At 66.8% G+C, this 54,579-nt stretch carries 55 protein-coding genes (2 of these 55 cut by a window edge); 28 read left to right on the top strand and 27 right to left on the bottom strand.

The features are described 5' to 3' along the window. Positions 1-363, bottom strand: the start of a protein-coding gene (locus tag ACU0B3_RS16850) for a LysR family transcriptional regulator (protein ID WP_446262041.1). The gene continues 558 nt to the left of window position 1, outside the view; the window shows 363 of its 921 coding nt (coding positions 1-363); it begins with the start codon at positions 361-363; its stop codon lies beyond the left edge, outside the window. A gap of 105 nt (positions 364-468) precedes the next feature. On the opposite strand from ACU0B3_RS16850, the gene ACU0B3_RS16845 reads away from it, so the two are divergent. From ACU0B3_RS16845 to ACU0B3_RS16805, 9 genes are all read left to right on the top strand, one after another. After that, the gene (locus tag ACU0B3_RS16845) at positions 469-1,503 is read left to right on the top strand and encodes a D-cysteine desulfhydrase (RefSeq protein ID WP_446262040.1); all 1,035 of its coding nucleotides are present in this window, start codon (positions 469-471) and stop codon (positions 1,501-1,503) included. Positions 1,504-1,510: 7 nt separating this feature from the next. Continuing rightward, on the top strand, positions 1,511-2,710 hold the full coding sequence (locus ACU0B3_RS16840) for a DegT/DnrJ/EryC1/StrS family aminotransferase (RefSeq protein WP_446262039.1): 1,200 nt from the start codon (positions 1,511-1,513) through the stop codon (positions 2,708-2,710). Further along, entirely contained in the window at positions 2,707-3,459 is a 753-nt protein-coding gene (locus ACU0B3_RS16835) for an aspartate/glutamate racemase family protein (protein WP_446262038.1), read from the top strand. The genes ACU0B3_RS16840 and ACU0B3_RS16835 overlap by 4 nt, the downstream gene beginning before the upstream one ends. Then, a complete protein-coding gene (locus tag ACU0B3_RS16830; RefSeq protein WP_446262037.1) occupies positions 3,456-4,409 on the top strand; it encodes an ABC transporter substrate-binding protein in 954 nt (317 codons plus the stop codon). Before ACU0B3_RS16835 ends, ACU0B3_RS16830 begins: the two co-directional genes overlap by 4 nt. A gap of 125 nt (positions 4,410-4,534) precedes the next feature. Next, a complete protein-coding gene (locus ACU0B3_RS16825) occupies positions 4,535-5,563 on the top strand; it encodes a quaternary amine ABC transporter ATP-binding protein (protein WP_446262036.1) in 1,029 nt (342 codons plus the stop codon). A gap of 1 nt (position 5,564) precedes the next feature. Further along, positions 5,565-7,136 (top strand): ABC transporter permease, encoded by a 1,572-nt coding sequence (locus ACU0B3_RS16820; protein WP_446262035.1) that lies wholly within the window; start codon positions 5,565-5,567, stop codon positions 7,134-7,136. 128 nt (positions 7,137-7,264) lie between these two features. Next, the gene (gene hisD / locus ACU0B3_RS16815) at positions 7,265-8,572 is read left to right on the top strand and encodes a histidinol dehydrogenase (RefSeq protein WP_446262034.1); all 1,308 of its coding nucleotides are present in this window, start codon (positions 7,265-7,267) and stop codon (positions 8,570-8,572) included. After that, positions 8,569-9,543 carry a YeiH family protein gene (locus ACU0B3_RS16810; protein WP_446262033.1) on the top strand — a complete coding sequence of 325 codons (975 nt, stop codon included), beginning with the start codon at positions 8,569-8,571 and terminating at the stop codon, positions 9,541-9,543. Before hisD ends, ACU0B3_RS16810 begins: the two co-directional genes overlap by 4 nt. Before the next feature lie 11 nt (positions 9,544-9,554). Next, a complete protein-coding gene (locus tag ACU0B3_RS16805; RefSeq protein WP_446262032.1) occupies positions 9,555-9,908 on the top strand; it encodes a RidA family protein in 354 nt (117 codons plus the stop codon). A gap of 231 nt (positions 9,909-10,139) precedes the next feature. Here ACU0B3_RS16805 and ACU0B3_RS16800 read toward each other — a convergent pair whose 3' ends face one another. From ACU0B3_RS16800 to ACU0B3_RS16775, 6 genes are read right to left on the bottom strand one after another with little or no spacing between them, the layout of a single operon-like run. Next, positions 10,140-11,453: a TRAP transporter large permease gene (locus ACU0B3_RS16800; RefSeq protein WP_446262031.1), complete on the bottom strand. Its 1,314-nt coding sequence runs from the start codon at positions 11,451-11,453 to the stop codon at positions 10,140-10,142. Beyond that, positions 11,454-12,020, bottom strand: a complete 567-nt coding sequence (locus tag ACU0B3_RS16795) for a TRAP transporter small permease (protein WP_446262030.1) — start codon at positions 12,018-12,020, stop codon at positions 11,454-11,456. Then, entirely contained in the window at positions 12,020-13,024 is a 1,005-nt protein-coding gene (locus ACU0B3_RS16790; RefSeq protein ID WP_446262029.1) for a TRAP transporter substrate-binding protein, read from the bottom strand. Before ACU0B3_RS16790 ends, ACU0B3_RS16795 begins: the two co-directional genes overlap by 1 nt. A 31-nt stretch (positions 13,025-13,055) precedes the next feature. Continuing rightward, positions 13,056-14,555 carry an aldehyde dehydrogenase family protein gene (locus ACU0B3_RS16785; RefSeq protein ID WP_446262028.1) on the bottom strand — a complete coding sequence of 500 codons (1,500 nt, stop codon included), beginning with the start codon at positions 14,553-14,555 and terminating at the stop codon, positions 13,056-13,058. Then, positions 14,552-15,283, bottom strand: coding sequence for an SDR family NAD(P)-dependent oxidoreductase (locus ACU0B3_RS16780; RefSeq protein WP_446262027.1), 732 nt, complete (start codon positions 15,281-15,283; stop codon positions 14,552-14,554). The genes ACU0B3_RS16785 and ACU0B3_RS16780 overlap by 4 nt, the downstream gene beginning before the upstream one ends. Continuing rightward, on the bottom strand, positions 15,280-16,452 hold the full coding sequence (locus ACU0B3_RS16775; RefSeq protein ID WP_446262026.1) for an FAD-dependent oxidoreductase: 1,173 nt from the start codon (positions 16,450-16,452) through the stop codon (positions 15,280-15,282). Before ACU0B3_RS16775 ends, ACU0B3_RS16780 begins: the two co-directional genes overlap by 4 nt. A 122-nt stretch (positions 16,453-16,574) precedes the next feature. On the opposite strand from ACU0B3_RS16775, the gene ACU0B3_RS16770 reads away from it, so the two are divergent. Genes ACU0B3_RS16770 through ACU0B3_RS16760 form a run of 3 tightly spaced genes read left to right on the top strand, consistent with a single transcriptional unit; the run spans position 16,575 to position 19,690 of the window. After that, entirely contained in the window at positions 16,575-17,201 is a 627-nt protein-coding gene (locus ACU0B3_RS16770) for a cysteine hydrolase (protein WP_446262025.1), read from the top strand. Positions 17,202-17,231: 30 nt separating this feature from the next. Further along, positions 17,232-18,038, top strand: coding sequence for a maleate cis-trans isomerase family protein (locus ACU0B3_RS16765; protein WP_446262024.1), 807 nt, complete (start codon positions 17,232-17,234; stop codon positions 18,036-18,038). Next, entirely contained in the window at positions 18,035-19,690 is a 1,656-nt protein-coding gene (locus ACU0B3_RS16760) for an FAD-dependent monooxygenase (protein WP_446262023.1), read from the top strand. Before ACU0B3_RS16765 ends, ACU0B3_RS16760 begins: the two co-directional genes overlap by 4 nt. 243 nt (positions 19,691-19,933) lie before the next feature. Here ACU0B3_RS16760 and leuD read toward each other — a convergent pair whose 3' ends face one another. From leuD to ACU0B3_RS16745, 3 genes are read right to left on the bottom strand one after another with little or no spacing between them, the layout of a single operon-like run. After that, the gene (leuD, locus tag ACU0B3_RS16755; RefSeq protein ID WP_446262022.1) at positions 19,934-20,563 is read right to left on the bottom strand and encodes a 3-isopropylmalate dehydratase small subunit; all 630 of its coding nucleotides are present in this window, start codon (positions 20,561-20,563) and stop codon (positions 19,934-19,936) included. A 2-nt stretch (positions 20,564-20,565) separates the two neighbouring features. Continuing rightward, complete coding sequence (locus tag ACU0B3_RS16750; protein WP_446262021.1) at positions 20,566-21,975, bottom strand: 3-isopropylmalate dehydratase large subunit; 1,410 nt, start codon at positions 21,973-21,975, stop codon at positions 20,566-20,568. Next, positions 21,972-23,129, bottom strand: a complete 1,158-nt coding sequence (locus ACU0B3_RS16745) for a CaiB/BaiF CoA transferase family protein (RefSeq protein WP_446262020.1) — start codon at positions 23,127-23,129, stop codon at positions 21,972-21,974. The genes ACU0B3_RS16750 and ACU0B3_RS16745 overlap by 4 nt, the downstream gene beginning before the upstream one ends. Positions 23,130-23,199: 70 nt before the next feature. On the opposite strand from ACU0B3_RS16745, the gene ACU0B3_RS16740 reads away from it, so the two are divergent. Both ACU0B3_RS16740 and ACU0B3_RS16735 read left to right on the top strand, forming a co-directional pair. Then, positions 23,200-24,138 carry a hydroxymethylglutaryl-CoA lyase gene (locus ACU0B3_RS16740; protein ID WP_446262019.1) on the top strand — a complete coding sequence of 313 codons (939 nt, stop codon included), beginning with the start codon at positions 23,200-23,202 and terminating at the stop codon, positions 24,136-24,138. Then, on the top strand, positions 24,135-24,929 hold the full coding sequence (locus ACU0B3_RS16735) for a GntR family transcriptional regulator (RefSeq protein ID WP_446262018.1): 795 nt from the start codon (positions 24,135-24,137) through the stop codon (positions 24,927-24,929). Before ACU0B3_RS16740 ends, ACU0B3_RS16735 begins: the two co-directional genes overlap by 4 nt. Before the next feature lie 123 nt (positions 24,930-25,052). On the opposite strand, the gene ACU0B3_RS16730 is transcribed toward ACU0B3_RS16735, so the two are convergent. Next, positions 25,053-25,715, bottom strand: coding sequence for a TetR/AcrR family transcriptional regulator (locus ACU0B3_RS16730; protein WP_446262017.1), 663 nt, complete (start codon positions 25,713-25,715; stop codon positions 25,053-25,055). Between the two features lie 70 nt (positions 25,716-25,785). Here ACU0B3_RS16730 and ACU0B3_RS16725 point away from each other — a divergent pair, with 70 nt between their 5' ends. From ACU0B3_RS16725 to ACU0B3_RS16710, 4 genes are read left to right on the top strand one after another with little or no spacing between them, the layout of a single operon-like run. Further along, the gene (locus tag ACU0B3_RS16725; protein ID WP_446262016.1) at positions 25,786-26,883 is read left to right on the top strand and encodes an efflux RND transporter periplasmic adaptor subunit; all 1,098 of its coding nucleotides are present in this window, start codon (positions 25,786-25,788) and stop codon (positions 26,881-26,883) included. 4 nt (positions 26,884-26,887) lie between these two features. After that, positions 26,888-30,091, top strand: a complete 3,204-nt coding sequence (locus tag ACU0B3_RS16720) for an efflux RND transporter permease subunit (protein WP_446262015.1) — start codon at positions 26,888-26,890, stop codon at positions 30,089-30,091. 11 nt (positions 30,092-30,102) lie between these two features. Continuing rightward, a complete protein-coding gene (locus tag ACU0B3_RS16715) occupies positions 30,103-30,774 on the top strand; it encodes a DUF2461 domain-containing protein (RefSeq protein ID WP_446262014.1) in 672 nt (223 codons plus the stop codon). Beyond that, positions 30,771-31,991, top strand: coding sequence for a multidrug effflux MFS transporter (locus ACU0B3_RS16710; RefSeq protein ID WP_446262013.1), 1,221 nt, complete (start codon positions 30,771-30,773; stop codon positions 31,989-31,991). The genes ACU0B3_RS16715 and ACU0B3_RS16710 overlap by 4 nt, the downstream gene beginning before the upstream one ends. A 243-nt stretch (positions 31,992-32,234) precedes the next feature. Here the strand turns inward: ACU0B3_RS16710 and ACU0B3_RS16705 are convergent, their stop codons facing one another. Next, positions 32,235-32,726: an Lrp/AsnC family transcriptional regulator gene (locus tag ACU0B3_RS16705; RefSeq protein WP_446262012.1), complete on the bottom strand. Its 492-nt coding sequence runs from the start codon at positions 32,724-32,726 to the stop codon at positions 32,235-32,237. 96 nt (positions 32,727-32,822) lie between these two features. On the opposite strand from ACU0B3_RS16705, the gene ACU0B3_RS16700 reads away from it, so the two are divergent. Next, the gene (locus tag ACU0B3_RS16700) at positions 32,823-33,959 is read left to right on the top strand and encodes an MFS transporter (protein WP_446262011.1); all 1,137 of its coding nucleotides are present in this window, start codon (positions 32,823-32,825) and stop codon (positions 33,957-33,959) included. 201 nt (positions 33,960-34,160) lie between these two features. Here the strand turns inward: ACU0B3_RS16700 and bhcR are convergent, their stop codons facing one another. Next, the gene (gene bhcR, locus ACU0B3_RS16695) at positions 34,161-35,021 is read right to left on the bottom strand and encodes an HTH-type transcriptional regulator BhcR (protein ID WP_446262010.1); all 861 of its coding nucleotides are present in this window, start codon (positions 35,019-35,021) and stop codon (positions 34,161-34,163) included. 166 nt (positions 35,022-35,187) lie between these two features. Here bhcR and bhcA point away from each other — a divergent pair, with 166 nt between their 5' ends. The 4 genes from bhcA to bhcD all read left to right on the top strand — a co-directional run bounded on the left by bhcA (position 35,188) and on the right by bhcD (position 39,636). Beyond that, positions 35,188-36,381, top strand: coding sequence for an L-aspartate--glyoxylate aminotransferase BhcA (gene bhcA, locus ACU0B3_RS16690; RefSeq protein WP_446262009.1), 1,194 nt, complete (start codon positions 35,188-35,190; stop codon positions 36,379-36,381). Then, positions 36,381-37,388 carry a beta-hydroxyaspartate dehydratase BhcB gene (gene bhcB, locus ACU0B3_RS16685; RefSeq protein WP_446262008.1) on the top strand — a complete coding sequence of 336 codons (1,008 nt, stop codon included), beginning with the start codon at positions 36,381-36,383 and terminating at the stop codon, positions 37,386-37,388. Before bhcA ends, bhcB begins: the two co-directional genes overlap by 1 nt. A gap of 3 nt (positions 37,389-37,391) precedes the next feature. Next, positions 37,392-38,555: a 3-hydroxy-D-aspartate aldolase BhcC gene (bhcC, locus tag ACU0B3_RS16680; RefSeq protein ID WP_446262007.1), complete on the top strand. Its 1,164-nt coding sequence runs from the start codon at positions 37,392-37,394 to the stop codon at positions 38,553-38,555. A gap of 115 nt (positions 38,556-38,670) precedes the next feature. After that, entirely contained in the window at positions 38,671-39,636 is a 966-nt protein-coding gene (bhcD, locus tag ACU0B3_RS16675; RefSeq protein ID WP_446262006.1) for an iminosuccinate reductase BhcD, read from the top strand. A gap of 592 nt (positions 39,637-40,228) precedes the next feature. On the opposite strand, the gene ACU0B3_RS16670 is transcribed toward bhcD, so the two are convergent. Then, positions 40,229-41,161: a LysR family transcriptional regulator gene (locus ACU0B3_RS16670; RefSeq protein WP_446262005.1), complete on the bottom strand. Its 933-nt coding sequence runs from the start codon at positions 41,159-41,161 to the stop codon at positions 40,229-40,231. An 81-nt stretch (positions 41,162-41,242) separates the two neighbouring features. Here ACU0B3_RS16670 and ACU0B3_RS16665 point away from each other — a divergent pair, with 81 nt between their 5' ends. Beyond that, a complete protein-coding gene (locus tag ACU0B3_RS16665; RefSeq protein WP_446262004.1) occupies positions 41,243-41,995 on the top strand; it encodes an SDR family oxidoreductase in 753 nt (250 codons plus the stop codon). A 229-nt stretch (positions 41,996-42,224) separates the two neighbouring features. Here ACU0B3_RS16665 and arsJ read toward each other — a convergent pair whose 3' ends face one another. Genes arsJ through ACU0B3_RS16650 form a run of 3 tightly spaced genes read right to left on the bottom strand, consistent with a single transcriptional unit; the run spans position 42,225 to position 45,324 of the window. After that, a complete protein-coding gene (gene arsJ / locus ACU0B3_RS16660; protein ID WP_446262003.1) occupies positions 42,225-43,499 on the bottom strand; it encodes an organoarsenical effux MFS transporter ArsJ in 1,275 nt (424 codons plus the stop codon). Further along, positions 43,496-44,494: an ArsJ-associated glyceraldehyde-3-phosphate dehydrogenase gene (locus tag ACU0B3_RS16655; RefSeq protein ID WP_446262002.1), complete on the bottom strand. Its 999-nt coding sequence runs from the start codon at positions 44,492-44,494 to the stop codon at positions 43,496-43,498. Before ACU0B3_RS16655 ends, arsJ begins: the two co-directional genes overlap by 4 nt. Further along, the gene (locus ACU0B3_RS16650; protein ID WP_446262001.1) at positions 44,491-45,324 is read right to left on the bottom strand and encodes an arsenate reductase/protein-tyrosine-phosphatase family protein; all 834 of its coding nucleotides are present in this window, start codon (positions 45,322-45,324) and stop codon (positions 44,491-44,493) included. The genes ACU0B3_RS16655 and ACU0B3_RS16650 overlap by 4 nt, the downstream gene beginning before the upstream one ends. A 301-nt stretch (positions 45,325-45,625) precedes the next feature. Between ACU0B3_RS16650 and ACU0B3_RS16645 the strand changes: the two genes are divergently transcribed. Continuing rightward, entirely contained in the window at positions 45,626-45,844 is a 219-nt protein-coding gene (locus tag ACU0B3_RS16645; protein WP_446262000.1) for a hypothetical protein, read from the top strand. A gap of 18 nt (positions 45,845-45,862) precedes the next feature. Here the strand turns inward: ACU0B3_RS16645 and ACU0B3_RS16640 are convergent, their stop codons facing one another. From ACU0B3_RS16640 to ACU0B3_RS16610, 7 genes are all read right to left on the bottom strand, one after another. Beyond that, positions 45,863-47,056, bottom strand: coding sequence for an alpha-D-ribose 1-methylphosphonate 5-triphosphate diphosphatase (locus tag ACU0B3_RS16640; protein ID WP_446261999.1), 1,194 nt, complete (start codon positions 47,054-47,056; stop codon positions 45,863-45,865). 91 nt (positions 47,057-47,147) lie between these two features. Next, entirely contained in the window at positions 47,148-47,678 is a 531-nt protein-coding gene (gene phnN / locus ACU0B3_RS16635; RefSeq protein ID WP_446261998.1) for a phosphonate metabolism protein/1,5-bisphosphokinase (PRPP-forming) PhnN, read from the bottom strand. Positions 47,679-47,704: 26 nt separating this feature from the next. Beyond that, positions 47,705-48,388, bottom strand: coding sequence for a phosphonate C-P lyase system protein PhnL (gene phnL, locus ACU0B3_RS16630; protein ID WP_446261997.1), 684 nt, complete (start codon positions 48,386-48,388; stop codon positions 47,705-47,707). Next, positions 48,385-48,846 (bottom strand): GNAT family N-acetyltransferase, encoded by a 462-nt coding sequence (locus tag ACU0B3_RS16625; protein ID WP_446261996.1) that lies wholly within the window; start codon positions 48,844-48,846, stop codon positions 48,385-48,387. The genes phnL and ACU0B3_RS16625 overlap by 4 nt, the downstream gene beginning before the upstream one ends. Before the next feature lie 3 nt (positions 48,847-48,849). After that, a complete protein-coding gene (gene phnK, locus ACU0B3_RS16620) occupies positions 48,850-49,620 on the bottom strand; it encodes a phosphonate C-P lyase system protein PhnK (protein WP_446261995.1) in 771 nt (256 codons plus the stop codon). After that, entirely contained in the window at positions 49,617-50,189 is a 573-nt protein-coding gene (locus ACU0B3_RS16615) for a histidine phosphatase family protein (RefSeq protein ID WP_446261994.1), read from the bottom strand. Before ACU0B3_RS16615 ends, phnK begins: the two co-directional genes overlap by 4 nt. Further along, positions 50,186-51,064 (bottom strand): alpha-D-ribose 1-methylphosphonate 5-phosphate C-P-lyase PhnJ, encoded by an 879-nt coding sequence (locus ACU0B3_RS16610; RefSeq protein ID WP_446261993.1) that lies wholly within the window; start codon positions 51,062-51,064, stop codon positions 50,186-50,188. The genes ACU0B3_RS16615 and ACU0B3_RS16610 overlap by 4 nt, the downstream gene beginning before the upstream one ends. A 64-nt stretch (positions 51,065-51,128) precedes the next feature. Between ACU0B3_RS16610 and ACU0B3_RS16605 the strand changes: the two genes are divergently transcribed. Continuing rightward, positions 51,129-51,299: a hypothetical protein gene (locus tag ACU0B3_RS16605; RefSeq protein WP_446261992.1), complete on the top strand. Its 171-nt coding sequence runs from the start codon at positions 51,129-51,131 to the stop codon at positions 51,297-51,299. A gap of 15 nt (positions 51,300-51,314) precedes the next feature. Here ACU0B3_RS16605 and ACU0B3_RS16600 read toward each other — a convergent pair whose 3' ends face one another. Genes ACU0B3_RS16600 through phnG form a run of 3 tightly spaced genes read right to left on the bottom strand, consistent with a single transcriptional unit; the run spans position 51,315 to position 53,434 of the window. After that, positions 51,315-52,403 carry a carbon-phosphorus lyase complex subunit PhnI gene (locus ACU0B3_RS16600; RefSeq protein ID WP_446261991.1) on the bottom strand — a complete coding sequence of 363 codons (1,089 nt, stop codon included), beginning with the start codon at positions 52,401-52,403 and terminating at the stop codon, positions 51,315-51,317. Continuing rightward, positions 52,403-52,966 carry a phosphonate C-P lyase system protein PhnH gene (gene phnH / locus ACU0B3_RS16595; protein WP_446262268.1) on the bottom strand — a complete coding sequence of 188 codons (564 nt, stop codon included), beginning with the start codon at positions 52,964-52,966 and terminating at the stop codon, positions 52,403-52,405. The genes ACU0B3_RS16600 and phnH overlap by 1 nt, the downstream gene beginning before the upstream one ends. Before the next feature lie 12 nt (positions 52,967-52,978). Continuing rightward, positions 52,979-53,434, bottom strand: a complete 456-nt coding sequence (gene phnG, locus ACU0B3_RS16590) for a phosphonate C-P lyase system protein PhnG (protein WP_446261990.1) — start codon at positions 53,432-53,434, stop codon at positions 52,979-52,981. An 81-nt stretch (positions 53,435-53,515) separates the two neighbouring features. On the opposite strand from phnG, the gene phnF reads away from it, so the two are divergent. After that, positions 53,516-54,238 carry a phosphonate metabolism transcriptional regulator PhnF gene (phnF, locus tag ACU0B3_RS16585; RefSeq protein ID WP_446261989.1) on the top strand — a complete coding sequence of 241 codons (723 nt, stop codon included), beginning with the start codon at positions 53,516-53,518 and terminating at the stop codon, positions 54,236-54,238. 138 nt (positions 54,239-54,376) lie between these two features. Continuing rightward, positions 54,377-54,579, top strand: the start of a protein-coding gene (locus ACU0B3_RS16580) for a 1-acyl-sn-glycerol-3-phosphate acyltransferase (RefSeq protein ID WP_446261988.1). 691 nt of this gene lie beyond the right edge of the window; 203 of the gene's 894 nt are visible here — the first part of the coding sequence; it begins with the start codon at positions 54,377-54,379; its stop codon lies off the right edge, out of view.

The raw sequence follows: 54,579 nt of genomic DNA, 5'->3' as shown, positions 1-54,579 counted from the left end.
GCCCTGGATGCTGGGAACATCGTCGATGCGCGCGATGATCGCGGCGGCGCGCGTCGTGGCGAGGGAGTGCTGCGCCGTGATCACGATGCTGTCGGCATCATCGGTGGCTGCCAGCCGCAAGTCCACCCGCAACTGCCGGATCTCCGAGGCGGCGCTGCGCAGGCGCGGCGCCAGCGCCTCGAGCCCCGGGCGCAGCCGCGCCGGCTTCGTGCTGCGGTCGATCAGCTGCGTGCCAAGCGCGTCCTCGGCCGCACGTAGACGCCGCGAGAACGCCGGCTGGCTCACGTTGCGCCGGCGGGCGGCGTCTGTCAGCGAACCGGCTTCGAGCACGGCCACGATGTCTTCGAGCCAATCGACGCGCATCTGCAGCTCCTTTCATGCAGTTCGTGCATGTTGACCGCCGGAGACAGTATTTGCAACCGACCCCCGCTGCCGCCACGATCCGCGCGACTTCAGTTGGAGGACCCCATGCACCTAGCCCGATTCCCACGCCTGCATCTGGCGCATCTGCCGACCCCGCTGGAGCCCATGCCGCGCCTGTCCAAGGAGCTCGGCGCCGACATCTGGATCAAGCGGGACGATTGCACCGGCATGTCCTCGGGCGGCAACAAGACGCGCAAGCTCGAGTTCCTGATGGCCGAGGCCGAAGCGCAGGGCGCCGACATGGTGATGACCCAGGGCGCGACCCAGTCGAACCACGCCCGGCAGACAGCGGCGTTCGCGGCGCGGCTCGGGGTCGGCTGCCACGTCCTTCTTGAGGATCGGACCGGCTACGCCTCCGAGAACTACAACATGAACGGCAACGTGCTGCTCGACCACCTGCACGGCGCAACGACGGAAAAATTTCCCGGCGGTCATGACATGCCGGGCGAGATGGACCGCGCCGCCGAAGCGCTGCGCGCCGAGGGCAAGAAGGTCTACGTGATCCCCGGCGGCGGCTCGAACGCCGTGGGCGCGCTGGGGTACGCGAACTGCGCGCTGGAACTGGTGAACCAGGCCAACGAGCGCGGGCTGCGCATCGACCGCATCGTGCACGCGACCGGCTCGTCGGGCACGCAGGCCGGGCTCGTCGCGGGCCTCAAGGCGATCAGCGCGAACATCCCGCTCCTCGGCATCGGCACGCGCGCACCTCAACCGAAGCAAGAGCAGATGGTCTATGACCTCGCCGTCAAGGCCGCCGCCCTGATGGGCACCCCGGCGCCCGAGCGCGGCGAAGTGGTGGCGAACACCGACTACGTCGGCGAGGGGTACGGGCTGCCCACCGAAGGCGGCCTCGAGGCGATCCGCATGTTTGCCGAGCTCGAGGGGATCCTGCTCGACCCGGTGTACTCGGCCAAGGGTGCCGCCGGTTTGATCGACCTGATCCGCAAGGGCCAGATCGGCCAGGACGGCGAGCGCATTGTCTTCTTGCATACCGGTGGCTCTGTTGGTCTGTTCGGCTACGATTGGGCGTTCGAGCGCGGGCATATGCACCGCGACGCGCCTGCACTGGCAGCCGAATAGGGACCGCATGGCACCACGCTTCACCAAACCCTTCATCCGGCAGGAGCCCATCCCCGAGGCGGGGATCGCGGCGGCTGTCGAGGTCATGCGATCGGGTGCGCTGCACCGCTACGGCTGGCCCGAGGGAGAGAGCCCCGCCGAAGCGCTGGAACGGCGTTTCGCGGCCTGGCAAGGTGCGGCGTATTGTCTGGCGGTGGCCTCCGGCGGGCAAGCCATGCGCATCGCGCTGACCGCGCTTGGCGTGGGTGCGGGTGACAAGGTGCTGACCAACGCCTGGACGCTGGCTCCGGTGCCGGGGGCCATCGCCTCGGTCGGGGCGGAGCCGGTGCTCGTGGAGACGACCGAGGATATGGTCATCGACCTCGATGATCTGGCGGCCAAGGCCGACGCCTCCGGCGCGCGCACGCTGCTGCTCAGCCACATGCGCGGGCACCTCGCGGACATGGCCGCGCTGGTGCGGTGGGCGGACGGCGCGGGCGTCACCGTCGTCGAGGACTGCGCGCATACGATGGGCGCGGAATGGGCCGGCGCAAAGAGCGGCAATTTCGGCAAGATCGCCTGTTTCTCGCTGCAGACCTATAAGCACCTCAACGCCGGGGAAGGCGGACTTTTGACGACGGACGATCCGGTGATCGCCGCGCGGGCGACGGTGCTGTCGGGCAGTTACATGCTGTGGGCGCGCCATGGCGCAGGCCCACCGGTCGAGGCGTTCGAGGCGGCGCAGCTCGACATGCCAAACGGGTCGGCGCGGATGGACAACCTGCGCGCGGCACTGGTGCTTCCGCAGCTGGACACGCTTGATGCAAACCTCGCACGCTGGGACCGGCTTGCCGAACTTGTGCGCACGGCGCTTGCGGGCGCGCCAGATGTGGCGCTCCCTGCACCGGCGGTGGAGGCGCGCCGGATCGGCTCGTCGATCCAGTGGCGCATCCCGGCGCTCGATGCGGCCGGCTGCACCCGGTTTGTCGAGGCATGCGCGGCGCGTGGGGTCGAGGTCAAATGGTTCGGCGCTGCCGCACCCAAAGGCTTTACGTCGGCGCATACGTCGTGGCGCTATGTCGCCCCTCAGGCGCTGCCGCGCACGGACGCGGTGCTGGCGACGCTCTTTGACATGCGCCTGCCGCTGACCTTTACCGAAGACGATGCGCGGCTGCTGGGAGAGATCCTGGCGGACGTGGCCGCCGAGACTGTACGGGTGCCAGCATGAGGCCCGTGGGCGTCCTCGGCGGGATGGGGCCAGAGGCGACTGTCCTCTTCATGTCGCGTGTGCTGGCAGCAGTGCCGGCGCGGAACGACGCCGATCACATCCCCCTGCTGGTCGATCAGAACCCGCAGGTGCCGAGCCGGATCAAGGCGCTGCTAGAGGGCGGTACGGAAGACCCGTGCCCGGTGCTGGCCGGCATGGCGCGGCGGCTTGCCCGCGCGGGTGCCGAGGCGCTGGTGATGCCCTGCAACACCGCTCACCACTACGCGCCCGCGATACGCGCCGCTGCGGGCGTGCCGCTGATTTCGATGGTCGACCTTGCTGCAGCGCAGGCAAGCGTGCTGGCGCCGCGCGGTCGGATCGGCCTGCTCGGCTCCCCTGCCCTTGCGAAAGTCGGTGTCTTTGACGCCCCGCTGGCGGCGTGCGGCCTCAGCCTGACGCCCCTGGCGGACGCGGAGGCCACGCTCGAGACGATCCGCCGGATCAAGGCAGACGGCCCCTCGGCACAGGCGATCCGCCAACTCAGCACGGAGGCGGCGGCGCAGGCCGCGGCCGGCGCGGAGGCGATCTGCATCTGCTGCACGGAATTTTCATTGGTGGCCCGGGAAATCCAGGCCCCCGTTCCGGTCTTCGACGCGCTCGACCTGCTGGTCGAGGCGACGGTCCGGTTTGCGCGCGACGGCCACGTGCCCGATGCGCACCCCGCCGCGCCAGCGGCACCAACCTCCGATAGGGAAACGGAAACATCATGAAGAAACTGACACTGACCGCATCTGCTGCGCTCATTGCCGCCGCCGGCAGCGCCTCTGCCGCGGACCTCGTGCTGGGCGTGCCGAACTGGCCGGCCGCGAACGCGACGTCGAACATCCTCAAGATCGTGATCGAAGAGAACTTCGGGCTCGAGGTTGAGCTGCAGAACGGCACGAACCCGATCATCTTCGAAGCGATGGACGCGGGCTCGATGCACCTGCACCCTGAAGTGTGGCTGCCGAACCAGGCGAACCTGCACAACACCTACGTGCAGGAAAACCAGACCGTCGTGGCGAACATGAACCCGGTGCAGGCCGTGCAGGGCATGTGCGTGACCAAGTATACCGCCGACACCTACGGAATCACCTCGATCAACGACCTGACCGACCCCGACAAGATGGCGGTCTTCGACAAGGACGGCAACGGCCAGCCCGAAGTCTGGATCGGTGCACCCGGCTGGGCGTCGACCGTGATCGAGCAAATCCGCGCCAAGTCCTACGGCTACGACCAGGTCATGGACCTCCAGCAGTACGACGGCACAGTCGCCTGGGGTGAACTCGGCGCGGCCGCCAACGCCGATGAGCCGTGGATGGGCTTCTGCTACGAGCCGCACTTCATCTTTGTCGCCTACGACCTCGTCTACCTCGACGAGCCGGCGCACGATCCGGCGACTTGGACCATCGTCCAGCCGACCGACGATCCCGACTGGCTGGCCAAGTCCGAAGCCTCGACCGCGTGGAACGGCGCCAAGCTGCACCTGCACTACGCCGCCAACATCCGCGACAACTTCCCGGAAGTGGCCGCGATGCTCGACAATTATGCAATGCCGCCGGAAGTCCTCTCCGAGGCGGGCTTTGAGCTGTCGGTCAACGACGTGCCGGTCGAAGAATACGCCAAGAACTGGGTGGCCAACAACGAGGACGTCGTCCTCGGCTGGCTGACCGGCGAGTAATCCGCAGAGCGGACACGAAAGCGGCGCGCGGTCATCGCGCGCCGCATCCAAGACACGACAAAGGTCGACGCCCCCAGCCGGGCCGACGACCGCAACACGGGCGCGCACGCGCCAGGGAGTGGCCCATGACCGAAAACGTGGTTGAACTGTCCGGCGTGTGGAAAGTCTTTGGCGAGCGGTCTGCCGAGACGATCAACGCGGCCCAGACAGAAGGGATCGGCAAGGCGCAAGCGCTCGAGCGGTTCGGCACGGTCATCGGGGTGCGCGACGCCTCCTTCGAGGTCGCCCGCGGCGAGATCTTCTGCATCATGGGCCTTTCGGGCTCGGGCAAATCGACGCTGGTGCGCCACGTCAACCGCCTGATCGAACCCTCCGCCGGCACGATCCGCGTGCTGGGCGAAGACGTCGGTGCCATGGGCAAGACGGCGCTGCGCGAGATGCGCGCCCGTCACATCGGCATGGTCTTTCAGCACATGGCGCTGATGCCGCACCGCTCGGTGCGCGAGAACGTCGGCTACCCCCTCGAAATCCGCAAGATCCCCAAGTCCAAGCGCTGGGCGATCTCCGATCACTGCCTCAGCCTCGTGGACCTCGCCGGCTACGAGGACCGGCTTCCCAAGGAGCTGTCGGGCGGGATGCAGCAGCGGGTCGGCATCGCGCGCGCGCTCGCCTCGGACCCCGAGATCCTGCTCATGGACGAGCCGTTCTCCGCGCTCGACCCGCTCATCCGCCTGCAGCTGCAGGACCAGTTCAAGGTGCTCGTGAAGGAGCTCAACAAGTCGACGCTCTTTATCACGCACGACCTCGACGAGGCGATCCGCATCGGCACGCGCATCGCCATCATGAAGGACGGTGTGATCGTCCAGATCGGCACCCCCGAAGAGATCGTGACCGCCCCCGCGGACGACTACGTCCGCGAGTTCGTGCAGGGCATCAGCCGCCTCAAGCTGGTCAAGGCGCACACGATCATGGAGCCGCTGAATGGCGCGGGCGTTCCCGAAGGCGCGCCGCGCGTGAGCGGGGAGAGCGATCTCGACGCGCTGATCGACGTCTCTGTGCAGACCGAGGGCCCGCTTGTCGTCGAAGAAGGCGGCGTGCCGGTCGGCGTGATTTCCAAAACCGTGCTGCTCCGCGGCATCCAGGGAGGGCGCTGAGATGGCCGCCATCGACCCAAACGAGCTGAACGCCGCGCCCTCTGGCGCTGTCCGCGACATCGAGGTCGACCGCGCGGCGCTCGACGATTCCATCGGCGCCTTTGCCGGACCGCGGGCGGATTACTACGCCAAAGCATTCCACACGATCCACGACACGACCTCGGGCGTGCCGAAGACATTCAACCTCGCCGCTTTCTTGGCCGGGCCGTTCTGGTCCTCGGCGCGCGGCGTGTGGGGCATGTTCTGGGCGTTCATCATCCTCGAGATCATCGCCATCGTGCAGATCGGGCGTGGCACGTGGGGCCAGCTGGGCGCCGACGATCTGGCCACCGCCGAGCGTCAGGAGGCCCGTGCGCAGGAGTTCCTGACCCGCGCTGCCGAGGCGACCGCCGCCGGCGAGGACGGCAGCCGGTTCGAGACGCTGGGCAACAACCTGATGCGCGCCGCCGAACGCTCGCGGGAGGCCGCGGAGTCCGCAGCCGCCGATGCCACCGGGATCCTGCTGTCGGGGCTTGCGCTGCTGCTGGTGCTGCGGCTCGTGCAGGCAGTCTACTCGAACATCGTCTACGAAAAGCAATACGCCCGCTGGCGCGTCGACCCCAAGTCCACGCCCTCCGGCTTCTCGATGCGCAACCTCGCGCTCGGGCTCGGGCTCGGCGCGGTCATCATCCCGCTGACGGTCTACCGCTTCACGGTGGAGGGCGTGCCGGGCTGGATGGCGGAGTTCCCCGCCAATCCCGAGACCTATTCGGTCAGCGCCCGGTGGCTCGAGGGGGTGATCGACGACGCCGCCCGCAACGGCTCGGGCGCCTTTGACGGGATCGTGCTTCTGGTCCGGCAAGTGCTCGACGCGATCTCCCTGGCGCTGATCGGCACGCCGTGGCCGGTGGTGATGACGGTGATCGTCGTGGTCGGCTGGCGCTCGGCCGGACCGCGCGTTGCGATCTTTACGGCAGCCGCGCTCGCCTACATCGCCTTCCTCGGGTACTGGGAGATCGCGATGGAGACGGTCGCCCTCGTGGGCGCCGCGGTGGTGCTCTGCGTGGTGATGGGCATCCCGCTTGGCATCTGGTTCGGCAAGTCGAAGCGCGCCTACCGGATCGCGGAGCCTGTGCTCGACCTGATGCAGACGCTGCCGGCCTTCGTCTACCTGATCCCGATCATCGCCTTTTTCGGCACCGGCAACCCGCCGGGAATCCTTGCGACGATCATCTTTGGCATGCCTCCCGTGATCCGCCTGACGGCGCTCGGGATGCGGGGCGTGCCGGAGTCGATCAAGGAGGCCGCGACCGCGTTCGGCGCAACCCGCTGGCAACTGCTCAAGGACGTGGAGCTGCCGCTGGCGCTGCCGTCGATCATGACGGGCGTCAACCAGACGATCCTCATGTGCCTGTCGATGGTGGTGATCATCTCGCTTATCGGTGGCGGCGGCCTCGGCCAGGTCATCCTCGAGGCGCTGCAATTCGCGGCCAAGGGCCCGGGCCTGCTCGGCGGCTTTGCCATCCTCTTTGTGGCCATGGTCATCGACCGGATCGTGCAGGGCGCATTCCGCCGGGCCGATCAGAAGGACTGAGGCCCGTGGCGCATCCGCATTCTCCAGCCTGGCTGACACGGCGACGAGGCGCGCGCCGCCGGGGGTAATCTCCCGGCGGTCCCGCCTCCCCTCACCGATGTTTCAGTTTCAGACCGGAGGATGCGCCGATGGCCGTCACCTATCTCAAGAAAGCCGCCATGGCGGCGGACGACACCCAGACCGATGTGCGCGCGACCGTGGCGGAGATGCTCGGCGCCCTGCGCAGCGGCGGCGATGACGCCGCGCTCGGCTACGCCGAAAAGCTCGACGGCTGGACCGGGCTGGCGCGCGCCACCCGCGACCAGATCGACGCCGCGATTGCGCGCGTGCCCGAACGGCTCAAAGACGACATCCGCTTTGCCCATGACAACATCCGCCGCTTTGCCGAAATGCAAAAGGGCACCATCCAGGACGCCCAGATGGAGGTCCGCCCCGGCTTTGTCGCCGGTCAAAGGCACATCCCCGTCAACGCCGCCGGCTGCTACGTGCCGGGCGGGCGCTACAGCCACGTCGCCTCTGCGCTGATGACCATCACGACGGCCGAGGTGGCGGGCGTCGGCCACATCACCGCCTGCTCGCCGCCCAAGCCCGGGCATGGCATCCCCGACGCGATCCTTTTTACCATGGACCTGGCGGGCGCGCACAGCATCCTCAACATGGGCGGCGTGCAGGGCGTGGCCGCGATGGCGATGGGGCTCTTTGGTCTGCCAAAGGCGGACATCCTCGTCGGTCCCGGCAACCAGTTCGTCGCCGAGGCCAAACGCATGCTCTTTGGCGAGCTTGGCATCGACATGTTCGCAGGCCCCACAGACAGCATGGTCATCGCGGATGCAAATGCGGACCCGCGGCTGGTGGCCTGGGACCTCGTGGGCCAGGCCGAGCACGGTTACAACTCGCCGGTCTGGCTTGTCACCGACAGCCGCGCGCTGGCCGAGACCGTGATAGCCGAGGTTCCGCGGCTGATCGCCGAGCTCCCCGAGCTGAACGCCAAGAACGCCGAAGCGGCCTGGCGCGACTATGCCGACGTGATCCTGTGCGACACGCGCGAGGAGATGGCGGCGACCTCCGACAGCTACGGACCCGAGCACCTGCACGTGCAATGCGCGGACCTCGACTGGTGGCTGGCGCGCCTCTCTGCCTATGGCTCGCTCTTTCTCGGCGAGGAAACGACGGTGGCGTTCGGAGACAAGGCCGCAGGTCCGAACCACGTCCTGCCGACCTCGGGCGCCGCGCGCTACACGGGCGGGCTTTCGGTGCAGAAGTACATGAAGACCGTGACCTGGCAGCGCGCCACGCGCCAAGGCGCGCGCCCCGTGGCCGAAGCCACCGCGCGCATCAGCCGGCTCGAGGGGATGGAGGGCCACGCCCGCACCGCCGACATCCGGCTGGCCAAGTATTTCCCGGACGAGACCTTCGAGCTGGACGCCGCGGAATGACGCAAAGCCAAGCGCTGCGTGACGCCTGGCCCGGTGTTGCGCTGGCCGCGCTGATCGCGATCGCCGCGGCGGGCCTCTCGGGCTATTACGGCGCGCCTGCGATGCTCTTTGCGCTGCTGATCGGCATGGCCTTTCACCACCTCAGCGCCGAACCTCGCTCGGCGCCGGGGCTGGATGTCGCGTCCAAGTTCCTGCTGCGCCTCGGCGTGGCGCTTCTGGGACTGCGGCTGAGCTTTGACGACATCGCGAGCCTCGGCTGGGCGCCGGTGCTGGCCGTCGTCGGCCTCGTTGCGGGAACCATGGCCGCGGGCCTCGTGCTGGCGCGGGTGACCGGCCGTGCCTCGGCCTTTGGCACGCTTGCGGGTGGCGCCGTTGCGATCTGCGGCGCCTCGGCGGCGATGGCGCTGGCTGCCGTCCTGCCCCGCCAACGCGTGTCCGAGCGCGACGTGCTCTTTGTCGTGGCCGCCGTCACGGCGCTTTCGACGCTGGCGATGGTGCTCTACCCGGTGCTCTTTGGCGCGCTTGGCCACACGCCCGAACAGGCAGGCTTCCTGATCGGCGCGACGATCCACGATGTCGCGCAGGTGGTCGGTGCGGGCTATTCGATGTCGGAGACAACCGGAGACACGGCGACCTTTGTCAAACTGCAGCGCGTGGCGCTGCTGCCTCTCGCGGTGCTGGCCGCCGCGCTGATCTTTCGCGAGGGCAAGGCCGGCCTCGCGCCGCCCTGGTTCCTGACCGTCTTCGTGCTGCTGGTGCTTCTAAACAACCTCGTCCCCCTGCCGGAGCTGATCCTCGATGCGGCGCGGACAGCGTCGGGCTGGCTCCTTCTGACGGCCATCGCCGCGCTTGGCGTGCGCACGTCGCTCAAGGATATGGCACAGGTGGGACCCCAGGCGGCCACGGTGGTGGTCGGCTGCACGCTTTTGCTTCTTGGCGCGGCGCTTGCGCTGGAGCGCCTGATCTTCTGAAGGGACATGACATGACCATCACCCGCCATCACGGCACCGGACGCATGAGCCGGATCGTCGAACACAACGACACCGTCTACCTTTGCGGCCAGGTCGGCACGCGCGGCGACAGCGTCACACGCCAGACCGAAGAGACGCTGGCCAAGGTCGAGGCGCTGCTGGCCGAGGCCGGCTCGGACAAGGATCACATCCTGCAGGCCATCATCTGGCTCTCGGACATGGCGCATTTCGCCGAGATGAACGCGGTCTGGGATGCCTGGGTCACGGACGGCTGCGAGCCGGCACGCGCCTGCGGCGAGGCAAAACTCGCCAGCCCCGAGCTCTTTGTCGAGATCATCGTGACGGCGGCCAAGCGCGGGTCCTAAGGCAGGCGGCGTTTCATCTGTCACTTTGGATCCACCAGTTCACACGCCGTCCCGCGGGGTGGCGCATCGCGCCGCCCGTTTTGCCGGAGGCAAACCTACGGTTTGGCGGGGGCGGGTCATGCCGAAGGCATGCCTTCGGCATGACGCGGCATGACGGTGCCCGTCAGGCGGGTGCTTGGGATGAGGCGAGGTGTATCTGGCCTAAAGTTACGAAATCCAGAAAGGCCACCACTAGAGCCATCCCAGCGCGCCCGGCAGCCACAGACTGAGCCCCGGGATGAGGATCAGGATCACCAGCCGCACCACGTCCGCGAGCAGGAACGGGATCACGCCCTTGAAGATCTTGGACAGCGGGAGGTCATCGGCCATCGAGTGCAGGACAAAGACGTTGATGCCGATGGGCGGCGTGATCATGCCCAGCTCGATCACCACGATGTTCACGACGCCCCACCAGATCGGGTCGTACCCCATCGAGATCACAAGCGGATAGACAAATGGCAGCGTCAGCACCATCGCCGCGATGGTGTCAAAGATCGACCCGAGCACGATGTAGAAAAGCGTGAGCGCAAAGATGACGGCAAGGGGCGGCAGGCCAAGGCTCTCGATCCAGGCCACCGTCGCCGCCGGCAGCCCCGAGAGCGTGGCAAAGTAGGAAAAGACAGACGCGCCGATGATGATGACAAAGATCAGCCCGGTGTTCGACGCCGTGTCTCCAAGGCAGCTGAGAAAGCGCGGCGTGTTCAGACGCCGCCGCCCGAGCGCGAGGAGCAGCGCCAAGCAGGCGCCCACCGCCGCCGCTTCGGTCACGGTAAAGATACCCGAGTAGATGCCACCCGACACGGCCACCGCCAAAAGCAGCACCGCCCAGCTGGCCCGCGTCGTGCGCCAGCGCTCGGTCCAGTCGGTCTTGGGTCCCACCGGGCCAAGGTCCGGGTAGAGCCGCATCGTGATCGAGATCGCCACAAAGTAAAAGACGACCGCCAGGATCCCCGGGATCACCGCCGCGAGAAAGAGCGCGATGATCGAGTTCTCCGTCAGGATCGCATAGAGGATCATCACCACCGAGGGCGGCACGATCATGCCCAGCGTGCCGCCGGACGCGATGGCGCCCGAGGCGAGCGACCGCGAGTAGCCCCGCTCGATCATCTCCGGCAGCGCAATGCGCACCATCGTCGCCGCAGTGGCGACCGACGAGCCGCAGACGGCGCCGAAGCCCGCACAGGCGCCGATGGTCGCGTAGATCAGCCCGCCCTTGCGGTGGCCGAGCCAGGCGTAGGCCAACCGGTAGAGCTCCCCGGACAAGCCGCCGACATTGGCAAGGTTGCCCATCAATAGGAACATGGCGATCACCGCCAGCCCCTCGGCCGAGATGGCAGAGGCCGGCTCCGTGCCAAGCAGCGTCAGCGCCGGTCCGAACCCGATGATGAGGCCGGTGCCGACCACGCCGACAACGCCCATGGCGATGCCGACAGGCACCTGCATCAGGATCAGCACGAACATGGCGACCAGGCCGGCGGTGCCGACGACAAAGGGATCTGCGACCACTTACGCGACCTCGGACGATTTCTTGAGTTGCATGTGGGGCGGGGGATGCCCGGTGACGACCGTGCGCATCCAGGCATAGGTCACGTAGACCTGCACGGGGATGCAGAGCGCCATGATGATGGTCGTGATGACCCAGGCAGGCGCAAGCGGCAGCGAAATGGTGCGCGTCGTGCGCCCCGCGTCGGCGTACTTGCCCGTCAGCTCCACGAACTGCCAGACAAGGACCGCGAAAAAGGCCAGCACGATGAGGCCGGCAATGGCCTCGAGCACGGCGGTGACGCGCGGCCCGGCGAGCTCACCGATCACGCGCACCGTGATGTTGCTCTGCCGCAGGAGGCCCGCGGAAAAGCAGCTGGAGATGACGATCGGATAGACCAGCTCTCCGTAGTCGCTGAAGCCCGACAGACGCGGAATGCCCAGGTAGCGTGCCGCGCCGTCGTAAAAGGTCAGGAACGCGATGCAGACCAGCCCGAAGAACCCGGCAAGGGCGACGGACTGCGTGATGCGGTCGAGCCGCCGCGCCAGCGCCGCGCTGGCCTCAGGCGCCTGCACCGCGCTCCCGGCCATCAGCTGTTGCCCCGGTGCTCGGCCAGCGCCGCCATGGCCGCGTCATAGACCGCCTGGCCGTTCGGTGTGTTGTCGATCCACCACTGGTGCACCGCCTGCGCGCGTTCGCCGTAGGCGTCCATCTCCGCGCCGCTCGGCCCGTCGAGCCCGATCCGGCCCTCGGCCGAGACATCCGCCACGATCGCTTCACCCGCGCCAAGGTAGGCTTCGGCGCCCATCTCGGCCATGGCCATGCCGCCGTGCTTCATCACCGCATCCTGAGCGGCGGGCGTCAGGCTGTTCCACTTGTCCTCGTTCATGAGCAGCAGGAAGGGGATCACGCCGACCGGCACCTTGTACTCCTGCGAGATCAGCGGCAGCGTCTTGAACGTGCGCAGGCCCGACCAGCTCTGGATGACACCGTCGATGGTGCCGCGGTTGAGCGCCTCGTTCATCTCGCCCGAGCTCAGCGTCTGCGGTGCCGCGCCAAAGGTCTCGAGAAAGTTCGCATGCACCGGCCCGACCGAGCGCAGCTTCTTGCCCGAGATGTCATCGAGGCTCTCGATCGGCTCGGCCATGTAGATGCCGTTCGGCTCGGTGGTGAAAAAGCCGACCAGATGCACTCCGTCGAGACCCGAGATCAGGCCCTGCTCGTGCAGCTTCCAGCCGACGACCGACGCCTCTTCGGCGGATTCGAAAAGGAACGGCAGCTCAAAGAGGCTCAGCTCCGGGAACTGGCCAGCCGTGTACCCGGGCAGCACCCAGGTGACGTCCGCCACCCCGTTCTGCACCAGATCGAACTGGGCAAACGGGCTCTTGCCGAGCGTGCCGCCCCAGAACCCCTGCATGCGCACGTCGCCCGTTTCAGCCGAGACGGCCTCCATCCAGGGCTTGATGACCTTGGCCACGCCCACCGATTGCTCGGGGACAAAGGCGCCGACCTTCACGAGGTCCTGCGCCGCCGCCGGCAGCGCCATCGCGGCGAGCGCCGTAAAGGCCAGTGCGTTCTTTCTTAGAAATCCCATGGGTCTTCCTCCTGTGGTATGTCGTGGCGCCCTAGGCGCGCCCGAGCGGGCGCAGGGGCGGTGGGGTTTTGGGAATCGTCGTCGTCTTGGCTTCGGTGTAGAAATCGGCGCAGGCCCGACCGCCCTCGCGCCAGACGCCGGAGGCGCCGTAGCCGCCAAAGGGCGCGCGCAGCTCGCGCATCATGGGCGTGTTGACCCACAGAACGCCGGCCCGCAGCCGGTCCGTGACAGACATGACCGTGGGCAGGTGATCGGACCAGACATAGGCGACGAGGCCGAACTCCGTCGCGTTGGCCATCGCGGCCGCCTCATCCGCCGTGTAAAACGGCAGGAAGGTGCCGAACGGGCCGAAGATCTCCTCCTGCGCCACGCGCGTGTCGTTCGAGGGGGCGGTGACCGCCGTGGGGCTGACGTAGTAGCCCTCCCCGAGGTCCGCGCGCCGCGCGCCGCCCGTCAAGAGCGTGCCTCCATCCGCCTCGGCAATGCCGACATACGAGAGCACCCGCTCCATATGCGCCTGCGAGGCGAGCGGGCCGATCTCGGTGGTGTCCGACATCGGATCCCCCACGACGATCCGCCCGGCTCGCTCGACAAAGGCTCCGACAAAGTCGTCAAAGATCGACCGCTCGACGAGGATGCGCGAGCCGGCCAGGCACTGCTGCCCGTTGTTGGAAAAGATGCCGAGGAGCGCGCCGTCGAGCGCCCGCTCGAGGTCGGCAGACGCAAAGATGATGTTGGCCGACTTGCCGCCCAGCTCCATCGTGCAGGGGGTCAGGTTGCGCCCCGCCGCCGACATGATGTGCCGTCCCGTCTCGGTGCCGCCGGTAAAGCTGACGCGGTCCACGCGGCTGTCGGCCACGAGGGCCGCGCCTGTGACGGTGCCGCGCCCATTGACGAGGTTCAGAACGCCCTCTGGCAAAACCTCGCTCAAGAGCTCCACCATGCGCGCGATGGCAAGCGGCGTCTGCTCGGAGGGTTTGAGCACGCAGGTATTGCCGAACGCAAGCGCCGCCGCGACCTTCATCGAGGCCAGCGCAACGGGCGCGTTCCACGGCGCGATGAGCGCGGCGACGCCTGCCGGCTCGAGGCTGACCGTGGTCAGGTACCCGTCCGCCTGGTCATACCGTGCGCCCGCCTGCTGCAGGATGAAGTCCGCGAAAAAGCCAAAGTTGTAGGCCGCGCGCCGGACGTGGCGGTCCCGCAGCTCACGCAGCACCAACCCCGTGTTCAGGCACTCCAGCCGCGCCAGCGCGTCGGCATTGTCGAGGATCACTTGCTGGCACGTGCGCAGCACCGCCGCGCGCGCCTCGGTCCCCAGCCGCGGCCAGGGCCCGGCGTCAAAGGCACGGCGCGCGGCGCCCACGGCCTCTGCCACCGCCTCGGGACCGTCTTCGGTCAGGACCGTGACCTGCGCGCCCGTGCCCGGGTAAAAGACCGGCAGGTCGACCCCGCCACCCGAACTGGCCTTGCCTGCGACGAGCCCTCCGATGCGGTCAGGCGCGGTGGTGGGAAGCGCGAACCCGTGTGTCATGCAATAAAGCTCCCGCCGTTGATATGCAAAGTCTGCCCGGTCACGTAGGCCGCGTCCGGCCCCATCAGGAACGCCATCGGACCGGCCACGTCCGCCGGCTGGGCAATGCGCCCCAGCGGGACCTGCGCGCCGTAGGCATCGACGTCGATCCGCGTCTCGCGCGCCTCGTCCGAACGCCCCGTGCCGCCCCGCAGAAAAGCCGTGTCGACCGCCGACGGCGCCACGGTGTTCACCCGCACATCCGGCGCAAGCTCCAACGCAAGCTGCCGGCCCAGCGCCGCAACGCCAGCCTTGGCCACGGCATAGGCGCCATAGCCGGGGCGCGGAAAATGCCCCAGCCCCGACCCCGTCAGGACCAACGCGCCGCCCGGACGCGCCATATGCGGCAACACGGCCTGTATCAGCGTGTAGGTTCCCGTCAGATTGCCCGCGATCACCTCGTCCCACGCCGCATCCGGCCCGGCAGCAAGCGGCGCCTTGGGACCCACGAACCCCGGCAGCATCGCAGCCGCGGCAAAGCCTCCGTCAGGAGCAAGCGCCGCCACGGCCTCCGCACAGCTCGCGGGATCGCCCGCATCCAGCGCGCGGCTCGCGCACGCCGGAGGGTGCTTCTCAAGCGATGCCGCGAGGTCAAAGACCACATGCGCCTGCCCCCGCGCCTCGCAGAGCGCGCACAGCGCCCGGCCAATGCCGCCCGCCCCGCCAAAGATCGCCCAGACGCCGCTCATGCCACGGCCGCCGCTGCGCGCGCGAGCCCGTCGAACATCGACGATTTGGCCAGAAACGCCCGCGCCCGCGCCGGATCGCCCGCAATCGCCTTGAGCTCAGCAAGATGTGCGGCCCGCGCCTCGGGATCGACGGTGTTCATGCGCTTTCGGTTGGCGTCGGCCTGTGCAAGGATCTCCTCGGCGGCCACCGGACGGCGCTGCGCGTCATACCGCGCAAGCTGCGTGCCCGGCGCCGCGCCGCCAGCGATCGCGACAAGAGCCTCGGCCAGCGCCATGGCGTCGTGCACACCTCCGTTCATGCCCATCCCGCCCTTGGGCGAGTTGAGATGCGCCGCGTCTCCGGCCAGCACGAGGCGGCCCTGCCAATAGGTGTCAACGATCCGGCGATGGACCCTGTAGACCCGCTTTTCGTGGATCTGGATCGGCGGGTGACCCGGCAAAAGCTCATCGACCCGCGCCTGGATGGCGGCATCTTCGAGCGCGTCCTCGGCGCTTTCCCCGGCACGGGGGTGCAGCGAGATGCGCCAGAGATCAGGCAGCCGCAACAGCGAGAAAGTCCCGCGCGGCTCCCAGATGTAGTTCACACCCGACAGCCCATCGATATGCGCCTCGAAGGGGAAGTCGGTGGTCGCAAGGATGGTGTTCTCAGGGTAGGTCTCGCCTGAAAAGCTGAGGCCGGCGGCCTTGCGCACGATGCTGCGCGCCCCGTCGCAACCGACGACAAAACTGCCTTCGATACGGCTGCCGGCGACCTCGAGCCAGGCGGAGCCGTCCTGCTGACCCACCTGTGAAACCTGTGCACCGAAGTGCACGCAGCCGCCCGGCAAACGCGCAAGGAGGGCGTCGCAGAGCCGCGCCTGCCTGCACTGCAAGCGGTAGGGATGCGCCGTACGGTCCGAGAGCACGCCAAGGTCAAAGACCGCGCGCGCGCCCGTGTCATGCATGCGGATCTGCCAGCTGGGCGTGATCCGACCCGCAGCGATCAGCTCGGCCGTGATGCCACTGGCGTCGAACATGTCGAGCGTCGGCGGATGAAAGGTCGAGGCGCGCAGCTGGTCCGGGATGCCGGGCTCGGCCTCGAAGACCTGCACCGGAAGGCCCGCTGAACTCAGCCGCCACGCCAGCGTCAACCCCACGGGGCCGGCACCCACGATGAGCACGGGCTTCACCGTGCCCTCATCGAGACAAGGCGCGCGGCAGGGCGCAGGATCGAGCGGGCAGCATTTGACATGTGGATATATTTCTATATCTTTTTCTCGAAAGTCAAAAACAAAAGACACACCCCAAACGCATGTCCCAGAAAACCCTTGCCGCGCTCCGGCCCGAGCGGACCGCCCTTTTGATCGTGGACCTACAGAACGACTTTCTGGATGCCGAGGGCGCCTATGGCCGCGCGGGCCAGTCGTCGGAGGCCATCCTCGCCCTGCCCGAGCGGGTGGCGCCGCTGGCAAAGGCGCTGCGCGCCGCGGGCGGCAGTGTCATCTCCACCCAGTTCACGCTGGTGCCGGGACCAGATGGCGCGCCGCTGATCTCGCCGCATCTCAAGCTGCTGCGCCCCTTCCTCGGCACGGGCGACTTTGCGCCCGGTGCCTGGGGGCACGCGCTTGTCGATACCCTTCAGCCCGCCGACTACACCGTTGAAAAGGTGGCCTATTCCGCATTCTACATGACGCGCCTCGAATGGCTGATCCGCAAGACAGGCATCGAGACCCTGCTGGTGTGCGGCATCGTCACGAACGGCGGTGTGGCGGCCACCGTGCGCGACGCGCATGTGCGCGATATCCCGTGTGTCGTCCTCGAAGACGGCTGCGCCGCCTTTTCGGCAGAGCGCCACGACGCCGCCATCTCGGACCTGTCGAGCGTGGGGCAAATCGCGCAGATCGCGGATGCCCTGGCCGCGCTGAGGCCAACCGACTGAACACACCACACGCAGAGGGGGAGCCCGCAGATGGCGGCACAATCTGACTACGGCACAGCCGGCCTGATCGGGATGCTGACCCCGCAGGCCAACACAACCGTCGAGCCTGAATTCTGGGCGCTGATGCCTAGAAACTGGTCAATGATCAACGCGCGCCTGACCAGCGACAAGGACACGATCGAAGACCGGCTCGTGGACTACACGACCAAGTTCTCGGACGTAGCGGCGGAATTTGCCAACGCCCCGATCAGCGTGCTGGCGGCTGGCTGCACCGGCGCCTCCTACTTGATCGGCAGAGAGCGCGAGCAGGAGCTGATGGCAGAGCTCTCGGCGGCGCATGGCGTGCCTTGCTACACCGCCGCCTGGGCGACGATCGAGGCGCTGCGTGTGTTGGGCGCGAAAAAGATCGGGCTCATCTCCCCCTACCCCAAGGCGCTCAACGACAAGTGCGATCCCTACTGGGAGAGCTTTGGGTTCGAGGTGGTGGCCAAGACCGGGCCGGACCTCGAGGCCGCCAAGTTTCACCCGATCTACGCGATGAAGGGCAAGGCGACGCTTGGCGCATTGCGCGAGTTGCAGGACGCCGAGTGTGACGTGATCGCGATGCTCGGGACCGGCATGGCCACGCTCGAGCCGATGGTCGCGGTCAAGGGCTGGGACGGTCCGATCCCGCTGTCGTGCAACGTGGCTCTGATCTGGGCGCTGGTGGAGGCAAACGCCGGGCGTCCGCTCACGCGCGAAAGCCTCATGCCCTGGATCGAAACGGACATTTGGGCGGAGCGCTACCGCACGCTCTTTCCCGAAGCCGCAACCCCTGCCGCATCGGACGCGGCATGAGTCTCGACACCGAAGTTCTGGTCGTCGGGGGTGGCCCGGTTGGGCTGACCCTAGGGATAGACCTGTCGCACCGCGGGCGCAGCTCGATCGTCCTCGAGACCCGAAAGGACGCCACCCAGCACCCCAAGGCGACGCTGCTGGGTGCGCGCTCGATGGAAATCTACCGCCGCTGGGGGCTGACCGACGCGATCTTTGACGCCGCGCTGCCGGCGGACATCAATTACTGGATCATCTTTTGCACCCGTCTCGCCGGACACGAGCTGGCGCGATTCGCCTCGCCCTCCATCAACGAAGTGCGGGACCGGCCCGAGGGGTCAGAGGAAAAGTGGCGCGAGCTGCAATGGTCCCCCTACGGCAAGACGCAGATCGGCCAGCAGGCGCTCGAGCCGATCCTGATCGACGCCGCCCGCGCCGCCCCGCACACGGACCTGCGTCACGGGCAGCGGCATCTGTCGTTCGAGGATCGCGGCGACCACGTCGTCTCCACGGTCGAGGATGTGGACACGGGCGCGACACACGAAATCACCTCGCGCTATCTTGTGGGATGTGACGGGGGCGGCAGCCGCGTGCGCAAGGCGCTTGGCATCCCCTTTGGCGGGCGCGGGCCCTGGCGGTCGAACGTGAGCCTCTATTTCCGCGCGCCGGACTTCCTCGAGACGCACGGCAAGGGTGTGGGCAACCTCTATTTTGTCTTTGCGCCCGATGCCTTTGGCGTCTTTACGGGGATCAACGGGCGCGATCTGTGGAACTACCAGCTCTACTTTCTCGATCCGGCCAAGGAGACGCGCGAGATCGACGCCGAGGCCGTGCTGCACCGCGCCGTCGGCAAGCCGTTCGAGTTCGAGCTGTTGCAGGTCACGCACTGGCAGCACCACCAGTCAGTCGCGCACCGCTGGCGCGACGGCAACGTCTTTCTCGCCGGAGATGCGGCGCACCTCTTTGCGCCCACGGGCGGGGTGGGCATGAACACCGGGATCGGCGATGCCTGCGATTTGTCGTGGAAGCTCGATGCCGTGCTTGCCGGTTGGGGCGGGGACGCGCTGCTGGGCAGCTACGAGGCCGAACGCCGGCCCGTGGCGTGGCGGAACTCGCAGCGCTCGATGACCAATTCGGACACGATCGACTTTGTGATGGGCCAGGTCACGAACCACATCGAGGACGCCACACCCGGAGGTGAGGCCGCCCGCGCGCGGCTGACAGAGAATGTGCGCTGGATGGCGCGTCAGTTCAACTCGGCGGGCGCCCATATCGGGCACCGCTACGCCGCCTCCCCGATCACGGTGCCGGATGGCAGCATCGAGCCGCCCGACGACTTTGCCCGTGTGGTGCAGTCGACATGGCCCGGCTCGCGCGCGCCGCATGTGTGGCTGTCCAAAGGCGTGTCCACGCTCGATTGGTACGGCGCAAGCCATGTGCTGGTGGTGCTGGACGAAGGGTGCGGCAGCGACGCGAAGGCGATGCTGTCAGCCCTCCGTACGGCTGAGGTGCCGTGTACATTGCAATCCTGCGATCATGCCGAGGTGCGCGCCGCCTACGAGACGCCGATGGTGCTGGTGCGCCCGGACGGCCATGTCGCCTGGCGCGGCGCTGACAAGCCGGACGACCTGACGGCATGGGTGGCTCGTCTGACTGGACACGCAGCTACGGTTTGAGTTGAGCGCCACGGATCCTAAAGCACTATGAACGGACACTCACGCGCCGTCCCGCGGGGTGGCGCAATCGCGCCGCCCGTTTTGCCGGAGGCAAACCTTTAATTTGACGGGGGCGGGTCATGCCGGAGGCATGCTTTTGGCATGACGCGGCCTGACGGTGCCCGTCAGGCGGGTTCTCTGATTTAGGCTACAAGCGTGGGATTTAAGGTCGCAGATGTGAGCTAACGCGATCGCCAGGCGATATTACCCCACATCCGGCACCGCATAGACCCAAGGCCGGGCCGCGCGATCTGCGGCCTCGAACGCATCGAGGAGCGGCGCCTCTTCGAGCGTCACGTCGATCGGGCTGTGGCCCTTGATCAGCATGTCCCGCTGCGCGCCGGGCAGCGCAAATGGCACCTCACGGCCAGCGCCCGTCACAACCATCTGCTCCAGATCGATGCTGACAGGACGCGCCTGCGGGTCTGCCTCGACCCAGGACGCCAACGTTTCCAGCTCTCCGGCCTCCAGCGCGACCGGCACGACGCCGTTGGCCACGCAATTGTCAAAGAAAATGCCGCCAAAGCTCTCGGCGATGAGCGCGCGGAACCCGTAGTCGCGCAGCGCCCAGACGGCGTGTTCGCGCGAGGAGCCGCAGCCAAAGTTGCGCCCCGAAAGCAGCACGCTCGCTCCGGCAAACCGCGGCTGGTTCAGCACAAAGTCTGGATCAGGCGTCCGCCCCTCGAGGTAGCGCAACCCGGCAAAGAGCCCGTCCGCGAGCCCGACCTTGGAGACGCGCCGCATCTCGCGCGAGGGGATGATCGCATCCGTGTTCACGTTGTCCTCGGGCAGGATCGCGCAGATGCCGGTGTGTGTGCTGAGCCCCGCGCTCATCTTCAGACCTCGCCCGACACGAGCGCTTTCGCCGCGCGCACGTCCGCGAGCGCGCCCTGCACGGCGCTCCAGGCGACCGTTTCGGGGCTGGCGATGTGCGTGCGCACGCCCGGCCCTTGCCGGCCCTCGAAATTGCGATTGGTGGAGGACACGACACGGGTGCCGGGCGCAAAGGTCTCTCCGCCCGCGTAAAAGCACATCGCGCAGCCGGCCTCCTGCCAGTCAAAGCCTGCGTCGCGAAAGACCCGGTCCAGCCCCTCGGCCTCTGCCGCCGCCTTGACGGCAGTCGAGCCGGGCACGCAGACCGCCGTGACCCCGCGCGCCACACGCCGCCCGCGCAGGATGCCGGCGGCGCGGCGCAAGTCCTCGATCCGGCTGTTGGTGCACGACCCGATAAAGGCGCCGGCGACCGGCAACCCCGCAAGCTGTGCGCCCGGCGCAAGCCCCATGTAGTCGAGCGCCCTCCGCGCGGTCTCACCCTCGGGCTCCGGCACGCTGCCGTCGATGCGCACGGCCTGCTCGGGGCTGGTCCCCCAGGTCACCGTCGGTGCAACGCCGCCCACATCGAGCACGATCTCACGGTCAAAGACTGCACCGGGGTCCGTTGCGAGGCTCTTCCAGTGGGCGCAGGCTGCCTCCCACGCCGCGCCGCGCGGCGCGAAGGGACGGCCCTTGAGGTAATCGAAGGTCCGCGCATCCGCACTGATGACCCCGGTGAAGGCGCCGAACTCGACCGCCATGTTGCAGAGGGTGAGCCGCTCTTCGATGGCCATGTCGGAGACCACGGGTCCGGCGAATTCGACGGCATAGCCCCGCCCTCCCGCGGCGCCATGGGCCGAGATCAACGCAAGCGCGATGTCCTTGGCCGTCACACCCTCGGGGCGGGTACCGCTGAGCCAGACGCGCATCGTCTTTTGCGGCGCGATGCGCAGCGTGCGCGTCGCCAGAGCGTGCTCGCAATCCGTCGATCCGATCCCCCAGGCCAGCGCGCCGAGCCCGCCGAGCGTACAGGTGTGGCTGTCGGGGCAGACCATCGTGATCCCGGGCAGCGCGATGCCCTGCTCCGGGGCGATCACATGCACGATGCCCTGCCGCCGGTCGCGCGTGTCGAAAAGGCGCAATCCCAGCGCGCGCGTGGTGTCGCGCATCGCCTCGATAAAGACCGCTCCGCCGGGCGCACGCGCCGCGTCGCGCTGGCCGGGCCGGGTCGAGACGATGTGATCGATGGTGGCAAACACCATCTCCGGGTCCCGGATCGCCCGCCCCTCGTCGCGCATGTTGGTGAGCGCGATGGAGCCCGTCCGCTCGTGCAGCATGATCCGGTCGATCCAGATCAGCGCGCTGCCATCCTCGTAGGTCTTGACGGTGTGCAGCGCGCGCAGCTTTTCAATGGCCGTCCGCGCGCGTGTCATTCCGCCGCGCTCTTGGCGGCGCTGGCCTCTGCCGCCCGTGCCAGATCGCGCAGCACGCCCTCGGTGTGCTGGCCTGGCCGGGCAAGGTCGCGGCGCACCTCGGCGCGCCTGCCATCGACCTCGATCGGCAGCGCCGGGAGAGAGACGATTTCCCCTGTGTCCGGCAGCGTCAGATCGACCAGCCCATTTGCTTTGAGGTGCACGTCACCGGCCAGGTCCTCCGGCCGGCGGATCGGCGCAAAGGGCAGCCCGACCTCGCCGAGGCGCGCCTCGAGCGCCGCCGTTGTCATTGCGCCAAACACGGACCGCAGCGCGGGGATGATCTGATCGCGCTTGGCGACCCGGCCCTTGTTGCTGGCCATCGCGGGATCGGCGCCCCAGGCGTCGAACCCGAAGGCCGCGCAGAACGCCTGCCACTGCCCGTCGCTCACGACGCCGACAAAGATCTGGCCGTCCGCAGCCTCGAACACATCGTAGACGGCCCAAGCGGAAATCCGTTCGGGCATCGGCGGCGCCGGTTGGCCCGTGACCGCGTGCTGCGCCATGTGCTGCCCGACGAGAAACGCCGTCGCCTCGTAGAGCGCGGAGGCCACATGCGCCCCCTCCCCGGTCCTGCCCTTGCGATGCAGCGCACCGAGAATGCCGATCACGCCGAACATGGCGCCAATGATGTCGATCACCGAGGCGCCCGCGCGCAATGGACGTCCCGTCGGTCCGGTCATGTAGGCAAGACCGCCCATCATCTGCGCAACCTCGTCAAGCGCCGTGCGCTCTTCGTAAGGGCCGCTGAGGAACCCCTTGCAGGAATGGTAGATGATCTGCGGATTGAGCGCCTTAGCATCGGCAGGTCCCAGCCCCAACCGCTCCATCGCGCCGGGGCGGAAATTCTCGATGACGACGTCTGCGCCGCGGATCAGATCGCAGGCAGCCTGCTTGCCCGCCTCGGACTTCATGTCGAGCACGATGGACCGCTTGTTGCGGTTGAACATCGCGAAATAGCCCGCGCCCGATCCCGGCAGGTCGCGCGTCTTGTCCCCGCCCGGCGGCTCGACCTTGATGACCTCCGCGCCCAGGTCCGCGAGGATCATGCCCGCGGTCGGCCCCATGACCATGTGGGAGAACTCGATCACACGCACGCCGCCCAGAAGGTTCATAAAAGCTCTCTTTGATCGCCCCGGAGTATTTGTTATATAAGCATACCAAAGGCGCATTCAAAGGAAAATCATGCCCGACCCCGTTCTGATCAGCGAAGTCGGCCCGCGCGACGGGCTGCAAAGCATCGACCGCGTCATGCCACTCGAGGCCAAGATCGACTGGATCACCGCCGAGGCCGCCGCCGGCGTGCGCGAGATCGAGGTCGGCTCCTTCGTCAACTACCGCGCCATGCCGCAGATGGCCGACACCGCCGCACTTGTGGAGGCGGCCTGCCGGATCGACGGCCTTGCCGTGGCTGTCCTTGTCCCGAACCTCACCGGCGCGCGCGCCGCGCTGAAGTCGGGCGCGCACAAGCTGTCGCTGCCGCTCTCGGCGTCCGAGACGCATTCGCAGCGCAACGTGAACCGCAGCCATGCGCAGGTGCTCGAGGAGATCGCGCAGATCCGCGCCGCCGTCGACGCCGTCCCCGAAGAGACGCGCCCGCATTTCGAGGTGGGGATCGCCACCGCCTTCGGCTGCTCGATCGAGGGTGCGGTGCCGGAGGCCAAGGTCGTACAGCTTGCAGAGGCGGCGCTCGCCGCGGGCGCGGCGGAGGTCGGCCTCTCGGACACCACGGGCTACGCGAACCCTGCGATGATCCGCGCACGCATCCGCGCGGTGCGCGCCGCCGTCGGCGACAAGCTGACCGGGGTGCATCTGCACAACACCCGCGGGCTCGGGCTTGCCAACGCGCTTGCCGCGCTCGACGAGGGGATCCGCACCCTCGATGCCTCGCTCGGCGGTCTGGGTGGCTGCCCCGCGGCACCCGGCGCAAGCGGCAACATCGTGACCGAGGACCTGGCCTTCATGCTCGACGCCATGGGGTTCGAGACCGGGATCGACCTCGACCGGCTTGCCCGGACGCGCGAGATCCTGGCGCGCGCCCTGCCCGGCGAGCCGCTCTACGGATTTCTGGCCGACGCAGGCGTGCCGCTCGGGCATGGCAGCCAAACGCAGGACGCAGCATGAGCCCGAACGACCGCACCGCCGTAGACCCCGCCAGCGCAACGCCGCTCTACCACCAGATTTACCTGCTCTTCCGGCAAAAGATGCTGAACGGCGAGCTGGTGCGCGGCGACCGGCTCCCGTCCGAAGAGCAGGTCAGCGAGATGTTCTCCGTCTCGCGGATCACCTCCAAGCGCGCGATGAACGAGCTCGCGGCCGAGGGCCTCGTCACCCGCACCCGCGGGCGCGGGACCGTCGTGTCGGACACCATCGTGCAGGCCCCCGTCAGCGCCGAGCTTGGCGGGCTGATGGAGAACCTCTTGGCCATCAGCTCGTCCACGACGGTGGGGGTGATCTCGCTCGACTACGTCAAGGCGCCCGAGCGCATCGCGCAGACGATGGGTGTCGTGGCCGGCACCACGGTGCAGCGCGTCGAGCGCTACCGCGACTACAAGGGCGCGCGGTTCTCGCACATCCTGTCGTATATCCCGGCGCATATCGGGCGCAGCTTTACCCAGTCCGACCTGACCAGGAAGCCGATCCTCGAGCTGATCGAGGCGGCAGGCCACGTCGTGACCTCCGCCGAGCAACGGGTGACGGCCACCCTCGCGGATCCCTACCTGGCGGACCGGCTGCAAACCTCCATCGGGGCGCCCCTGCTCAAGATCACGCGCACCGTGCGGGACCAGGACGACGTGCCGATCCAGCATATCGAGGTGCACTACCTGCCCGAAGCCTACGCGCTTACGATGAACCTCAAACGCAAGACCGACACGGTCAGCGGCAAGAACCTGTGGGTGTCGAAAGAGAGCTGAGCGGCACGCGTTCAGAACGCGGCGCTGACGGCGGCGCCCGGATTTACCGAAGCGCGATCTTCGCCAAGCAACCGGCGCACTCAGGGCCGAGTGCCGCCGGCCCTTAACCGCTTGGCTTGGATGTCAACGGCGCATGGTCAAATACGTCAGCATCGAGTCGATGTGATGGTCCCTGAGGTGACGGACCGGGAAGTGGTCCTCAAGATCGTCAAAGCTGGTGAACATCTCGCGCGACAGCGAAAGCGTCACGATGGGCCCGAAGAGGAGGTGAAAGAACCCCTGCTTGTCGACCTGCCGGAACGCCCCGCGCGCGATGCCGTCCTCGACCATGCGCCACAGGATGTCCTGTTGCCGGGCGATATACTGGCTGTGAAACGAGCGGGCGACCTTGGGAAAGGCGCGCGAGACTTCGGCGATCAGCGGTGACATGCGCCCCATCGGGGAATTGATCGACACGTCGTACAGCACCCCCATCGCCGCGCGCAGCCGCGAAACCGGATCGAGCGCTTTGTCCGCTTCGAGCACGCGAAGCGTTTCGAGCGCCGCTGCGTAGCCGTGGGTCACACAGGCGATAAACAGCGCCTCCTTGCCGTCGAAATGGTGATAGAGGCTGGCCTTGGTGATGTTGCAGGCCGCGGCGACCTTGCTCATCGAGGTGGCGGCAAACCCGTTCGCCAAAAAGAGTTCCGTCGAAATCCGGGTGATCTCGTCCCTGCGGCTGCTGCCCGCTCCCGGGTCTGCGCCGCCGGCCGCGCCGGAGTTCGCAGCAAAAAAATCAGATTTCATTCTTGACCCCTCCCGAGCCGCGTCTAGTTCCCAACCGAACGGTCGGTTAGTGACATAGGAGCCCGCCCCCATGATGCAAGCCATCACTGCCCACGCCCTGCGCTGCGCTGCGCGCGCGATCGTCCTTTCAGCGCTTTGTGCGAGCGCCAGCCTCGCCGAGGAGACTAGCCCGCAATCCGGGGCGGAGGCGAGAGCTCTCTTTGTGCGCACCATGATTGTCGGAGAGGCCGGCCGCGTGCAGGAGCGGCAGTTCTTTGGCCGGATCGCCGCGCTCGAGACGGCGGACCTGTCGTTTCAGGTGCCGGGCTACCTGTCGGTGCTCGACGCGCCGCGCGGCTCGGTCGTCGCGAAAGGCACGCAGCTGGCGGCGCTCGACCTCGATCCCTTCGAGCGGGCGGTGGAGCGCGCCGAGCTGACGCTGGCGCAGGCCGAGCGCGACCTCGAGCGGTCCCAGACGCTGGCCTCCCGCAACGTGGCGTCCGAAGTGCGGGCGCAGGACGCGGGCACCGCGCGTGATCTGGCGGAGGTTGCGCTGCGCGATGCGCGCGAGGCGCTGGCCGATGCGCAGCTGACAGCACCCTTTGACGGGATCGTGGCGGACCGGCTGGTGGCGACGTTCACCAACATCTCTCCCGGACAGCCGATCGTGCGGGTGCACAACCTGTCGGAGACGCGCGTCGAATTCGACCTGCCCGAGCGGATCCTTGGCATGATCGGGGACCCGTCGCTGGCCGAGTTCTCGACCGTGCTACCAGGTCAGACGGAGGCGGTGCCGCTGGCTTTTCGCGAAATACAGGCCGAGACCGGGCGGGTCGGGCAGAGCTACACGATCTCGCTGGTGGTCGAGGGGGAGGTGCCGCCGCGCGTGCTGCCCGGCAAGACGGTGACCGTGACCGCGCGACTGCCGCGCACCGGCGACGCCGTAGCCGTGCCGGCCAGTGCCGTGATCACGCGGCCCGATGGCCAGACGGCGGTGGTGGCCGTTGATGGAGAGGCGGGCGTCTTGCGCCCGACGATCACCCCCGTCGAAGTCCGTTCGACCACCGGGGTGGACCTCCTGATCGAGGGTGTCGCGCCCGGTACCGAGATCGTTGAGCTCGGCGGCCACATGGTTGGCCCCGACACGCGGCTCGCGCGCTACACCGGCCTGATCGTCGAGGGGAACTGAGCCCATGCAAATCGCACGTCTGGCCATCGAGCGCCCGCTCTATACGTGGCTGCTGATCCTCTATTGCCTCTTTGGCGGCGCCGCGGGCTACCTCAGCGTCGGCAAGCTCGAGGATCCGGTCTTCACCCTCAAATCGGCGCTGGTCATCACGCCTTATCCCGGCGCCACGGCGGCGGAGGTGGCGGTCGAGGTCTCCGAAGTGTTGGAGGCCGAGATCCAGCAGATGGACGAGATCGACTTCGTCACCTCGTCCAACACGCCGGGCCTGTCGGTGATCGAGGTCACCATCCAGGACACCTATGACGGCACCGAGCTGCCGCAGGTCTGGGACGACATGCGCGATCGGATCGCGGACGCGATGCCGAACATGCCCGAGGGCGCGCTGCCGCCGGTGGTCAACGACAGCTTTGGCGACGTCTACGGTCTGCTCTACGCGGTCACCGCGCCGGGTTACTCGGATGCGGACGTCTGGGAGATCGGCACGTTCCTGCGACGCGAGCTTCTGGCCGTCGACGGTGTTGCCAATGCCGAGGTGCTGGGCCTGCCGGAGGAGGCGATCTTTGTCGAGCCGTCGAGCGAGACGCTGACCACGCTCGGCGTGCCACCCAACGTGGTGCTGGGTGCGGTGGCCTCGGCGAACACGATCGTGCCGACGGGCTCGGCGGACGAGCCGGGCCGCAACCTGCGAGTCGATGCGCCGGCGCTCGACGATTCGGTCTCGGAGATCAGCGCGCTCACGTTCGGCTTTCAGGGCGAGGTCATCAACCTGACGGACGTGGCCGAGGTCACCCGCGCCCGCGTCGACGATCCCGGCCACATCATCCGCCACAACGGCGCGGAGGCGTTCACCATCGGAGTCGCGGGCCTCATCTCCGAAAACATCGTGTCGGTCGGCCAGCGGGTCGAGCAGCGGCTCGAAGAGCTGGTGCCGCTCTTGCCGGTGGGTGTCACGCTCGAGCCGATCTACGAGCAGCACCGCGTCGTGGACACCGCCAATCAGGACTTTCTCGGCAGCCTTGCAATGTCGGTGGGCGTGGTGATCGGCGTGCTCGCCCTCTTCATGGGGTGGCGCGCGGCGGTGGTCGTGGGCGGCTCACTGCTGCTGACGGTCAGTTTCACCTTCTTTTTCATGAACATCTTCGACATCAAGGTGGAGCGCATCTCGCTTGGCGCGCTCATCATCGCGATGGGGATGCTCGTCGACAACGCCATCGTGATCGCCGAGGGCATGCAGATCCAGATGCGCCGCGGCAGAAAGGCAGAGGAGGCCGCCGCCGAGGCCGCGCGCCGCACGCAGCTGCCCCTGCTCGGGGCGACAATCATCGGGATCATGGCCTTTGCCGGGATCGGGCTCAGCCCCGACAGCTCGGGCGAGTTCATGTTCTCGCTCTTTGCGGTCATCAGTATCTCGCTGATGCTGTCGTGGATCACGGCTGTCACGGTCACGCCGCTGCTCGCCAGCTACTTTTTCAAGGTCGAGCGCGGTGGCGATGGCAAGGACCCTTACGACACAATGTTCTTTCGCGCCTATGCCGCCGTCGTGCGCGGCAGCCTGCGGGTGCGCTGGCTGGTGATCGTGGCGCTCATCGGCGCGACGGCTGCGGGGATCGGCGCAATGGGCGGGGTCAAACAGCAGTTCTTCCCGCCCGCGACAACGCCGCTGGTCTACCTCAACTACAAAGGCGCGCAGGGCAGCTCGGTAGAGGCCGTCAGCGACGACCTCGAAATCCTCGAGGACTGGCTCCTGGCGCGCGAGGATGTGACCGCGGTCACCACGACCATCGGGGAGAGCATGACGCGCTTCATGCTGACCTACACACCCGCCGACCCGGACCCCTCCTTTGGCCAGCTGGTGATCCGTGTGGACGATCACACGCAGATCCCCGCGCTGCGCGACGCGCTGACCGCCTTTGCGGCGCGCGCCGTGCCCTGGGCGGAGACGCGGGTGCAGCAGATCATCTATGGCCCACCCGTGGGCGCGGATGTGGAGGTGCGCCTTTCCGGGCCTGACCCCGACCAGCTGCGCATGCTGGCCGCCGAGGCACAGCGCATCTTCGAAACACAGACGGAGCTTTTGGAGGTCGAGCGGATCGACTGGCGCGAGCGCGAACTGGTGACCCGCCCGATCTACGCGACCGACCGCGCGCAGGCGCTTGGCATCTCGCGCTCGGACGTGGCGCAGGTCGTGGCGCTGGCGACGGACGGCGTGCGCGCCGGGACCTTCCGCGAGTACGACCGGCTGATCCCCATCATCGTGCGCACGCCCGAGCGCGACCAGACCGGCGACGGCGTGCTGCTCGACCAGCCGATCTTTGCGCCCAGCACCGGCAGCTACACGACGCTGGCGCAGGTGATCGACGGGTTCGACGTGATCGCGCGCGACACGCTGATCCAGCGCCGCGACCGGGTGAACACCATCAGTGTGCAGGCGTTCACCGTACCCGGTACCCTGCCGCCGCAAGCCTTTGGCGAGGTGCGCGCCGCGATCGAGGCGATGGACCTGCCGCCGGGCTACAGCTTTGCCTGGGGCGGCGAGTTCGAAAGCGCGGGCGCCGCGCAAGAGAGCCTCGGCAAGCAGATGCCGCTCGCCTTTGGCACGATGCTGCTGATCACCATCCTGCTCTTTGGCAAGCTGCGCCAGACGGCGGTGATCTGGACGGTGGTGCCGATGGCGGTCACCGGGGTCGGCATCGGGCTCCTCTTCACCGGGCTGCCGTTCAGCTTTACCGCGCTGTTGGGGCTGCTGAGCCTCTCGGGCATGCTGATCAAGAACGCGATCGTGCTGGTCGAGGAGATCGACATGGAAAAGGACGAGCAGGGCAAGCCGCAGTCCGAGGCCATCGTCGCCGCCTCCGTCAGCCGTCTACGCCCAGTGGTACTGGCGGCGGCGACGACGATCCTCGGGATGGTGCCGCTCTTGTCGGACGCCTTCTTTGCCTCGATGGCGGTGGCGATCATGGCGGGTCTAGGCTTTGCCTCGATCCTGACGCTGATCGGTGTGCCGGCGCTTTATCACACCTACCTGCGCAAGGAGCGCCGCGAGGAAAAGCGCCAGCGCAAGGAAGCGGAGGCCAAAGCCAAGGACAATGGCAACGACAAAGCCACGGTCAAAGCCACGGACAAAGACAACGCGGATTCGCCTCCAAAGGTGACGTCGAAACGCGGCACGCGCCGCGCCACACCTCCGCAGAAGTTTGCAGCAGAATAGAGGGTTTCACGATGGCCGGACATGGATTTACGGAAAAGAGCTTTGCCTTCTTCGAAGGGCTCGCCGAGAACAACAACAAGGAGTGGTTCCACGCCCACAAGGCCGAGTTCAAGGACTACGTCGAGGCGCCCTTCCTCGATCTGCTCGACGCGCTGACCGAGCGGCTCGCGGACGCCGAGGTGCCGCTGCAGGGCAACCCCAAGACCAAGTTCCGCATGAACCGCGATGTGCGCTTCAGCGAGGACAAGTCGCCCTACAAGACCTCGATCGCCGCCGTGCTGACGCCCTCGGGGACCAAGCGCGAGACCGGCGGTCTGCTCTACGTGCATATGGAGGCAAAGGGCGGCTTTGCCGGCACGGGCTGGCACAACCTCGCGCCAAAGGCGCTGAAACCCTTTCGCGAGGCGATGGTGGACGAGGCGGAGGCGTTTGACGACGTGCGCGCCTCCCTCGACAAGGCCGGGCGGGCGCTCTCGACCGAGTACAGCCTGACCTCCATGCCGCGCGGGTTCGAGCCGCAGTCCGAGCACCGCCACGCCGACGCGATCAAGCTCAAGTCGCTCTTGGTGTCCGAGGACCTGCCAAAGGTCGCCTTCACCTCGGGCGATGTCGTCGACCGGGTGGAAAAGATGGCGCGCGACGCGATGCCCTTCCTCGTCTGGGGGCGGAAGGTCTCCGCATGACGCGCGCCGCGCCCGCCCTGTGGGAGATCGCGCTGGTCCTCGGCAGCCTGACGGCGTTGGGGCCTTTGGCGACGGATCTCTACCTGCCGGCGCTGCCGGCGATGGAGGAGGCGCTCGCGACCGATTCCGCCGGCGTCCAGCTGACGCTGATCGCCTATTTTGCGGGTTTTGGTCTGGCGCAGCTTGTCTGGGGACCGATGGCGGACCGGCTGGGGCGCAGGCCCGTCCTGCTCGCAGGGGCTGCGGTCTTTGTCGTGGCAAGCATTGGCTGCGCGCTGGCGCCCGGGGTGGCCAGCCTCATCACGCTGCGCCTTGTGCAGGCGGCGGGTGCGGCGGCGTTGATGGTGGTCCCGCGCGCGGTGGTCACCGACCTTTACGACGACGCAGAGGCGGCCAAGCTGATGGGCGTCATCATGGTCATCACCGCCGCCTCGCCGCTCCTTGCGCCGCTCAGCGGCAGCGGGCTATTGGCGATGATGGCCTGGCGCGGCATCTTTTGGGTACTCGCGGGGCTTGGCATCGCCGCCTTTGTCATCACGCTCCTCCTGCTGCCGGAAAGCACGCGGGAGCTGCGCAAACCGACGGCAGGCGCCGTACTGCGCCGCAGCCGGGAGATGCTGGGCGACGGTGCCTTCCTCCGTCCGGCCCTGACGGGGGGCTTTGGATTTGCCGCCTTTGCCATCCTGATCGTCGCCGCCCCGTTTGTCTTCACCGAGACCTACGGCCTCTCGCCCACGCAATTTGCGCTGGCGTTCGCCGCGATAGCCTTCGGCTTTGTGGTGGCGGCGGGCGGGGGCGGCGCGCTGACAGACAAGCAGGGCGCTACGCGCACGGTCACGTTGGGACTTAACCTCTATGTCGCCGCGGCACTGGGCGCTTTGGTGCTGGCGCTGCTCGGTCCGCCGCCGCTGTGGCTTGCCATCGCGAGCCTCTTTGCCTTGACCGCAGGGCTGGGTCTCGTGGTGCCGATCTCGACCGTGCTCGCGCTTGCGCCGCAGGGCGGTGAAGGCGGGCTTGCCTCCTCGGTGCTCGGCGCGTTGCAGATGGTCGTTGGCGGCGCCGCCGCCGCGCTCCTCGGGCTGGTCGCCGCGCCGGGATCGCTCGCGTGGATGGCCGGCGGGCTGCTGGTCGCGGCGGTATCGGCGCGGCTGATCTTTAGAGGGAGTCGCGACCACGCTGGCATCACCGAGGCAAACCCGGAGGTCTCTGACCCCTGAGCAGGTCGCGTTCGCGCCTAGGGTCAGAGATTTTTGGCAGGTAACCATAGACATGATCCATTCGAAAACCGATGTGCACGCGCCGTCCCGCGGGGTGACGCAATCGCGCCGCCCGTTTTGCTGAAGGCAAACCTTCGGTTTGGCGGGGGCGGGTCATGCCGAAGGAATGCCTTCGGCCTGACGCGACCGTCAGGCGGGCGCTTATATTTATGCCGATGCGCAAGAGATTTGAGACTGCTTCCACTAGCAATCAGGCCGATGCGTTATGTCCGAGATGCCGGGCTGCACGGGCCGTTCGAGATAGGTGGAGAGCGCCACATAGCTCTTGGTCGAGATCACCTCAGGCAGCGCATAGAGCCGGGCCAGAAGCGCCTCCATCGCCTGCGTGCTTTCCATCCGCACCTTGACGATCATGCAGGTGTCGCCGGTGACCGAGTGAATTTCCTCGACTTCCGGCAGCTCTTCGATCTGCATGAGCGCCTCACTCTTGCCCCAGCCGGTCGTGTTCACGTGGATGAAGGCGAGGAACCGTTTGCCTGTCATCGCCGGATCGAGTTGCGCCACGACGCCGGTGATCCGCCCGGTCGCCTTGTAGCGCTTGACCCGCTCGTGCACCGCGGGTGGCGAGAGTCCCACCGCGCGCCCGAGGTCGGCGTAGCTTTGCTCCGCGTCTTGGGTCAGCAGCCTTAACAGGCTTCGGTCGATCCGGTCCAAACCCTCGGCGTCTTTTGCCATCCGCAGAATCCCATTCGTTTTTCCATACGGCTAGCCGAATGGGGTATCGCGCAGCTCCGGCCTTGTCTATGCCTCCGCCCAAAAAGGACGCCTTTGATGAACCCTGTCTGGCTCTTGACCGCGGCAATCGGCATTGTCGGCGCCAATTCTTTGGTGCTGAGCCCGATCGCCGGGGATGTGGCTGCCTCGTTCGAAGGACGGAGCGCGCCGGATGTGATGTTGGCGGCGGCAGCGTACGGCGCAGGCACGGCGTTGAGTGCGCTGGTGCTGGCGCCGCAGGCGGACCGCATCGGGCTCAGGCGGGCGTTGATGGCGGCACTGGCGGCCTTGGTCCTGGTGCTCGGGGTCAGCGCGGTCGCGCAGACGCTGGTCACGCTTGTCATCGCGCAGGCGTTTGCGGGGCTGGCGGCCGGTCTCGCGCTGCCGGCGATCTATGGCCTTGCGGCAGACATCGCGCCGAAGGGCCGCGAGAGCGAGACGCTGGGCAAGGTGCTGACCGGGTGGACCTTGAGTCTCGTGGCCGGCGTCGCCCTGTCGTCGGTCCTGTCGGATGTGCTGCACTGGCGGGCCGTCTTTGCGCTGCTCGGAGTGAGCTCGCTTGGCGCGCTGATCGCATTGCGGCGGGCGAACCTGACCGAACGCGCGCGGGCCGCGACCGTGACCTCACCGCTGCGCGCGCTGCGGATCGAGGGGCTGCCGCCGATGCTCTTTGGGGTGGCGTGTTACATGGCGGCCTTTTACGGGCTCTACGCCTATCTCGGCGCCCATCTGACGGAGGTACTGGGCTGGCCGACCACCACGGCTGGCCTTGCCGCGTTGTCATACGGGATCGGGTTTGGCGCAATTGCCCCGCTGGACCGGCTGCTGGACCGGCACGGGCCGGTTCGGGCGGCGCCGGTGGTCTTTGGCGGGTTGGTGGCCGTGTACCTCGGCCTTGCAGGGCTGGCGCACTCGGCGGTGCTGATCGTGGCAGCGTGCCTTGTGTGGGGCGCGGTCAATCACCTGGGGCTCAACCTGCTGGTCAGCACGCTGACGGCGCTGTCGCCGAACGAGCGCGGCACGATCCTGGGGCTCTACAGTGCCACGACCTATGCGGCGATGTCGCTCGGGACGGCAGCCTTCAAAGCGGTCTTCGAGACGGGCGGGTTCGCGCTGCTGGCGTGCCTGTCGGCGCTGTGTATTGCGCCGGTCTTTGTCCACGCGGCGCTGCGGCAGAGGCAGCGGCCTGCGTGAGCGCTGTCTATAGTGAGCGACGTGAAGCCTGATACAGTCGCAACAGACGTTCACGCGCCGTCCCGCGGGGTGGCGCATCGCGCCGCCCCAGGAGGGCGGGCCATGCCAGAGGCATGCCTTCGGCATGACGCGGCTTGACAGTTCCCGTCAAGCGGGCGCTTTGGATTGAGTGAAGTGGATAAGCTTGAAGGCCGCACGCCTCTAAAGCGATGCCCCCGCCTCCCCCGCAAAATCCTGCCCACCAATTGCCCGTGTCAACGCACGGGCCGCGGCGAGCACGGCCTCGCCAAGCGCGTGCGTTGCGTCCACGCGCATCCGGGAGGCGGGGCCGGAGACGGAGATACCGGCCACCGCCTCTCCCGACATATCGAACACCGGCGCCGCGATGCAGCGCATGCCGAGGTTCTTTTCCTCCGCGTCGACCGCATAGCCGCGCGCGCGGGTCCGGGTGAGTTCTGCGCTGAGCGCCTCGGGGGTGACCAGCGTGTGCTGCGTGAACGCCGCAAGCTGTCGCCCCTCGATCCAGCGCGCAAAACGCGCGGCATCCATGTACGCCAACAGCGCCTTGCCGATGCCGGACGCGTGCATCTCAGATAAGGTGCCCGGCGGGAAAAAGGCACGGATGCTCTCGTGCGTTTCCACCTGGTTGAGAAAGAGCACCATGCCGCCCTTTTCCACGCCGAGGTTGGCGGTCTCGCCGGTGCGCTCCATCAGGCTTCGCAGGATGGGGCGGGCGCGGTCAACGAGGCTGGTCCGGCGCAAAAAGCGCGCACCGATCACAAAGGCCCGCGCGCCGATGTACCAGCGCTGCGCCTCGCCGTCGAACTCGACCATCCCGCGCGCCTCAAGCGTGACAAGCACGCGGTAGACGGTGGCGGGCGACTGGGAGAGCTCGGCAGACAGCTGGGACAGCGTCTTGCCCTGCTCGGTGCTGAGGTACTCGAAGATCTCCATGGCCCGGTCGAGCGACTTGATCGTGTTCTGCTCGGTCTTGTCATCCCACCCGCGCGGCCTGCCGCGGGCACGCCGCGGGGCGTCCTCAGAGGGCATCGTCTCGGGCATGGCGGCCTCCTTTTTTCATAGATGAAATTTTATTTCGCAATCTGAAAAATACAAGCGCCTGAAAATACGGCGCGTTTTGAAGACAGCGCACGCATCTCGCGGCTTTATGCAAAAATTTCCTACGGCCACGCGCTGCGTTAGACCGATGCCAAGCGAGGAGGACGCCATGAGTTTCCAGAACCCAGTCTTTATCCCGGGCCCGACGAACATGCCCGAGGCGCTGCGGCGCGCGTGCGACATGCCGACGGTCGATCACCGCTCGCCGCTCTTTGCCGGCATCCTGGATGCCGCGCGGGACGGTGTGCGCCGGGTGCTCAAATCCGAGACGGCGGAGGTCTTTGTGTTCCCGTCCACCGGCACCGGCGGGTGGGAGGTGACGTTGACCAACACGCTTTGCCCCGGTGACACGGTGCTGGCGGCGCGGCACGGGATGTTTTCGCAGAGGTGGATCGACATGTGCGAACGCCTCGGCCTCAACGTCGAGGTGGTCGACGCGCCCTGGGGCGCGGGTCTGCCGCATGCGCGGTTCTGCGAGATCCTCGCGGCAGACTCGGGCCACAGGATCAAGGCGGTGCTGGCCACACACAACGAGACCGCGACGGGCGTGACCTCGGACATTGCCGCGCTGCGCCGCGCGATGGATGGGGCGGGGCATCCGGCGCTCCTCTTTGTCGATGGCGTCTCGTCGATCGCGTCGATCGACTTCCAGTTCGACGCCTGGGGCGTGGATGCAGCTATTTCGGGTTCGCAGAAAGGGTTCATGCTGCCCGCCGGGCTCGCCATCGTCGGCTTCAGCGCCAAGGCGATGGAGGCGCAACACCGCGCCACGCTGCCCCGCGCGTTCTTCGACATGCGCGACATGGAGGCCAGCTACGCGGCGGGCGGCTATCCCTACACGCCCGCCGTCGGCTTGATGAACGGGCTCGGCCACGCCTGCACGCTGCTCCTGGACGAAGGGCTCGAGAACGTCTTTGCCCGCCATCACCGCATCGCGTCGGGCGTGCGGGCGGCGGTCTCGGCATGGGGGCTCGAGCTTTGCGCGCAGAGCCCCGAGCTTTACTCCGACACGGTCAGCGCGATCCGCACGCCGCCCGGCTTTGACGCGGGCCGGGTGGTCGGCCATGCCGCGTCCGCCTACGGCGTCGCGTTTGGCGGCGGGCTCGGCGCAGTGGCCGGACAGGTGTTCCGCATCGGGCATCTCGGCAGCATGACAGATGTCATGGCGCTGTCGGGCATTGCGACGGCCGAGATGTGCCTCGTCGATCTCGGCCTCGACATCCGGCTCGGCTCCGGGGTCGCGGCGGCGCAGGAGGTCTACCGGACCGGGAGCCGCAGCTTTGCTCGGAAGGATGCCGCGTGATGAAGGACGCCCCTGCCCCCACACGCCCGGACACTGGCACGCCCGATGGCCTGATCGTGCCGACCTATGAGGACATGCTCGGCGCGCATATGCGCATCGCGCCGCACATCCGGCGCACACCGGTGCGGACCTCTGACTACCTCAACGAGTTGACCGGCGCGCAGCTGTTCTTCAAATGCGAGAACTTTCAGGAGCCCGGCGCCTTCAAGGTGCGCGGCGCGGCAAACGCGGTCTTCGGCCTCGATGAGGCGCAGGCGCCAAAGGGCGTGGCGACGCATTCGTCTGGCAACCACGCCTCCTGCCTCAGCTATGCCGCGATGCGCCGGGGCATCCCCTGCAATGTCGTCATGCCGCACAGCGCGCCGCAGGCGAAGAAGGACACCGTGCGGCGCTATGGCGGGCGGATCACCGAATGCGCACCGTCGACCAGCGCGCGGGAGGAGACCTTTGCCCGCGTCGCCGCGGAAACGGGCGGGAACTTCGTGCACTCCTACAACGACCCGCGTGTGATCGCCGGGCAAGGGACCTGCGCGCGCGAAGTCATGGAGCAGACGGACGGGCTCGACATGATGGTCGCCCCGATCGGCGGCGGCGGGATGGTGTCCGGCACCTGCCTGACGCTCTCAACGCTGGCGCCGGAGGTGCAGATCATCGCCGCCGAGCCGGAGCAGGCCGACGACGCCTACCGCAGCTTCAAGGCCGGCCGCATCATCGCCGATGACGCGCCCAGGACCATCGCCGACGGCCTTCTGGTGCCGCTCAAGGCGCTGACCTGGCACTTTGTCTCGCGCCACGTGCACGATATCCTGACGGCCAGCGAGGACGAGATCGTGGACGCGATGAAGCTGACCTGGAAGCACCTGCGGATCGTCATCGAGCCGTCCTGCGCCGTACCTCTGGCGATCATCCTCAAGAACCCCGGGCGCTTCGCCGGCAAACGCGTGGGCGTCATCATCACCGGCGGCAATGTCGATCTCGACGCGCTGCCCTGGATCAAGGGAGAGTAACCCATGAACGCACCTGTGAACCTGAGCGCCCTCGAGGTCGGCTTTGACGTGCCGGCCCTGCCCGGCATGGACGCCGCCGACATCCAGACACCGGCGCTTGTGCTCGACCTCGACGCGCTGGAGCGCAACATCTGCAAGATGGGCGACTACGCCAAGGCGCACGGCATGCGCCACCGCGTGCACGGCAAGATGCACAAATCCGTCGACGTCGCGCAGCTGCAGGTCACGTTGGGTGGCGCTTGCGGCGTGTGCTGCCAAAAGGTGTCCGAGGCCGAGGTCTTTGCCCGCGGCGGCATCACCGATGTGCTCGTCTCGAACCAGGTGCGGGACGCGGCCAAGATCGACCGCCTCGCCCGCCTGCCCAAGCTCGGCGCGCGCACGCTCTGCTGCGTGGACGACATCGACAACGTGGCGGACCTGTCCGCCGCCGCCCAGCGGCACGGGACCGAGGTCGAGTGCCTCGTGGAGATCGACTGCGGCGCGGGGCGCTGCGGCGTGACCACCACTGCCGACGTGGTCGCAATCGCGCGCGCCATCGACGTAAGCTCAGGGCTGAAGTTCGCCGGCCTGCAAGCCTACCAGGGCGCGATGCAGCACCTGGACAGCTACGAGGACCGGAAGGCCAAGATCGACGTCGCCATCGACATGGTGCGGGACGCCGTGGACGGGCTCGAGGCCATCGGGCTCGACTGCGACATCGTCGGCGGCGGCGGGACCGGCTCGTACTACTTCGAGAGCAACTCGGGCGTCTACAACGAGCTGCAGTGCGGCTCCTATGCCTTCATGGATGCCGACTACGGCCGCATCCTCGACGCGGACGGCACCCGCATCGACCGGGGCGAGTGGGAGAACGCCTTCTTCATCCTCACGCAAGTGATGAGCCACGCCAAGGCCGACAAGGCCATCGTGGACGCCGGGCTCAAGGCGCAGTCGGTCGACAGCGGCCTACCGGTGGTCTATGGGCGCACGGACGTGGAGTATATCAAGTGCTCGGACGAGCATGGCGTGGTGGCGGACCCCGAGGGCGTGCTCACGGTCGGCGACAAGCTGCACCTCGTGCCCGGCCACTGCGACCCGACGGCAAATGTGCATGACTGGTACGTCGGCGTGCGCGGCGGCAAGGTCGAGGCGGTCTGGCCGATCTCAGCCCGCGGCAAGGCGTTCTGAGCCGGTCCGCGCACCCGCAGCGTCGCGGGGGGCCAGCCCCCCACGGCGAAAATCATGAGATTTTCGCCGATCCCCCCCGAGGTATTTCGGAACCAGAGAAGACAGGAGCCCCGCGATGTGGATTGTGCCGGAGCGCGAGATCGCAGACCTGATGACGCCCGAGGCGGCCTTTGACGCCGTCGAAGAGGTCTTTGCCGCGATGGCTGCGGGCGATGCCCGTAACTTTCCCGTCGTGCGCGAGGCGCTGGGTCACGAAGACGCGCTTTACGGCTTTAAAGGCGGGTTCGACCAGAAGGGCGCGGCGCTTGGCCTCAAGGCGGGCGGGCACTGGCCGCACAATCTCGCGCGGCGCGGGCTGATCAATCACCAGTCGACGGTGTTCCTTTTTGACCCGGACACCGGCCGGCCCTCGGCGATGGTGGGCGGCAACCTTCTGACGGCGCTGCGCACCGCCGCGGCGTCCTCGGTGTCGATCAAGCATCTGGCCCGGCCGGACGCCAGGGTGCTGGGTCTCATTGGCGCGGGCCATCAAGCGACATTCCAGCTGCGCGCGGCGCTCCGCCAGAGGGCCTTCGACCGGGTGATCGCCTGGAATTACCACCCGGAGATGCTGCCGAACGTGGCCAAGGTGGCGGAGGAGGCGGGCGTGCCCTTCGAGGCGGCCCGGCTGGAGGATCTGGCGGCGGCGGATGTGATCGTCACGATCACGTCGGCCCATGCGCCCTCGCTGATGGCCGACCACGTCGCGCCCGGCACCCATTTTGCGTGCATGGGCACCGACACCGCCGGCAAGCAGGAGGTCGAGGCCGCCCTCCTGGCGCGCGGTACCGTCTTTACGGACGAGGTCGCGCAGTCGGTCTCGCTGGGTGAGGCGCAGCATGCGGTGGCGACAGGTATGATCGCGGAGGCGGACATCACCGAGCTCGGCGCCGTCATCAATGGCGTCCATCCCGGACGTACGTTCGCGGACGAGATCACGATCTTTGACGGGACCGGCGTGGGACTGCAGGACCTCGCCGTGGCGACCCGGGTGACGGAGCTGGCCATCGCCAAGGGCGTGGCCATCGAGGTCGATTTTTGAGCCCGCCGGGGCAGCCGCCGGTAAGTGCATTCGGCGCCTCGTCGATTTGGGCCTGCACTTGGTCGGAGTTGGTAAGCGCCGGCACGGCGTATCCCAGTCTGCCGCCGCGGCGGGCGCCAGAGTGGTCAGGCCGCTTCAAGCGGAAGCTTCATGCGCAAGATGATCATCAAACCTAAGGCCGCAACGTCAGCCACATGGTCGATGGGTGCGCCAGTGAGACACGGGTCGATGCAAGCGCCGTCCGCCACGACACGTCAAAATCGCGATCAGCGCGGGCGTCGCCGCGCCATCCACACACCCGCTGTACAGCCATCTGGCGTAAGGCGGGCTCGACGTCCTGAATGGCAGCACGCCGACTGCTGTACTAAATCCACGCGTCCGCGCATCGGACTGACGTGCGCCCGTGTTTCGCGGTGACGGTCTTGAAAGCCCGCTGGGAGCGCACCGTGACCGCAGGCGAGCAGGTGATGCTCGAACAGCTGCACCCCTCGATTTCAAGGGTTCGGGGGGCATAGAATGCGGCATCCCCATGGGAACGGTTGCGAACATGAAAGCGTCCCAAGGGTCAGTGCGTCTGGCATGGACACTGATTTCAGGCCCGCCCATTGGACCCCGCAGCGGCGAGCAACGCGTCTATGGCATACCGCTTGGCCGGCTCGGCATGTGTCACCGCGCTCCAGACCGCCTGGTTGGTCCATGCCGCTTGCGCGAACGGCAGTGGTTGGAGGGTGCATCCACTGCGCGGCGCCAAGGCCTCCGCGATGCTCGCCGGCATCGTGGCGAGGTAATCCGTGCGCGCCACGATGTCCGGCACCAGCCCGAACTGCGCCAGCACCAGTGCGATGCGCCGCTGCCTGCCAAGCCGCGCCAGTGTCCCGTCCACCGCGCCGCGCGCGTCGCCACGGAACGACACAAGCACATGGCCCGCCGCGCAATAGGCTTTCAGTGACAGCCGCCCGGCGACTGCCGGATGCCCCGCGCGCGCGATCACCACGAACCGGTCCTCGAAAAGATCGCGCAGGTGAAAGCGCGGCGGGACGTCTGGAAATTGGCCGAGTGCAACGTCGATCTCGCTCCGGTCGAGCTGTCCAAGGGCGGCGTCCTTGTCGAAGGCTCTGAAGCGCAAATCGATGCCGGGTGCTTGCTTTGCCAGCCGATGGGTCAGCTCCGGTGCGATGCGCAGTGTCAGATTGTCAGGGGCCGCGATGGTCAGGCTCGCCTTGGTGGTCGCAGGGTCAAAACCCCGCACCGCGCCGAACGCCTCCTGCACCTTTGCCAGCGCAGTCTCGACGCTTGGCGCAAGCGCGTGCGCGCGTTCCGTCGGCACCATACCGCCCGGCGTTTTGACAAAGAGCTGATCGTCGAACACCGCCCTCAAGCGCGACAGCGCATTGCTCATCGACGGCTGGGCCAGCCCCACCTTGTCGGCCGCGCGCGTCACGTTGCGTTCGGCATAGATCGCGGCAAACACCTTGAGCAGGTTCAGATCGAAGGCGGACACATTCATCGTGTCAATGCCTATCATAAAGTCAATCCATTTCCAATATATCCCTCCGCGCGTCATGTGTCTTGAACGCCATTTCAGCTTCCTCGAAGGGACACCGCCATGACCGCTCCAACACCCATGCCAGACCTACAGCCGCTCGCGGGCCGTTATGTCGTCGTTCTGGGCGGTGGCTCGGGGATGGGACGCGCAACCGCCGGGCTCGCAGCGCGGCAGGGTGCCGAGGTTACGCTAGCGAGCCGCACCGCGGCCAAGCTTGATGCCGCGGCCAGGTCCATGCCCGGCAATGTGCACACTGCACCGGTGGACATGACGGACGAGAGCTGCGTGCGTCGCTGGGCGGCGGGCCTCGGCCCGGTCGATCACCTGATCATCAGCGCCTCCTCAGCGGTCCACGGCCCATTTGCCGAGGTTGCAACGGACGATGTCCGGGCCATGTTCGAGGCCAAGTTCTTTGGCCCCTACGTCGCCGCGCGCGAGGTTCTTCCCTACATCGTCAAGGGCGGCTCGATCACACTCTTTTCCGGGGTGCTCTCCCGGCGACCCGGGGCCGGCGCCACAGCGCTTGGCGCGGTGAATGCTGCCGTGGAGGGGCTGGTGCGCGGTCTCGCGCTCGAGCTTGGTGCAGACGTGCGGGTCAATGGTGTCTCGCCTGGCATGGTCGAGACCGAAGCCTATGCCGCGCTGCCGGAGGACAGGCGCCAGGCCATGTATGCCGAGACCGGCAAACGACTGCCCATCGGCCGGATCGGCCAGCCCGAAGAACTCGCACCCGCCATCCTGCTGGCCGCCACGAACACCTATATGAACGGACACGTGATGGATATCGACGGCGGACACATGGTGCGGCAGTAGCGAGGTCGGGCGCGGTGATGCGCGAGGCGGCGGCGTCAATTGCGACAAACGCAGTCATCGCGTTAAGCTTTGCCTGTCAGCAGACGGCCCGGCTTGCCGTACGACACTTCGGAAACGCGAGCATAAAGCAGCGGTGGCAGCGGGCATCCTGGCGTTCTTGCCGCCCTCTGTGCGCCTCGCAACGCCGCGGGCCTTGCTCGGCGCCCGGTACCTGTCCTTACGACATGTCCTAAAGTGCGGGCGGACGCGCGCTGGGCTGCAAACGGCCAGTGGAAAGCGCTGCAAGGGCCACCATGAGCGTTGCCGTACCCAACATCAGCGGGAGGCCACCCAACTGGTAGGTGACGCCAGAGAGCAGGGTCCCGACGAGACGCCCTCCCGCGTTGGCCATGTAGTAAAAGCCGACGTCCATGGTAACCCGCTCTGCCTGCGTGAAGGCCAGGATCAGATAGGAATGCAGGGCGGAGTTGATCGCAAAGACGGCGCCGAACACCATCAAGCCTGCCACCAGCAGGGATGTCAGCCAGGTCTGCGGACCTTCGGCGGCAAGCGCCGCCAGGGTCAGAACGGCGGGGATCGCGGCAAGCGACCACCCCCAACCCTTCGCGGCATGCACCAGATCATCCTCAGGCCGGGATGCCGCGCGCAGGATGCGCGGCGCCGACGCCTGGACAAACCCGTAGAGGATCACCCAAACCGCCATGAACGTCCCGATCATGAAAAAGGCAGCCCGGTTCCCCGCCACGCTCCCGTCGGACAGCACCGCGTAGAAGTAGATCGGGATGCCGACGACAAACCAGACGTCGCGGGCGCCGAACAGGAACACGCGGGCGACGGAGAGCCAGTTGACGTTTGGCGACTTGGAAAAGACGTCCGAGAATTTTGCGCCTTTCCGCCCTTTCGGCAGACCTGCCGGCATCACGATCAGAACGGCAACCAGGATCACCGCGAGAATTGCCGCCATCCCAAGGACGGCCCACACAAACCCAACCGTCGCCAGCAGTGCGGCCCCGAGGAGGAACCCCAGGCCCTTGACCGCGTTCTTGGAGCCGGTGAGCAATGCAACCCAACGGAAGAGGCCGCCAGCTTCGGACGGGGCCAAGAGCTTCACCGCCGACTTCGAGGACATCTTGGCGAGGTCCTTGGCCACCCCGCTCGCCCCCTTCACGACCATCACATAGGCCACCGATGCGCCAATGGCCCAGGCCGGGTCGAGCTGCGCAAGCGCCATAAGCGCCAGGACCTGAATGCCGAGGCCGGCGTAAAGCGTTGAGGTCAACCCGAACCGCGCGGCGATCCACCCTGCACAGAGGTTGGTCACCATGCCCGCAACCTCATAGAGCACAAAGAGGTAAGCGAGCTGGACGGCGCTGAATCCCAGGGTGTGAAAGTGCAGGAGCACCAGCATCCTCAGCGCGCCGTCGGTCAGCATGAAAGCCCAGTAGGCCGCTGTCACGGCGATGTAGGCCGACAGCCCCTCTGGCCGTGCGGAGGTATCGGTCACACCGATGCTCCAACCATGAAGGCGACGTCGACCAGACGGTGCGCATAGCCCATCTCGTTGTCGTACCAGGCATACACCTTTACCTGTGTCCCGTTGATGACCATCGTCGAAGGCGCATCGACGATGCTAGAGCGCACGTCGTTGGTGTAGTCGGTCGAGACCAGCGGCCGCTCCTCGTAGCCGAGGATGCCTTTCAAGTCACCTTCTGCCGCGGCCTTGAACAGCGCATTGACCTCTTCTGCGGTCGTTTCACGCGCCACCTCAAATACGCAATCGGTGAGCGAGGCGTTGAGCAGCGGCACCCGCACAGCGTGACCGTTGAGGCGCCCCTTGAGCTCGGGGTAGATGAGCGTGATTGCGGTTGCGCTGCCCGTTGTCGTCGGGATCAGAGAATTCAGGGCCGAGCGTGCGCGGCGCAGGTCCTTGGCCGGTCTGTCAACGATGGTCTGGGTGTTGGTCACATCGTGGATCGTGGTGATCGAACCGTGCTTGATGCCCAGTGCTTCGTGGATGACTTTCACAACAGGTGCGAGGCAGTTTGTCGTGCAGCTTGCCGCCGTGACGATCCGATGTTTGCCACCGTCGTAGATGTCTTCGTTCACGCCATAGACGATGTTCGCTGCGTCGCCGTCTTTGACGGGCGCAGAGACGACGACTTTCTTCACACCGGCGTCGAAATAAGGCGTGAGCTTGGCTTCGGATTTGAAGACGCCGGTACAGTCGATCACGACGTCGACACCGTCCAGCGGGAGGTCTTCGATGCTCCTCGTCCCGATGAACGGAAGCCGTGTGCCGTCAATCGTGACGCCGCCCGCATCGTGCGCAAAATCGGCCTGCCACCGCCCGTGAACCGTGTCGAACTCCAAAAGATGTGCGTGCATCTCGGGATCGCCTACGGCGTCGTTGATCCACGCGATCTTGGCGCCGCGCGCGAGCAGGGGCTTCAGGGCAAGCTTTCCGATCCGGCCGAGGCCGTTGAGGGCGTAGGTGGTCACGCGATGGTTCCTTCGTTCTTTAGGGCGATGTCATCGATGGCTTTTTGCAACGCGATCCTGTCGAGGGACGCGATCGGCAGAGCGGTGAATGCTTTGATCCGGTTCAGGAGCGCGCCATAGGAGTGTTGAAAGGCAAGGCTCTTTTCGGCATCCGAGCCCTCCACCTTGACCGGGTCCGGCATCCCCCAGTGGGCACTCACCGGTTGGCCCGTCCAGGCAGGACATTCTTCGTTGGCGGCCTGGTTGCAGACCGTAAAGACGAAGTCGAAATCCGGGGCCTCGTCGCCCTGGAAGACCGACAGGGCCTTGGCCTCCAGCACCGACGTGTCATGCCCCTTCTGCGCCAGGACCTCGAGCGCATAGGGGTTCGGCTTAGAGCGTGGCTGCGTGCCTGCCGAATAGGCCGCGAACCTGTCCCCGGCCTCCTTGCGCAGGATCGCCTCTGCAAAGATCGAGCGCGCGGAATTGCCGGTGCAGATGAACAGCACGTTGTATTTGTGATCCTTTTTGGCCGGCTCCTTCGTCCCGAGTGGGGAACACATCTCCGGGCGACCCCGACAACACTCGTGCAGCAGGTAATCGAACGTCTCGCGCGCGGCGTTCATGTCGATCGCGTAGCGCCGCGATGTTCCGACACGCTCTTGCGTCACCAGACCGGCCTGCATCAGCGCGTTCACGTAGGTCGACAGCGTGTTGGGCTTGAGCGCGAGTGCTTGCGCCAACTCCGTCGCAGGCACACGATCCGGGTAGCGGCGCATGAGCAGCCGGAACAGCGCCAGTCTTTGTGGATGGCCAAGGGTCGCAAGGCGATTGGGAATCACTATTTCCATATTTCGTGAATTACAGAATCAATGAGATCCGCGCAATCGATTTTTGCCGCAAAGAACCGAGGTGAAATCGTCAGGGGCTCAATCTGCTCAGTCGTTAAATGAGAGGCGTTCCGCTTGGCTAAAATTGGCCACATACGCCGCCGCGCAAGCGTGGTCGCTGCATGACTTCAACCCAAGGCCGTTGCACAGAAATCGTGCAAACGGGCCGGGATTTTTACTCAGACTGCCCGAAGTGACCGAATCATTGGCACAGCTGTTCTCGCCCGCTAGTTCTAGGGAGTGTGTAAAATGACGCGGCCTCATGAGACCCACGCAGTACATCGCTGAAACAGACGACAAGAACCACCTCGTCGCGGTCTGGATCCAATCGCGGGAGCATCATGCGCCGCGCGTGTTCGACAGCGTGACGGACAGATTTGATGCGACCGAGCCTGCCGAGTTTTCAGGCGCATCCGAGCGTGACATCACCGCGTGGCTTTTGGAACGCGCCGGTATCCTGCAAGACACGTCCAAGGGCTGAACCAGCTGGCATTGCGGCTCAGCTGATCTTGCGTCCTTGGCTCCAAACACCGCGCAAGAGCGGTGTGGCGCCAAGTTTCTTCACCCGCACCACATCTCCGCGCAGGCCGACCTGGAGCGCGCCGCGATCCTCTAGGCGGGCAGCTTTGGCAGGATTGCGGCTTACGGTTGCAACGGCGCGCGGCAGGTCGCCCCATACCTCGGCCAGGTGGAAGGCCGACAGCAACAGCGCCGAAGGCACATAGTCCGAGGAGACGATGTCCAGGAGGTCTTGCTTGGCCAGGGTTTCAGCGGCCACGTTGCCGGAATGCGAGCCGCCACGGATCAGGTTGGGCGCACCCATCATCACCGCGATGCCATGCGCACGGCACGCCTCGGCAGCCTCGACCGTCGTTGGAAACTCGGCAAAGCCTACCCCGTTCTTGGCAGACGTCGCGACATGGCCGGACGTCGTGTCATCGTGGCTGGCCAGAACGGCACCCAGACGGCCGGCCTCGGTGACCGCGCCCGCCTCGTGTTTGGCACCGAACCGTGCCTGAAGCCCCTCCAGGTTCTGCACATGCTCGGCAAATTCGGCGTCGTTCATGCCGCGCTTTTTCGAGACATATGTCTTGAGCGCGGTCAGGTCGCGGAATTGCCGTTGGCCGGGGGTGTGGTCCATGAGGCTGACGATGCCGACCCGATCCTCCGCACCGAAGGCCGCCAGCTCTTCGAGCAGGGTCTCGGAACAGATTTCCGCCCGCAGGTGCAGGAAGTGGCTGATCTTGAACATGCCCTGCGCCCGGGCGGCCAGCAGCTCGTCGGCAAGCTTGCGGGCATAGTCGATATACCGGCCCTTGCCGGAATGGATCGAGCCCACGCGCATCGCATCGAACACGGTGGTGATGCCGGTCGAGGCCAGTTCCCCGTCATGGGCCAGAAGCGCAGGCAGGTGAGGCCAGTCTACCTCCGGGCGCGGCTCGATATGGCGTTCGACATTGTCGGTGTGCAGCTCGACGAGGCCGGGCAGGACCAGGTCACCGCCGCAATCCTCGGCGCCCGCAGGCACAACATCGCCTTCGGCGATCGCGGTGATCACGCCCTCTTCGATGGTCATGGACCCGACCATGGTACGGTCCGGCAGCACAAGCTGCGCATTTGCGAGGCACAAATCACCCCCCCGCGCGCTACCGGGCGATGGCGTGAAGGAAGACACAGGAAGATGGGAGTTCATGTGAGCCCCTGGCTGTACTGTGGCCTTGCGCGTGACCCGCAGGACCTGTGAATGTGGACGGCGATGACAAGACTTGGCGCTCACGCCAAGGCTAGACATGCACCGGTTGCAAAAGCGCGATGGCACGCGCGATGGTACGATCCAAGGGGCCGTCATTTGATAGGGTGATGACCTCGAGCCCCCCGGGCAGCGGTTTGTCCGCTTCGGCAAGACGTCTGGCGATCTCGTCTTTGGTTTCACGGCCCCGGGCGGCCAGACGGGCGGCCAGCGTCTCGGGCTGCGCGGTGATGTTCAAAACCACAAAATCGTCGAAAGCGTCCGCACCGGCCTGCAACGCCTTGCGCGAGAAATTGGCCAGACAATCGGTGCCCTTGTTCACCTGATAGCGCGCGGTTTGCGGGATGCCGTAGTAGAGGCCGTGAGCGCCCCAATAGACGGCAAAGGCGCCGTTTTCCGCCAGATCGTGAAACTGTGGAACCGACACGGAATCGTAGTCTTCCCCGCCCAGCCCGGGCGCGCGCGTGACGATGCGCCGGACGAGGTGCAGACCTGGCATGGCTTGCACGACCCCTCGCATCACGCTGTCCTTGCCGACACCAGACGGGCCGACAACCGCGATCATGCGCCCGCGCTTATCCGGCGCTTGACTCACGCCGCCGCGCCGCCCGCAAAGACGCTGACGTCGATTTCGCGGTCACAGACGCGGGCGCGCGCGGCCTCGTCGTGAAAGATGCCGATGATGGCAGCGCCCCGCGCCTTGGCGCCTTCGATCAGGGTCAGGACGACCTCACGGTTGGCGGTGTCGAGGCTCGCCGTGGGTTCATCGAGCAGCATCGCGGGATAGGCATGGACAAAGCCGCGCGCGATGTTCACCCGTTGCTGCTCCCCGCCCGAGAACGTGGTGGGCGAGAGCGACCACAAGCGCTCCGGAATGTTGAGTTCACGCAGAAGCGTCATGGCTTTGTCCCGCGCCTCTGCGCGGCCCGCTCCCAACGCAAGCAGAGGCTCGGCCACGACCTCGACCGTCGGCACGCGCGGCACGACGCGCAGGAACTGGCTGACATAGCCCAGAACCTCGCGGCGCAGCGCGATCACCTCGCGCGGCTCCGCCTGCACGATGTCCACATCGCCGATGCGGATCGACCCCGCCTGCGTCAGGTAATTGCCATAGATCATGCGCATCAGCGTGGACTTGCCCGCGCCCGAGGCTCCGGTCAGGGCCACGCATTCGCCGGGTGCGACTTGGAGCGAGACATCGTTCACGACTTCGATCACGGCGCTGCCCTGATTGTGCAGCGTGAAGGTCTTTGAAACGTCCTGCAGCGTGATCATGCGGGTGCCTCCCTTGGCCAATCGAATTGTCGAAAAAGCTCGCCCCGGATCCCGCCACTGCGTGCAAAAGGCGTCGCCGCCGGTTCGGTCGGGACATCGGTGGCGGCCCAGATCTCGACAGGCGCTTGCCCTGCCCGACGGGCGGACTGCCTAAAGGCTCGGGTCAGCGCTGTTCCGATGCCCCTGCCCCGGCAGTCGGGGCTGACCAGCAGTTCATCCAGCATGGCCGTATCACCCTGACCAAACGCGGTGGGCAAGATCCATCCCAATGCCAGCCCCGCAATCGCGTCGCCCTGCCGTGCGGCCAGAAACAGGCTGCCGGGATGCGACAGGACACGCTGGATTTGCGCGTCGTCCGGTGGCTCGGGCAGACGCCAATCCTCGGGCATGGCCGTGTCCAGAAACGCCACAACCTCGTGACAATCCTGATCGGTGACCTGTGTGATCTCGACGCCCATCGCTCAGACCTGCAGCACGGAGGAGACAAGAAGCTGGGAATAGGCGTGTTGCGGATCGTCAAGCACCTGATCGGTGAGGCCGGCCTCCACCACATGGCCGCTCTTCATCACCATCAGCCGGTCCGCCAAAAGGCGCACCACCGCGAGATCATGCGTCACGATGATCGCCGACAGCCCCATGTCGCGCACCAGCCCACGCAACAGATCAAGCAGGCGTGCCTGCACCGACACGTCGAGCCCTCCCGTGGGTTCGTCCATGAACACCAGACGCGGCCCCGTCACAAGGTTGCGCGCGATCTGCAGGCGCTGCTGCATACCGCCGGAAAAGGTGGTGGGCCGGTCGTCGACGCGGGTGCTGTCTATCTCGACCCGTTCGAGCCAGTCGGTCGCCTTGCCGCGAATGTCACCGTAGTGCCGCGCGCCCACCGCCATCAGGCGTTCGCCTACATTACCGCCCGCGCTGACGCCCATGCGCAGCCCGTCGCGCGCGTTCTGGTGGACGAAGGCCCAATCGGTGCGCCCCAGCATCCGCCGTTCGGGCTCGGACATGGTCACGGTGTCCTTCGGGCCATCGGCACGAGTGTCGAACAGGACCTGACCCGCATCGGGCGGCAAATGGCCAGCGAGACAGTTGAGCAATGTCGACTTGCCCGACCCGCTTTCGCCGACGATGCCCATGACCTCGCCGGGATAGAGGTCGAACGAGACTTCGGCGCATCCGATATGCGCGCCATAGCGTTTTGTGATGCCCTGCACGGACAGGAGGGGGGTCATATGGCTCTCCAATCGGTTGGGGCGGCGTTCATTGCGCGCGAAAACCGAAACCAGCAGCCGCCTTTGGGATGCGGCTGGCTTTCGCTGCGGGTGATGTCCGTGTTCATCAGCCAGCACCGCAGCAATGCGCCGACGCCGCCATGGGCCACGATCAGCGTGTCGCCACCCGGTGCTTCGTCGGACGCCGCGCGGACGGCCCCGGCGATGCGGGTCTGTGCGTCGCGGGCGGTCTCCCATCCATGCGCGGATGTGTCGGGGTGGTCGAAGAAGGCGTGGACGATCGGCCAGAAGGCATCCTCGGGCAGATACCCAGTCGCGCTGCGATCGTTTTCGCCCAACGCCTCGCGGATCGCGCAGGTAAGATCCAGCCGAGCAGCGACAGGTTCGGCCGCCTCGCGTGCCTTTCGCTCGCTGCTGGCGTAAAGCGCCGTGACACCCGCGAGGGTCTCCGATTGTGCAAAGGCCGCATGCCGCTGGCGCCCCGTCTCGTTCAGCCCCCAGTCGGGCACCGGCACGTCCGGGTCAATCGCCACGTCCGCATGGGTCAGAAAGATCACGTCGCCGCTCATGCCGCGACCTCGCTGCCGGGAAAGGCCGGGCCTTTGAACCCGCGCGCGCGGCGTCCCGTGCAATAATCGGTGTCGGAACAGCAAAAGAGCCGTCCGCCTTTGTCGTCAACGATCACCTCGTCGAGGTAGCTGTCCGTCGCGCCGCAGAGCCCGCAGACCTGATCGGCCTTGGACGCCTCGAACGGATGATCCTCGAAATCGAGGCTGCCCACCTGCGTATAGGGCGGCAGGGCATAGATGCGCTGTTCGCGGCCCGCGCCGAAGAGCTGGATCGCAGGCATATCGCTCAGTTTGGGATTGTCGAATTTCGGGATTGGCGAGGGGTCCATCACGTACCGCCCTTCGACCTTCACCGGATAGGCGTAGCTGGTCGCGATATGGCCGTGGCGCGAGATGTCCTCGTAGAGCTTTACATGCATGAGCCCGTATTCCTCGAGGCTGTGCATCTTGCGCGTCTCGCTCTCGCGCGGTTCCAGAAAGCGCAGCGGCTCGGGGATCGGCACCTGGTAGACGAGGATCTGGTCCTCGGTCAGCGGCTCTTCGGGAATGCGGTGGCGGGTCTGGATGACGCTGGCCTCGGTCGTCGCCGTCGTTGTCTCCACCCCCGCCGTGCGCTCAAAGAACGTGCGGATCGAGACGGCATTTGTCGTATCATCCGCCCCCTGATCGATGACCTTGAACGTATCCTCGGGCGACAGCACCGCCGCCGAGACCTGCACGCCGCCTGTTCCCCAGCCATAGGGCATCGGCATCTCGCGGCTGGCAAAGGGCACCTGATATCCCGGGATCGCGAGCCCCTTGAGGATCGCGCGGCGGATCATCCGTTTGGTCTGCTCGTCGAGATAGGCAAAGTTGTAGTCTGACGCGTCTGTCATACGCTTGTGTCTTTCCCGTGCTTGATGCGCCCCAACCACGACGGTGTTTTGAGGGGAAAACATGATGGGGTTCTTTGTTCTTGTCTCGGCCGCGATCGCGTTCGGGTTCCTTGCATTCGACATGATCCTCGGCCGCGCCCTGAAGCTGCTGTCGCGCTATTGGCCGAACGATGTCGCCGGGCCGGATGGCTGGCTGATCGACACGCGCGCACGCAACGGCGCCTTTGATCGGTAGGGGTCAGGCCGGACATCACTCCGCCGCCTCCTGAACCTGATCGGCACCCGCCTCGCGCCGCAGCTTGCGCACGAGCTCGAGCTCGGCCTGGAAGTCGACGTAATGCGGCAGCTTGATATGTTCGAGAAAGCCGGTCGCCTGGATATTGTCCGCGTGGTAAAGCACGAACTCGGTGTCCTGCGCGGGCGCACCTTCGAAATCCTCGCCCAGCTCTTCCCAGCGCAATGCGCGGTCCACAAGCGCCATGGAGATCGCCTTGCGCTCGGACTGGCCGAAGACGAGCCCATAGCCGCGCGTGAATTGCGGCGGCTCGGTCTTGGAGCCCTTGAACTGGTTGACCGTCTCACATTCCGTCAGCGTCACCTCGCCAATCTCGATGGCAAAGCCAAGCTCGGGGATGTCCATCTCCACCGCGACCGTGCCGATGCGCAATTCACCGACAAAGGCGTGGTTGCGGGCGTAGCCGCGTTGCGTGGAATAGGCGAGGCCGAGGGTGAACCCCTCATCCGCGCGGGTCAGGGCCTGCAGGCGCAAGGCGCGGCTCGCGGGCATTTCCAGAGGCTCGCGGGTCAGGTCCGGGGGCGCCGTGTCGTCCTGTGGCGCCTCCTCGATCAGGCCCTCGCGGTTCAGAAACCCGGTGACATGCGGCACCTCGTCAAACGTCGCCTTGCGCGTCGGGGCGACAGGCGCCTCGCCGTCGGCAGCCAGTTTAAAGTCCAAAAGCCTGTGCGTGTAGTCGAATGTCGGGCCCAGCACCTGCCCGCCCGGCAGGTCCTTGAACGTCGCCGAGATGCGTCTGTCGCAAGCCATCGCGCCCGTATCCACCGGCTCTGACGCGCAAAAACGGGGCAGCGTGGTGCGGTAGGCGCGGATCAGGAAGATCGCCTCGATCAGATCGCCGCGCGATTGCTTGATCGCCAGCGCCGCGAGGTCAGGATCGTAAAGCGAGCCCTCGGCCATGACACGATCAACGGCCAGCTTCATCTGTTCCCGGATTTGCGCAATGCTCAGCTCGGCAACGCTGGTCTCGCCGCGGCGCTCTTCGGCGAGCCACGCATGGGCGCTTTCGATCGCGCGCTCGCCGCCTTTCACAGCCACATACATCAGGACACCTCGGTTGTGCGCGGAAGCGCGGCGATTTGCGCGCCGCTGGTGAAGATGAAATCGAGCCCCAGCGGGAACAGCCGCTGATTGCGTTGGAAGGCGTCGATCTCTGGCAAGGACAGCGCGGCGTGCGTTTGGATCCCGGGTCCGCGAAGGGTCGCACCTGTGGGGGCAAGTTCCGTGCACTCCACGATCAGCGTTGTCGACCGATCGGGGTATTCCGGCGTCCCGATGGGGTAGGCGCCCAGCGGCATCAGGTCCTCCCACCCGCCGATCGCAAACATCGCGTGCGACGGACCCGCCAGTGGCGCGCCGGTGTGGAAGGCCAACCATGCGCGCGTTTCGTCGGTGTCCACCGCTCCGGCGAGGTAGACGGGCGTGTCGGCGTCGCAGAGCGTCAGCAAGACGCTGCCCGCCGCAATCGAGAGCGGAGCGGGCGGTTTGGCACCTGTGATGTCCTGGATCGTGCCGGGGCGCGCCATCGCATCCATGACAGCGCGAAAGGCGTGGGCGGATTGGATCGCCGGGGTGCTGAACCCGCCTGCCAGAGTTTCGGCCTGCATCATTCCCATCCCCTAATCCTCGCCGCGCGCCATGGTGAAGAACTCCACCTTCGTCGCGGCGGCTTTCTCAGCGCGTTCGGTCTTGGCCGCGCGCTGCTCGGCTTCCAAAGGCTCCAGAACGGCTGCGCGGATCGCGCCCGCCTCTGGCCCCTGCATCAATGCGTCCACCAGAGCCGCGGCTTCGGCGTCGGGCTTGCGGCGCCCCTGGATGTAGGCGTGACCGACGGCGCCGCTCTCCAATGTGAGGGCGCAGCGGGTGACAGTGACTTCGCCGAGGTTGAAGAGCGCCCCGGTGCCGCCCGCACGGCCGCGCACCATCGTGCTGCCGATCTCTGGCGCGCGGAGCCAGGTGAAAGCCGGGCGCTCCATCGCTGCATCCAGCAGCTCCGCAACCCGCCCCTCGGGCGCCTTTGCCACAAGGCCCATCCAGGCTTTCCGCTCTGCAGTCTGGTCAAGACCGTCTTTCATCTCGACAACATTTCCCAATACTATACAACTATACTTATCATAGCAGACGCGCAGCCCAGAGTCAGAAGAGATTTGTGAAACTTGCGTGACACATTCGCCAAAACACCCATCTGGCGGGCCATCGCGGATGCGCTGCGCGGCGATCTGGCCGAGGGCCGGTATGCGCCCGGAGACAAGCTGCCGACCGAGGCGGCACTGGCCGAACGCTTTGGGGTGAACAGGCACACGGTGCGCCACGGCATCTCGGCTTTGGTCGAGGAAGGCTTGATCCGAACGCGGCGCGGCTCGGGCGCCTTCGTTGCCGCGCGCCCAACCGATTATCCCATCGGCCAGCGTGTGCGCTTCCATGAAAACCTGATCGCCGCCGGGCGCCGCCCTGCCAAACGCGTGTTGCAGGTCGAAGACCGCGCCGCGACCGATGGCGAAGCAAAGGCGCTGCGCATCAGGCCAGGAGAAACCGTCTGCGCGTATCACGGCCTGTCCCTCGCCGATGGCCAGCCCCTCGCGGTCGTCGAAAGCGTTTTCCCCTCAGGCCGCCTGCCCGGAATCGCCGCAGCCCTGGCGGCGCACACAAGCATCACGCAAGCGCTGCAGTCCGTGGGCGTCGCCGACTACACCCGCGCCTCGACCCGCCTCACCGCCGTCCGCGCCACCGTTACCCAGGCTCTGCACCTGCACGTGGCCGAGGGTGATCCGCTGCTCAAATCGACAAGTGTGAATGTGGACGAGGCAGGCCGCCCAGTTGAATACGGGCGGACGTGGTTTGCCGGCGATCGGGTGACGCTCACGCTCGAAGAGCGCTGATCGCTCCGAAGTACACCGCCAGCGGCAGACCTTTGCTCACCGGCAAAACTGCGGGGAACAGACCCAGCTGCATCGGGTTTCATGTGCATGAGACACGGCTGTCAAGATTCTGTTGTGTTGGACCAGTAGGTGACGCGCATGGAAGAGACGTTGGACGCCCTGATCGCCGAGCGCGCACCTTGGCTCTACAGGCATGGCGTGCCGTCCCGGGCGGCCCGCGCGCTGTTTCATCGCCTTCTGGGGTACCGCGGAACGGTCGCTTTGGCCAAATCGTTCGAACACCAGTCCGCCAGCACCATCATGCAAAGCGTCGGCGAGGAGATCGCGCGGCACGTCAGCCC

The sequence above is a fragment of the Pseudaestuariivita sp. genome (assembly GCF_052825805.1).
This window is presented reverse-complemented; position numbering and strand designations above follow the sequence as displayed.

Excerpts from the sequence above, each read along its gene's own strand:
- ACU0B3_RS16845 (WP_446262040.1), top strand. The coding sequence starts at position 469 with ATGCACCTAGCCCGATTCCCACGCCTGCATCTGGCGCATCTGCCGACC.
- ACU0B3_RS16840 (WP_446262039.1), top strand. The coding sequence starts at position 1,511 with ATGGCACCACGCTTCACCAAACCCTTCATCCGGCAGGAGCCCATCCCC.
- ACU0B3_RS16835 (WP_446262038.1), top strand. The coding sequence starts at position 2,707 with ATGAGGCCCGTGGGCGTCCTCGGCGGGATGGGGCCAGAGGCGACTGTC.
- ACU0B3_RS16830 (WP_446262037.1), top strand. The coding sequence starts at position 3,456 with ATGAAGAAACTGACACTGACCGCATCTGCTGCGCTCATTGCCGCCGCC.
- ACU0B3_RS16825 (WP_446262036.1), top strand. The coding sequence starts at position 4,535 with ATGACCGAAAACGTGGTTGAACTGTCCGGCGTGTGGAAAGTCTTTGGC.
- ACU0B3_RS16820 (WP_446262035.1), top strand. The coding sequence starts at position 5,565 with ATGGCCGCCATCGACCCAAACGAGCTGAACGCCGCGCCCTCTGGCGCT.
- hisD (WP_446262034.1), top strand. The coding sequence starts at position 7,265 with ATGGCCGTCACCTATCTCAAGAAAGCCGCCATGGCGGCGGACGACACC.
- ACU0B3_RS16810 (WP_446262033.1), top strand. The coding sequence starts at position 8,569 with ATGACGCAAAGCCAAGCGCTGCGTGACGCCTGGCCCGGTGTTGCGCTG.
- ACU0B3_RS16805 (WP_446262032.1), top strand. The coding sequence starts at position 9,555 with ATGACCATCACCCGCCATCACGGCACCGGACGCATGAGCCGGATCGTC.
- ACU0B3_RS16795 (WP_446262030.1), bottom strand. The coding sequence starts at position 12,020 with ATGGCCGGGAGCGCGGTGCAGGCGCCTGAGGCCAGCGCGGCGCTGGCG.
- ACU0B3_RS16790 (WP_446262029.1), bottom strand. The coding sequence starts at position 13,024 with ATGGGATTTCTAAGAAAGAACGCACTGGCCTTTACGGCGCTCGCCGCG.
- ACU0B3_RS16785 (WP_446262028.1), bottom strand. The coding sequence starts at position 14,555 with ATGACACACGGGTTCGCGCTTCCCACCACCGCGCCTGACCGCATCGGA.
- ACU0B3_RS16780 (WP_446262027.1), bottom strand. The coding sequence starts at position 15,283 with ATGAGCGGCGTCTGGGCGATCTTTGGCGGGGCGGGCGGCATTGGCCGG.
- ACU0B3_RS16770 (WP_446262025.1), top strand. The coding sequence starts at position 16,575 with ATGTCCCAGAAAACCCTTGCCGCGCTCCGGCCCGAGCGGACCGCCCTT.
- ACU0B3_RS16765 (WP_446262024.1), top strand. The coding sequence starts at position 17,232 with ATGGCGGCACAATCTGACTACGGCACAGCCGGCCTGATCGGGATGCTG.
- ACU0B3_RS16760 (WP_446262023.1), top strand. The coding sequence starts at position 18,035 with ATGAGTCTCGACACCGAAGTTCTGGTCGTCGGGGGTGGCCCGGTTGGG.
- leuD (WP_446262022.1), bottom strand. The coding sequence starts at position 20,563 with ATGAGCGCGGGGCTCAGCACACACACCGGCATCTGCGCGATCCTGCCC.
- ACU0B3_RS16750 (WP_446262021.1), bottom strand. The coding sequence starts at position 21,975 with ATGACACGCGCGCGGACGGCCATTGAAAAGCTGCGCGCGCTGCACACC.
- ACU0B3_RS16745 (WP_446262020.1), bottom strand. The coding sequence starts at position 23,129 with ATGAACCTTCTGGGCGGCGTGCGTGTGATCGAGTTCTCCCACATGGTC.
- ACU0B3_RS16740 (WP_446262019.1), top strand. The coding sequence starts at position 23,200 with ATGCCCGACCCCGTTCTGATCAGCGAAGTCGGCCCGCGCGACGGGCTG.
- ACU0B3_RS16735 (WP_446262018.1), top strand. The coding sequence starts at position 24,135 with ATGAGCCCGAACGACCGCACCGCCGTAGACCCCGCCAGCGCAACGCCG.
- ACU0B3_RS16730 (WP_446262017.1), bottom strand. The coding sequence starts at position 25,715 with ATGAAATCTGATTTTTTTGCTGCGAACTCCGGCGCGGCCGGCGGCGCA.
- ACU0B3_RS16725 (WP_446262016.1), top strand. The coding sequence starts at position 25,786 with ATGATGCAAGCCATCACTGCCCACGCCCTGCGCTGCGCTGCGCGCGCG.
- ACU0B3_RS16720 (WP_446262015.1), top strand. The coding sequence starts at position 26,888 with ATGCAAATCGCACGTCTGGCCATCGAGCGCCCGCTCTATACGTGGCTG.
- ACU0B3_RS16715 (WP_446262014.1), top strand. The coding sequence starts at position 30,103 with ATGGCCGGACATGGATTTACGGAAAAGAGCTTTGCCTTCTTCGAAGGG.
- ACU0B3_RS16710 (WP_446262013.1), top strand. The coding sequence starts at position 30,771 with ATGACGCGCGCCGCGCCCGCCCTGTGGGAGATCGCGCTGGTCCTCGGC.
- ACU0B3_RS16705 (WP_446262012.1), bottom strand. The coding sequence starts at position 32,726 with ATGGCAAAAGACGCCGAGGGTTTGGACCGGATCGACCGAAGCCTGTTA.
- ACU0B3_RS16700 (WP_446262011.1), top strand. The coding sequence starts at position 32,823 with ATGAACCCTGTCTGGCTCTTGACCGCGGCAATCGGCATTGTCGGCGCC.
- bhcR (WP_446262010.1), bottom strand. The coding sequence starts at position 35,021 with ATGCCCGAGACGATGCCCTCTGAGGACGCCCCGCGGCGTGCCCGCGGC.
- bhcA (WP_446262009.1), top strand. The coding sequence starts at position 35,188 with ATGAGTTTCCAGAACCCAGTCTTTATCCCGGGCCCGACGAACATGCCC.
- bhcB (WP_446262008.1), top strand. The coding sequence starts at position 36,381 with ATGAAGGACGCCCCTGCCCCCACACGCCCGGACACTGGCACGCCCGAT.
- bhcC (WP_446262007.1), top strand. The coding sequence starts at position 37,392 with ATGAACGCACCTGTGAACCTGAGCGCCCTCGAGGTCGGCTTTGACGTG.
- bhcD (WP_446262006.1), top strand. The coding sequence starts at position 38,671 with ATGTGGATTGTGCCGGAGCGCGAGATCGCAGACCTGATGACGCCCGAG.
- ACU0B3_RS16670 (WP_446262005.1), bottom strand. The coding sequence starts at position 41,161 with ATGATAGGCATTGACACGATGAATGTGTCCGCCTTCGATCTGAACCTG.
- ACU0B3_RS16665 (WP_446262004.1), top strand. The coding sequence starts at position 41,243 with ATGACCGCTCCAACACCCATGCCAGACCTACAGCCGCTCGCGGGCCGT.
- ACU0B3_RS16650 (WP_446262001.1), bottom strand. The coding sequence starts at position 45,324 with ATGGAAATAGTGATTCCCAATCGCCTTGCGACCCTTGGCCATCCACAA.
- ACU0B3_RS16645 (WP_446262000.1), top strand. The coding sequence starts at position 45,626 with ATGAGACCCACGCAGTACATCGCTGAAACAGACGACAAGAACCACCTC.
- ACU0B3_RS16640 (WP_446261999.1), bottom strand. The coding sequence starts at position 47,056 with ATGAACTCCCATCTTCCTGTGTCTTCCTTCACGCCATCGCCCGGTAGC.
- phnN (WP_446261998.1), bottom strand. The coding sequence starts at position 47,678 with ATGATCGCGGTTGTCGGCCCGTCTGGTGTCGGCAAGGACAGCGTGATG.
- phnL (WP_446261997.1), bottom strand. The coding sequence starts at position 48,388 with ATGATCACGCTGCAGGACGTTTCAAAGACCTTCACGCTGCACAATCAG.
- ACU0B3_RS16625 (WP_446261996.1), bottom strand. The coding sequence starts at position 48,846 with ATGGGCGTCGAGATCACACAGGTCACCGATCAGGATTGTCACGAGGTT.
- phnK (WP_446261995.1), bottom strand. The coding sequence starts at position 49,620 with ATGACCCCCCTCCTGTCCGTGCAGGGCATCACAAAACGCTATGGCGCG.
- ACU0B3_RS16615 (WP_446261994.1), bottom strand. The coding sequence starts at position 50,189 with ATGAGCGGCGACGTGATCTTTCTGACCCATGCGGACGTGGCGATTGAC.
- ACU0B3_RS16610 (WP_446261993.1), bottom strand. The coding sequence starts at position 51,064 with ATGACAGACGCGTCAGACTACAACTTTGCCTATCTCGACGAGCAGACC.
- ACU0B3_RS16605 (WP_446261992.1), top strand. The coding sequence starts at position 51,129 with ATGGGGTTCTTTGTTCTTGTCTCGGCCGCGATCGCGTTCGGGTTCCTT.
- ACU0B3_RS16600 (WP_446261991.1), bottom strand. The coding sequence starts at position 52,403 with ATGTATGTGGCTGTGAAAGGCGGCGAGCGCGCGATCGAAAGCGCCCAT.
- phnH (WP_446262268.1), bottom strand. The coding sequence starts at position 52,966 with ATGCAGGCCGAAACTCTGGCAGGCGGGTTCAGCACCCCGGCGATCCAA.
- phnG (WP_446261990.1), bottom strand. The coding sequence starts at position 53,434 with ATGAAAGACGGTCTTGACCAGACTGCAGAGCGGAAAGCCTGGATGGGC.